Here is a 48,070-nt window from a genome sequence, read left to right on the forward strand (position 1 = left end):
GGCGTGCCCTTCTTCTTCCTGCGGATCGACAAGGGCGGCAACGTCACCAAACGCTTCAACGCGACCGATTTCCACCTGGCCGAGTTCGGCGGGGCCTGTCCGCGGCTGGACGTGCATACCAGCTTTCGCACCCCTGGGAAGATCGTCCCGCAATTCGTTGAAATGCCAGACAATACCCAGTATTTCGTCTTCTCGCGCACCGTGGACCGCCCGACCTGGATCCGCCATGCCCAAGACAACCGCCTGGCCGTGGCCATGGGCTGCACCATCGCCCATGCGGCCGAGATCGGCTATGCCGAGGCCTTCTCGGTCGCGGGCGCGCGCATGGTGCCGATCGGGATCAACTGCCGGATCTGCCCGCGCGCGAACTGCGACCAGCGCGCCTATCAGGCGGTGATCCTAACCCGCCCCGTCGACGAAAAGCGACGCGGCGCGACCCGATTCGACGGCTAGGCCGTCGCGTCCGCCCGGCAGTGGATCAGCGCCAGCGCCAGCTGGTCCAGCGCGATCGGCTTTGCGACGCAGGCGGCGAAGCCCTGGGCGAGGTAGGCCTCGATCTGGTGGGTCATCACATTGGCCGTCACCGCCACCGCGGGCGGCAGGCCCAGGCCCCTGGCCTGCGCCTTTTCCTGCAACAGCCGCAGCGTTTCCAGCCCGCTCCGGCCGGGCATGGCGATGTCGAGGAGGAGGACGTCATGCCCGCCCTCCGGCCATCGCTCCAGCATCTCCTCGCCCGAGACCACGATCTCGGCCGTGACGCCCAGCGTCCGCAGCATGCTTTGCAGGATGATCCGGTTCGTCGCATTGTCCTCCGCCGCGAGGACGCGCAGCGCGGGGACCGGCGGCACCTCGATCGGCAGGGTCGAGGTCCGCCCGCCAGGCACGACCGGCACCGCGAGTTCGACGCGCGCCGTCAGGCCCTGGCCGGGACGCGAATGCAAGGTGATCTCACCCTGCATCAGCCGCGCCAGCCGGCGCACGATGGAAAGGCCCAGCCCCGTGCCGCCATGCCGGGGCGAGCGGCCGCCCCGCCCTTGGGTGAATTCCTCCAGGACGGCGGCAAGCTCTTCCTCGGCCATGCCGATCCCGGTGTCGCGCACCTCGATCACCAGCCGCTCGGCCGAGGAGGCATCGACCGCCAGCACGATCTCGCCCGCGTCGGTGAACTTCACCGCATTGCCCAGCAGGTTGTGCAGGATCTGGATGATGCGCTGCTCGTCGCCGAAGCGCAGTTCGCCCTCGGCCTCGCCGATGCAGGAGGTGGAGATCTTCACCCCCTTGTCGCCGGCCTTCAGCGCATGCAGCGTCACGATCCGCGCCACCACCTGGCAGAACTGCATCGGCCGTGGCACCAGCACCAGATGGCCGGCCTCGATCTTGGCCAGGTCCAGGATGTCGTTGATCACGCCCAGAAGATGCTCGCCCGATTCGCGGATCACCTGCAGCATGGCGCGGTCCTCGGGGTCGGAAATCCGCCGGTCCAGCACATGCGCCATGCCGAGGACGCCGTTCAGGGGGGTGCGGATCTCATGGCTCATCGCGGCCAGGAAATCCGACTTGGCGCGGTTGGCGGCCTCGGCCGCGGTCATCGCCGCCCGCAGGCGCTCCTCGGCCTCGACGGCGGCGGTGATGTCGGTGACCGAGCAGACCACCGCCAGCTCGGTCCCCGGCGCCGAAAGCCGCGCCGCATTGATCGAGACGATGCGCCTCGTGCCGCAGGGCCAGAGGATCGCGTGACGCACGTCATGCAGGCCGACCGTCCCCGTCAGCGCCTTGACGAAGGGCAGGTCGCGGGGCGGGATGCGGATTCCCTCCTGCGTGGCGATCTGCGCCTGGCACATCAGCGCCGTCAGATCGTCGCCCGGTGCGATCGGCCGGCCCAGCACCAAGGCCGCCGCGCCATTGACGAAAACCACCTTCCCGGTCGGATCCACCGCGATGATGCCCGAGACCGAGGTCTCCATCAGGCGCGCCAGCGTATCGCGTTCGCGCGCCAGCTCGGCCTCCAGCCGCTTGGCGTCCGAGATGTCGATATGCACCCCGGTGATCTCCAGCGGCCGCCCCGCCCAGTCCCAGTCGATCACCTGGCCGCGCGACAGGATCCAGACCCAGTGGCCATTGCGGTGACGCAGGCGCATCTCGTGCTGGATGCGCCAGACCCCGGCCGAGAACGACTGCGCCTCGCGCAGCAGCATGTCGGCCGCATCGTCCGGGTGGATCATCCCCAGCCAGCGGTCGCGCGGGATCGGGTTCAGCTCGGCCGCGCGATAGCCCAGAAGCTCGGCCCAGCGTTCGTCGACCATGCTGCGGCCGTTCCGCACGTCATGCTCCCAGGTGCCGACGCGCGCGCCGTCGATCAGCCGCGACAGCTTGCGCTCCGCCTCGGTCCTGGCGCTGATGTCCAGCGTGACCCCCGAGATCCGGCGCGGATTGCCATCGGCGCGCCTCGCCAGCACCTTGCCCCGCGCCAGGAACCACAGCCAGCGCCCGCTGGAGTGGCGCAGCCGGCACACCAGGTCGAACTGGTCGCTGCCGTCCTGAAGGATCGCGCGCCGTGCCTCCTCCACCGCGGCCCGGTCGCTGCGGTGGACCAGCCGCATGAGATCGGCGACGTCGACGGCCTCGTCTCCCAGGCCAAGCATGCCGCGCCAGCGGTCGTTCATCGCACTTAGCCCGCGCACGTCGTCCCAGTCCCAGACCGCGACCTCGCCGCCCTCCATCACCTGCTGCAGCCGCCGGTCGGCCAGCCTGCGGGCGGTGACATCCTCGTAAAGCCCCACCGTCTCGGCCTCGGGGGTCGAGCGTTCGCGCACCCAGATGATCCGCCCGTCGCCCAGCTGGTCCTCGCCGTCCCAGACCTCGGTCAGCGGCCGGTCCAGCCTGCGCTGCAGCGCCGCCTCGTCGCGCTCGCCCCGGGCGCCGAAGACACCCCGCTCGATCGCCGCGCGCAGAAGGTCGTCATACAGCGCGCCCACCCGGATCAGATCGGCGATGCCCTCGAACACCCGCTCGTAGGGAGAGTTCCACAGGACCAGCCGGTCATCGGCGTCGAAGATCGCAAATCCGTCGTCCAGCGCCTCGATCGCCGAGAGGAAGCGGCGGCGCGTGGCCTGCAGCGTCTCGCGTTCGGCCAGGAGGGCCGCCCCTTGCGCGCGCAGGGCCGTCACGTCCTCGATCAGCGCCCAGACCATGCGCCGCCCGTTCGGATCGACGCTGAGGAATCCGCGCAGGACGGCCGGAAAGCGGCTGCCATCGGCCCGGCGTAACGAAGCCTCGCGCGGGCCGTAGCTGCCCTTCGCCTTCAGCTCGGCGATCGCCTGCCCGATGAAAGGCTCGATATCCGCGGGCAGCAGGTCGCGCACCCGCAACCCGGGCGAGGCCTGCGGGTCCAGGCCGAAGGTGGTCTTGAAGGCCCCGTTCGCATCCAGGATCTCGCCGGTGTCATAATCGTTCAGCAGGATCGGCTGCGGACACATCTCGAAGAAGGCGGCGAACTGCCCCTCGCGGTAGGTGGCCATCTCGCTCTGGACTTGGTCCGCCGAAAGGTCCCGGATCACCGCCACCACGCCGGGCTTCGCCCCGCCGGTCGCCACCGGCAGCGGCGCGACCGAGAGGTCATACCAATGCGGCGCGACGGGCGAGGCGACCCCCACCCGCCGCCGCGCCGGGGTCGCCAGCAGTTCGCACAGGGCCTTGGCCAACGGATCCGGCAGCACCTCGCCGACCGGCCGGCCGATCCCGGCGCGCAGGAGGCCCGACAGCCAGGGCAGCCTGTCGTTGCGGCAGGCCAGGATCCTGCCTTCCGGGCAGATTTCGACCACCAGGTCGGGCAAGGCGCGCAGCGTCGCCTCCAGATGGGCGTGGATCCCGGCCCCGGCTGTCGCCTCGGCGCGCAGCAGCACGCTGGCCACCCCGCGGGCGACCGAGGCCAGCAGGAACACCTCGTCCTCCTCCCAGGGCCGGCCCGCATCCTGGCTGTCATGCCCGAGGATCCCCAGAAGCCGCGGGCCATCCATCAACGGCACCATCAGCACCGACCGGGCCCCGATCCGCTCCAGGAAGGCGCGTTCACCGCTGCCTTCGGGCACCTCCTCCTTGCGGGGCACGGCCACCGGGCGGCCGGCATGGAACGCGGCATGCCAGAGCGGATGCCGCTGCGCCGCGATCGCCTGCATCTGCGGCCGCAGGGCCGGCACGCCTGCGGCCACCCATTCGTGGCTGCCGGTCCAGGACCCGTCCAGCCGCACCTGCAACAGGAAGCTCCGGCGCAGCCCGCAGGCCGCTCCCAGCCGCGCCAGGACCGCGTCGATCCGGGCATCGGCGGTGCGGCTGTCGGCGTCGAACAGCCGGTTGATCAGTTCGACCACCAGAAGCTCCAGCCGCGCCGGGCGGGCATGGTCGGGCGCAGGCTGGCCGGACTCCGCCACGGGCTCAGCCGGCAGGCATCCGCGCCTCGGCCATGCCGGCATACCAGCTTGCGCCGAAGGGGATGGCATTGTCGTCGAAATTATAGGCCGGATGATGCACCATCGCGGTATCGCCATTGCCAAGGAAGATATAGGCGCCGGGCCTTTCGTTCAGCATGTAGCTGAAATCCTCGGCCCCCATCAGCGGCGGCGTCTCGGTATCGACCTGGCCCGAGACCGCGCGCGCCACCTCGGCGGCGAAGCCGGTGTTCTCGGCCGCGTTGACCGTCACCGGATAGCCGCGCTGGTAGGCCACCTCGGCACTTGCGCCAAGCGCCAGCGCCGTGCCCTCGACCACCTGCGACAGCCGCGCCTGCACGAAGTCCTGCACCTTCGCATCCAGGGTGCGGACGGTGCCCTTCATCTTCACCACCTGCGGGATCACGTTATGCGCCGGGCTGTCGGTCTCGACGGTGCAGACCGAGACCACCACCTGCTTCAGCGGGTCCACGTTGCGGCTGGCGATGGTCTGGATCGCCACCACGATATGGGCCGCGACGACGGTGCTGTCGATGCAGTCATGCGGCTTGGCGGCATGGCCGCCCTTGCCGGTCACCGTGATCTCGAACTGGTCCGCCGCCGCCATCATCGCGCCGGGACGGATCGCGAAATGCCCGACCGGGATGCCTGGCATGTTGTGCATCCCGTAGACCTCGTCGATCTTCCAGCGGCTGATGAGACCGTCCTGCACCATCTCGCGCCCGCCGCCGCCGCCCTCCTCGGCCGGCTGGAAGATGCAGACCACGGTGCCGTCGAAGTTCCGCGTCTCGGCCAGGTATTTCGCCGCCCCCAGAAGCATCGCGGTATGGCCGTCATGGCCGCAGGCATGCATCTTGCCCGGGGTCTTCGAGGCATAGGGCACCCCGGTCTGCTCCCGGATCGGCAGCGCGTCCATGTCGGCGCGCAGGCCGATGACCCGGCCTTTCGTATCGGTCTTGCCCTTGATCACGGCGACCACGCCGGTACGGCCGATGCCCTCGACCACCTCGTCGCAGCCGAAGTCGCGGCAAAGTCCGGCCACCTTGCCGGCGGTGCGGTGGACCTCGAACAGCAGTTCGGGATTCTCGTGGAAATCACGGCGCCAGGCGGTGATCTCGGGCAGAAGTTCGGCGAAGCGGTTCCTGGGCGGCATGGTTGTCTCCTTTTGCTGAAGCCTGGGCCTTTGCCGCCGCTTCGGCAAGGGGGAACGCGACAACTCGCGCGACAGCGATTTCCGAACGGAAATCGGCCCGGAAATCCTTCGATTTCCGGCGTCGCCCACAGGCAGGGGCCGGGCGCGGGCCGGGCGCGATCCCGAAGCCAGGCCCGCTCATGCCCGTGGCGATGGCCGGGCCGGCGCTCGGCGCCACATCCGCCGGCATGTCACGCCAGCGCCGCCAGCAGGCGCTCCATGAACCGCTCCCCGGCCCGGAACTGCGAGACCTCCAGATATTCGTCCGGCTGGTGCGCCTGGGCGATGTCGCCGGGGCCGCAGACCACGGCGGAATAGCCCGCCTCCTGGAACTGCCCGGCCTCGGTGCCATAGCTCACCACACCTGTCCGGTTGTCGCCGGTCAGGCGGCGGGCAAGCGCCTCGGCCTCGCCCCCCTCCTCGGGTTGCAGGCCGGGGACGCCGAAGAAGCGGTCGAGATGGATCGCCGCCTCGGGGCGCACCGCCTGCATCGCCGCCTCGATCTCGCGGGCGCGGGCGACGAAGCGGTCTTCCCAGTCCGGGATCGACTCGCCGGGAACCACCCGCATCTCCACCGCGAAACGGCAGTCGGCGGCGGTGATGTTATGCGCGGTCCCGCCCTCGATCATCCCGACATGCAGCGTGGTGAAGGGCGGATCGAAGCGCGCGGCCATCCCGGTCGGCGGCTTTGCCCGGATCCCGGCATTGGTGTCGTTCAGCCAGTCGATCAGCCGCGCCCCCTCCATGATCGCCGAGACGCCATGGGGCAGCAGCGAGGAATGCACCTCGAACCCCTTCACATGCACATGATAGCCGGTGCCGCCCTTGTGCCCGGTGATCACCCCCATCCGGCTGGGCTCGCCGATGATCGCGGCGCTGCCCTTCGGCACCACGTCCTGCATGGCGCGGATCATCGGCGGCGCGCCGGTGCAGCCGATCTCCTCGTCATAGGACAGCGCCAGTTGCAGCGGCCGCCGCACGCCCCGCGCCTGCGCCTCGACCAGCGCCCGGACCGCCAGCGCGACGAAGCCCTTCATGTCGCAGGTCCCGCGCCCGTAAAGCCGGCCGTCGCGTTCCGTCACCGTCCAGGGGTCCGAGGTCCAGGCCTGACCGTCCACCGGCACCACGTCCGAATGCCCCGACAAGACCACCGCCCCCTCCTCCCAGGGGCCGGCATGGGCGATCAGCGCCGCCTTCTGCCGGTCCTCGTTCCAGTGCCGGAAGCAGCGGACCCCCTGCCCCGTCAGATAGCCTTCCAGCCAGTCGACCAGCGCCAGGTTGGACCCGCGGCTCACGGTCGGAAAGCTGACCAGCCGGTCAAGGATCTGCCGTGCCGTCAGTTGCTGCATTTCTAACCCCCGAAGCAGGACCCAAGATCTTGTGGCCAGCCTCTCCGGCGGCGAAGAAGCTGTCAATATCTGGCAGATTGTAGCGCCGCCGGTGCATTTCACCGAGCCGAGGCGGTGGAATCGCGCGTCGAAACAGGATTGATAGACTCTGGAAAATCGGAAACAGTTGCACTTCAGGGAGCAACAACGATGGTTTCCTGCCAAAAGATACAAAGATAACAATAACTAAGAAAAGACGCAGGGGGGGTACTGAATGGCCGAACGGGCCGTGCCTGTGCTTGAGGTCAAGGGCCTTCGAACCATCTTCCGCACCCGCGGCGGCGAAGTCCATGCCGTGAACGACGTCAGCTTCCACCTCGACCGGGGCGAGGTGCTGGGCGTCGTGGGCGAAAGCGGCTCGGGCAAGTCGGTGACGATGATGTCGCTGATCGGCCTCCTGCCCTCGCCCCCGGCCGAGAACCGGGGGGGCGAGGTGCTTCTGGGCGGGCGCGACCTTCTGAAGCTGGACACGCGCGCCCTGCAGGAGGTGCGCGGCGCCAGGGTCGGCTTCGTCTTCCAGGATCCGATGACCAGCCTCAACCCGGTCTTCACCCTGGGCGACCAGCTGATGGAACCCCTGCGCAAGCACATGGGGATGGACAAGCAGGCGGCCGCGAACCGCGCGGTGGAGCTGCTGGAACTCGTGGGAATCCCGGACGCGCGGCGCAGGCTCAAGGCCTATCCGCACCAGTTCTCCGGCGGGATGCGGCAGCGGGTGATGATCGCCATCGCGCTGGCCTGCGACCCCGACGTGCTGATCGCGGACGAGCCGACCACGGCGCTGGACGTGACGATCCAGGCCCAGATCCTGGAGCTGGTGAAGGAATTGCGCCACAAGCTCGGCATGGCGATCATCTGGATCACCCATGACCTCGGCGTGATCGCGGGCATCGCCGACCGGGTGCTGGTGATGTATGGCGGCCAGGTCGTCGAACAGGCCCCGGTGCGCGAGCTTTTCGCCAATCCGCAACACCCCTATACCCGCGCGCTGCTGCAGACGATCCCGGCCATCAGCGGCCCGCGCGAGGACCGGCTGAAGGTGATCCAGGGCCAGCCGCCGATCCTCATGGCCCCGCCGGCCGCCTGCCCGTTCCGCGCCCGCTGCGATTATCGCCACGACCGTTGCGACCGCGAGAACCCCCTGCGCCGCGCCGTCGATGGCCGCCGCATCGGCCTGGGCCACGACGTCGCCTGCCACTGGACCGCCCCTGCCCCCGTTGCGGAGGTGACCCATGCTTGACGCCCCTCCCCGCCCGCTGGTCGAGGTCACCGACCTCAAGATGCACTTCCCGATCCATACCGGGGTCTTCCGCCGCCATACCGGCGACGTGAAGGCGGTGGACGGGGTCAGTTTCTCGATCCTGCCGGGCCAGACCCTGGGCCTCGTCGGCGAATCCGGCTGCGGCAAGTCCACCGTCGGCCGCGCCATGCTGCGGCTGTACGAGCCGACCGCCGGCCGGGTGGTGATCGACGGCGACGACGTGGCCAGCCTCGCGCCCGAGGCGCTGCGCAAGAAGCGGCCGACGATGCAGATGGTCTTCCAGGACCCGCAGGCCAGCCTGAATCCCCGCATGACCCTGGCCCGCATCATCGGCGAGCCGCTGGACGAGCACACCGCCTGGCCCAAGGCGAAGAAGCTGGAGCGGGTCTACGAGCTTATGGACGCCGTCGGCCTGAACCGCCGCTTCGCCAACCGCTATCCGCATGAGTTTTCCGGCGGGCAGCGCCAGCGGATCGGCATCGCCCGCGCCCTTGCGCTGAACCCCCGCTTCATCGTCTGCGACGAGCCGATCGCGGCGCTGGACGTCTCGATCCAGGCGCAGGTGGTGAACCTGCTGGAGGATCTGCAGGAAAAGCTGGGCCTGACCTATCTGTTCATCAGCCACGACCTGTCGATGGTCCGCCATATCGCCGACCGGGTCGCGGTCATGTATCTTGGCCGCATCGCCGAGCTTTCGCCCCGCGACGCGCTCTACGCCCGCCCGCTGCATCCTTATGCCGAGGCGCTGCTCTCGGCCGTGAACGAGCCCGACCCGGTCCGCGCCGCGACGCGCAAGCGGATCATCCTCAGGGGTGACGTGCCCTCTCCCGCCAATCCGCCGGTCGGCTGCAACTTCTGCACCCGCTGCCCGCGTGTCTTCGACCGCTGCCGGGTCGAGAAGCCGGCGCTCCGCGAGGTCGAGTCCGGCCGCTTCGTCGCCTGCCATCTGTTCGACAACACCGCCGCCGGAGCAACCGGCGCATCCGAGGTTCCCGAGCACAACCAACAAGGAGTGACGCAATGAAACTGAGAACCGCCCTCCTGGGCGCTGTCGCGGTCGCGGGCCTCGCCCCCGCCGCCTTTGCCGAACGCGGCGCCGACGGGCATGTCAACGTGCTCTACTGGCAAGCGCCTTCCATCCTGAACCCCTACCTCTCCTCGGGCACCAAGGACGTGGAAACCGGCTCGCTGGTCCTCGAAGGGCTTGCCGGCTTCGACGAGAAGGGCGTGGTCATCCCCCGCTTGGCCGAGGCCATCCCCACCGTCGAGAACGGCGGCATCAGCGAGGACCTGACCCAGATCACCTGGAAGCTGAAGCCCGGCCTGCTGTGGTCGGACGGCACCCCCGTCACCTCGGCCGACGCCAAGTTCACCTGGGAATACTGCACCCACCCCGAGGGCGGCTGCGCCCAGGCCGCGCGCTACGAGGGCATCACCGCGGTCGAGACCCCGGACGAGCTGACCATCGTGGTCAAGTTCTCGGGCCCGAAGCCGAACCCCTACCAGGCCTTCGTCGGCGGCACCTCGCCGATCCTGCAGGCGGCGCAATTCGCCAACTGCCTCGGCGCCGCGGCCTCGACCTGCTCGGAGCAGAACTTCAAGCCGATCGGCACCGGCCCCTTCGTCGTCAAGGACTTCAAGGTCAATGACGTGGTCGAGCTGGAAGCCAACCCGAACTACCGCGACCCGGCCAAGCCCGCCTTCGCCACGATGACGGTCAAGGGCGGCGGCGACGCGCAGGCCGCGGCCCGCGCCGTGCTGGAAACCGGCGAGTTCGACTATGCCTGGAACACCCAGATCAACCCGGAAATGCAGGCGCAGATGGCGGCCGCCGGCAAGGGTGTCCTCCTGAACGGCTTCGGCACCCTGGTCGAACGGATCGAGATGAACATGACCAACCCCGACCCGGCCCTGCCGGAGGGCGAGCGGTCGACCACCAAGCACGCGCATCCGATCCTCTCCGACATCAACGTCCGCAAGGCGCTGTCGATGGCGATCGACCGTCAGGTGCTGGTCGACGTGGGCTATGGCGCCGCCGGCCGCGCCACCTGCAACCTGGTGCCCGCGCCCGAGATGTTCGCCAGCCCGAACACCGACTGCATCAAGCAGGACGTCGAAGGCGCCAAGGCCCTGCTGGAACAGTCCGGCTGGGTCGACAGCGACGGCGACGGCGTGCGCGACAAGGATGGCGTGAAGCTGAAACTGCTCTACCAGACCTCGGTCAACCCGGTCCGCCAGGACTTCCAGGCGATCATCAAGTCGTTCTGGAACGAGATCGGCGTCGAGGTCGAGCTGAAGCAGGTCGATGCCTCGGTGTTCTTCGGCGGTGACGCGGGCTCGCCCGACACCTTCCAGAAGTTCTATGCCGATGTCGAGATGTATGCGAACAACTTCGACGGCACCGATCCCGAGCCCTATCTGGCGCAGTACAAGTGCGACAAGATCCCCGGCCCGGAAAACCAGTGGCAGGGCGAGAACATCAACCGCTTCTGCGATCCGGCCTATGACGCGCTGGTGGAGGAACTGTCCAAGACCGCCGACATGGCCAAGCGCGCCGAGATCGCGATCCGCCTGAACGAGATGCTGACCAAGGACAGCTATGTCGTCGTCCCGCTGGTGGACCGCGGCCGGCTCTCGGCGGCCTCGAACACGCTGGGCGGCGTGGTGCTGAACACCTGGGACACCGAGCTGTGGAACGCCCAGGACTGGTTCCGCATCAAGTAAGCCTCTGATCCCGGGGTGTCCGCGACCAGGCGGACACCCCTTCCCCTCCTTTCCCGCAGGCCCGCCCATGCTGACCTACACGCTCCGGCGATTGCTGGTCGCGATCCCGACGCTTCTCCTCATCAGCCTCGTGATCTTCCTCCTGGTCGATCTCGCGCCGGGCAGTCCCGCGTCCGAGATCCCGCTGACCGTGCCGGCCGAGGTGAAGGCGAAGATGATCGAGGCCATGGGCATCAACGAGCCCGTGCACATCCGCTATCTGCTCTGGCTGAAACAGTTCTTCTGGACCGAGCCGCTCTACGCCATCGACGCCGCCTTCGGCACCGATTTCGCCGACAATGCGCCGCGCATCATCTCCTATTCCTCCAAGGTCCCGGTGATCGACTACATCGCCGAGCGCCTGCCGCAGACGCTGATCGTGATCGGTTCGGCCTATGTGATCGCCATCCTGATCGCCCTGCCGATCGGCATCTATTCCGCCTACCGGCAATATTCCTGGTTCGACCAGATCGGCACCTTCGTCTCGATGGTGGGCTATTCGGTCCCGACCTTCTTCACCGGGCTTCTGGCGATCATCATCTTCACCTCCTGGCTGGGCTGGTTCCCCTCGATCTACAACACGTCGCTGCGGGTGGTGGACTGGGCAAGCTTCAAGCAGCAGGTGACGCAGATGTTCCTGCCCGTCGCGGTGCTCGCGCTCTTCAACGCCGCCGAACTCAGCCGCTACACCCGGTCCTCGATGCTGGAGAACCTCAGCCAGGACTATGCCCGCACCGCCCGCGCCAAGGGGATGAGCGAGCGGACCGTGGTCCTGAAACACGTGCTGCGCAATTCGCTGATCCCGGTGATCACCGTCATCACCCTCGGGATGCCCGCGATCTTCGCCGGGGCGATCGTGACCGAGCAAGTGTTCAAGATCAACGGCATCGGCGCCGCCCTGATCGGGGCGATCCATGTCAACGACCTGCCGGTGGTGCAGACCATCGCCTTCATCACCGCGATCCTGATCGTGCTCTTCAACCTGGTTGCCGACATCCTCTACGGCATCCTCGACCCCCGGATCCGCTATGACTGACGCCACCGCCGCGACCGCCGCCCCCGACCGGGAAGACGCGCCCCGCAGCCTCTGGCGCGACGTCTGGGACCAGTTCCGCATGCACCGGGGCGCCATGATCGGGCTCTGGGTGCTGGGGATCCTCCTCGTCTTCGTGCTCCTCGGCCCGCTGGTCTGGACGGCCGAGCCGATCAAGGTGAACCCGAACACCGCCCAGATGTTCAAGTCCCGCAACCTGCCGCCCTCCTGGGACAGCCCCCTTGGCACCGATCAGGTCGGCCGCGACATCATGGCCCGGCTCATGCTGGGCGGAAAGGTCTCGATGGCGGTGGGCTTCGTCGCCATGTCGGTGGCGGTGTTCCTCGGCACGCTGATCGGCCTGCTCTCGGGCTACTTCCGCCGCCTCGACGGGGCGCTGATGCGGTTGACCGACCTGTTCCTGTCGCTGCCCCTCCTGCCGCTGATCCTCGTCCTCACCTTCCTCTACGGCCCCTACCTGCGCGAGATCTTCGGCCCGAACCTCGGCACCTTCTTCATCCTGATCATCGCCATCGGCCTGACCAGCTGGATGCATGTCGCCCGCATCGTGCGCGGCCAGGTCCTTGCGGTGAAGGAACGCGAGTTCGTCCTGGCCGCCCGTTCGATCGGCACGCCCGCGCGCCGGATCATCACCCGCCACATCCTGCCCAACGTGCTGGCCCCGGTCATGGTCGCCGGCGCGCTTGGCGTCGCGAATGCGATCATCACCGAGTCGGTGGTCTCCTTCCTCGGCCAGGGTTTCCAGTCCGACTTCTCGACCTGGGGCTCGATGCTGAATTCGGCCTATTACAACCAGACCTATCCGATGCAGATGGTCTGGCCGGGCCTCGCGATCTCGCTGACGGTGCTGTCGGTGAACTATGTCGGCGACGGCCTGCGCGACGCGCTCGACCCGCGCATCCGGGGGCGCTGAGCGCCGGAAATCGAACGATTTCCGGGCCGATTTCCGTTCGGAAATCGGTGCCTCGCGCCGGGTCAGTGCAGCCGGGTGCGGATGCGCCGGATCATCAGCCAGACCAGCCCCACCACCGGCAGGACCAGCGCGGCGGTCAGCACCTCCTTGGAAAGGCCCGCCGCCTTGGCCAGCGGCGCGGCCAGATAGGCGGCAAGGCTCACCGCGTAATAGCTGATCGCCACCACCGACAGGCCCTCGACCGTGTGCTGCAACCGCAGCGCCAGGTCGGCCCGCCGGTCCATGCTCTCCAGCAGGCGCTGGTTCTGCGCGCTGCGGTCCACGTCCACCCGGGTCCGCAGCAGCTCTGCCGCCCGTTCCGCCCGCTCGGCCATCGCGCGCAACCGGCTTTCCGCTGATTTCACCGTGCGCATCGCCGGATCATAGCGCCGCATCATGAACTCGCCGAAGGTCTGCCGCCCCTGGCTCCGCACCTCGCGCAGGACCTCGATCCGCTGGTTGACGATCGCCTCATAGGCCGCCGTCGCCCCGAAGCGGAAGGAAAACTGCACCGCCAGGCTCTCCAGCTCGGCCGAAATCTTCAACAGGTCATGCAGCGCCCGCTCCGGCGCGGGCCCGGCATCGTCCAGCCCCGAGACCAGCGCCGACAGCTTCGGGTCAAGTCCATTCAGGCGGCCGGAGAGGTCGCGGGAGCGCATCAGCCCCAGCATCGACATCGCCCGGTAGGTCTCGATCTCGCACAGCCGCTGCACGATCCGCCCCACCCGGCGCGGGCCGGTGCCGGGGGCGACAAAGACCGCAAAGCGGATGTGCCCGGCCGGATCGATGCGGAAATCCCCCGCCACCACCGCCGCCCCGTCCACCACGCGGGACACGGCAAGGCTCTCCGGCACGAACCACTCATCCAGCCGCGCCAGCATCGCCTCCTCGCTGTCCGGCATCGCCTCGACCCGGATCAGGACCGAGGTCAGCCGCTTGCCCGGGGCCGCCTCCAGCCAGTCCTCCGGCAGCACCTCCGCCTCGGCCGGATCGAAGGGCCGGGCCGAGACGCCCCTGGTAAAGGCGGAGTAGGTGACGAACTCGGTATGGCTCTCCCATTTCAGCGCGGCCCGCCCGACCGGCCCCTGGAAATGCGTCGCCCCCGGCTGCGGATGCGGGCTGCCGTGCCGGTCCAGAAGCGCCAGAAGATGCGCCAGATCGGCCGTCCGGTCGCGGTTCTGCGCCTGCACCGGCTCCTTGATCGCGACATAGACCGCCGTCGAGGGCACGTCGAGCGCGGGAAAGGGCCGCGCGTGCAGCTCGTTGACGGTGGCATAGCGCTGGGGATGGTCGGGGATCGGCATCTCGGATCTCGATGGGGGCCCGGGCCTGCCGTATCCGCCCGGGCGGGCTTGGCAGGGTGGGCAATATTGCCCACCCCATGATCGTCTCACTCGATCATCGGCAGAAGCGCGTCGATCGACTTCTTGGCGTCGCCATAGAACATCCGGGTGTTCTCCTTGTAGAACAGCGGGTTCTCGATCCCGGAATATCCCGTCCCCTGCCCGCGCTTCGACACGAAGACCTGCTTGGCCTTCCAGCACTCCAGCACCGGCATCCCCGCGATGGGAGAGTTCGGGTCCTCTTGCGCCGCCGGGTTCACGATGTCGTTCGAGCCGATCACGATGGCCACATCCGTTTCCGGGAAGTCCTCGTTGATCTCGTCCATCTCCAGCACGATGTCATAGGGCACCTTCGCCTCGGCCAGCAGCACGTTCATGTGGCCCGGCAACCGCCCCGCGACCGGGTGGATCGCGAAGCGCACGTTCTTGCCCTTGGCCCGCAGCTTCCGGGTCAGCTCCGACACCGACTGCTGCGCCTGCGCCACCGCCATGCCATAGCCCGGAATGATGATGATGCTGTCCGCCTCGTTCAGCGCCGCGGCCACGCCCTCCGCATCGATGGCGACCTGCTCGCCGGTGACTTCCATCGCCGGTCCCGTGGTGCCGCCGAAGCCGCCCAGGATCACGCTGATGAACGAACGGTTCATCGCCTTGCACATGATGTAGCTCAGGATCGCACCCGAGGAGCCGACCAGCGCGCCGACCACGATCAGAAGGTCGTTCGACAGCGAAAAGCCGATCGCCGCCGCCGCCCAGCCCGAGTAGCTGTTCAGCATCGAGACCACGACCGGCATGTCCGCCCCGCCGATCCCCATGATCAGGTGATAGCCGATGAAGAAGGCGGCGATCGTCATCCCGATCAGCGCCAGCGTCGAGCCCGATTGCAGATAGACCACCAGAAGCGCGATGCTGATCAGCGCCGCGCCCGCGTTCAGCAGATGCCCGCCCGGCAGCTTCTTGGCCTTGCCGTCGACGCGGCCCGCCAGCTTGCCGAAGGCGATGACCGAGCCGGTGAAGGTCACCGCCCCGATGAAGACGCCAAGGAAGGTCTCGACCCGCAGGATGGTGATCTCGGTCGGGCTCTTGTGCGCGATCAGCGCCGCAAAGCCGCCCAGTTCGGCGCCCTTGGTGCTGAGTTCGGCCAGCTTCTCCATGCTCAGCCCCGCCGCGGCGGCCGGATCATGCGCGATGGCCAGAAGATCCGACAGGCCGACCAGTTCGATATGGGTGTTGAAGCCGATGAACACCGCCGCAAGGCCGACAAGGCTGTGCATCGCCGCCACCAGTTGCGGCATCTCGGTCATCTGGACCCGCTGCGCGACGATCCAGCCAAGCACGCCGCCGCCCGCGATCAGCACGACCGACAGCCACCAGAGGCCCATGCCCGGCCCGTAAAGCGTGGCCAGAACCGCCAGCGCCATGCCGACAATCCCGTACCAGACCGCGCGCTTGGCGCTTTCCTGGCCCGACAGCCCACCCAGCGACAGGATGAACAGGACCGCTGCAACGACGTAAGCCGCCGTGGTAAATCCGAATTCCATGACGGCCCCCTTACGACTTCTGGAACATGGCGAGCATGCGCCGTGTGACCATGAAGCCACCGAAAATGTTGATCCCGGCCATGAAGACCGACAGCGCCGCGAGCAGGATCACCAGGAAGGACCCCGAGCCGTTCTGCATCAGCGCGCCCAGGATGATGATCGACGAGATCGCGTTCGTGACCGCCATGAGCGGCGTGTGCAGCGAATGCGAGACGTTCCAGATCACCTGGAAGCCGACGAAGACCGCCAGCACGAAGACGATGAAATGGCTCATGAAGCTGGCCGGGGCATAAAGTCCCGCCAGAAGCATCAGCCCGCCGCCGATCGCCAGAAGGCCCACCTGGTTGCGGGTCTGGGCGCGGAACTCCGCCACCTCCTTCGCCCGGCGTTCCACCGGAGTCAGCTCGCGCGGCTTCTCCTTCGGCTTCTGCACCGCGATCGCGGCGACCTTCGGCGGCGGCGGCGGCCAGGTCACCGCCCCGACATGCGCCACGGTCGCGCCACGGATCACGTCATCCTCCATGTTGTGCAGGATCACGCCATCCTTCTTCGGCGTCAGGTCCGTCAGCATGTGCCGGATGTTGGTCGAATACAGCGTCGAGGCCTGCGCCGCCATCCGGCTGGGAAAGTCGGTATAGCCGACGATGGTCACGCCATTGTCGGTGACGATCTTCTCGTCCGGCACCGTCAGGTCGCAGTTGCCGCCGCGTTCGGCCGCAAGGTCGACGATGACCGATCCCGGCTTCATCATCCGGACCATGTCCTCGGTCCAGAGCTTCGGCGCGGGCCGGCCGGGGATCAGCGCGGTGGTGATGACGATGTCCATCTCCGGCGCCAGTTCGCGGAACTTCTTCAGCTGCGCCTCGCGGAACTCCGGCGAGGACGGGGCCGCGTATCCGCCCGTCGCCGCGCCGTCGGTCTGCTGTTCGGCAAAGTCCAGGAAGACGAAATTCGCGCCCATCGACTCGATCTGTTCGGCCACCTCGGGGCGCACGTCGAAGGCATGGACGATGGCCCCCAGCGACGTCGCCGTGCCGACAGCCGCAAGCCCAGCGACCCCGGCCCCCACCACCAGCACCTTGGCCGGCGGCACCTTGCCCGCCGCCGTCACCTGGCCGGTGAAGAAGCGGCCGAAGTTGTTCCCGGCCTCCATCACCGCCCGATAGCCGGCGATGTTCGCCATCGAGCTGAGGGCGTCCATCTTCTGCGCGCGCGAGATGCGCGGCACCATGTCCATCGCCACCACGGTCAGGTTCTTCTTCGCCGCCGCCTCCAGCAGCTCGGCATTCTGCGCCGGCCAGAAGAACGAGATCAGCGTCTGCCCGTCACTGAAGGTCGCAAGCTCTGCCGCATCCGGCCCCCGCACCTTGACCACCACGTCCGAGGCCCCGATGACCGAAGCCGCGTCCGGCAGCACCTCGACCCCCGCCGCCGCATAGGCCGCGTCCGAGAACCCCGCCTTCGCCCCCGCCCCCGACTGGATGCAGGTCGAATGTCCAAGCTTCGCCAGTTGCATAGCCGAATCCGGCGTCATGGCAACCCGATTCTCGCCCGGAAATACCTCCGTCAAAGCCCCGATCTTCACCTGAATCCCCCCATTCCATGCCAGTCGGCATAAACTTTCTCTTTGCACTTAACATTGCGCAACAATCTTTCAAACCCTTCATTTACCGACATGAAGCGTCGCTATTTCCGCCCGAACCAGCGCCGGGTCCGCGCGGCCCAAAGGTCGAACTCGGGCCCGAAGGCCAGCGTCAGCCGCGCCTCCTCGTCGCGGATGAAACGGGTCTGGATCAGCCAGACGAAACTCGCGACCAGGGGCAGCGCCAGCACCGCATCCAGCCAGAGGATCGCCCCGGTCAGGATCATCGCATCGGCCAGGTAGATCGGATTGCGCGACCAGGCGAAAAGCCCCCCGGTCACCAGGGACGAGGGGTTGCGGCGCGGGATCACCGTGGTGCGCTGCAGGGTCATCTGCCCCACCGCCGCAACCATGGCCAGCGCGCCAAGGACCACCAGCACCTTGCCCGCCAACGCGCCTGCCGTCCCGAACAGGGGCGGCGAGACCGGCGCCAGAAGCCAGGCCGCCAGCACATGCAGCGCCAGCCAGACCGGCGGCAGGTCGATCCGCGACAGAAGTTTCGCCATGTCGCACCTCCGCCCCGATCCAAGCAGAGCCGCGCCCCCGGCGCAACCACTTGGCAACTTCGCCCGAAGCCCCGATAACACCGGGAAAGGAGACCGCCCATGCCCACCGATTTCGCCGCGACCAAGGCCCGCTTCCACCTGCCCGAAGGCGTCGTCTACCTTGACGGCAACTCGCTCGGTCCGATGGTCCGCACCGCGCCCGCGCGGGTGGAACGGGCCGTGACGCAGGAATGGGGCGAGATGCTGATCCGCGGCTGGAACCAGGCCGGCTGGATGGCGCAACCGCGCGCCCTCGGCGACCGGATTGCCCGGCTGATCGGCGCGGAAGCGGGCAGCGTCGTCCTGGGCGACACGCTCTCGATCAAGGTCTACCAGGCCCTGGCCTCGGCGCTGGAGATGAACCCGCAGCGCCGGGTGATCCTGTCCGATACCGGCAACTTCCCCTCCGACCTCTACATGGCCGAGGGTCTCTGCCGCACGCTCGGCGGGCAGTATCGCCTGAAGACCGTCGCGCCCGAGGATGTGCTCTCCGCGATCGACGAGACGGTCGCCGTGACCCTGATCACCGAGGTCGACTATCGCACCGGCCGCCGCCACGACATGGCCGGGATCACGAAACGCGCGCATGAGATGGGGGCGCTCACCGTCTGGGACCTCGCCCATTCCGCCGGCGCGGTGCCGGTGGACCTGGCCGCCGTGCGCGCCGATTTCGCGGTCGGCTGCACCTACAAATACCTGAACTCCGGCCCCGGCGGCCCGGCCTTCATCTATGTCGCCCCCCGCCACGCCGAGATCGCCCGCCCCGCCCTCTCCGGCTGGCTGGGCCACGAGGCGCCCTTCGCCTTCGACCTGGACTACCGCCCCGGCCGCGGGATCGAGCGGATGCGCGTCGGCACCCCGCCCGTCCTGCAACTCGCCGCCCTCGAAGCCGCGCTCGAGGTCTGGGAAGGCGTCGACATGCACGAAGTCCATGCCCGGTCCCTCCGCCTGCAGGACCTCTTCATCAAGGGGGTGGAAAGCCGCGCCCCGATGCTGCATCTCGCCACTCCGCGCTCGCATCTGATGCGCGGCAGCCAGGTCAGCTTCCGCCACCCCGAGGGCTATGCGATCATGCAGGCCCTGATCGCCGAGGGCGTGATCGGCGACTTCCGCGCCCCCGACATCCTGCGCTTCGGCTTCACGCCGCTCTACATCGACGAGGATGACGTCGCCCGCGCGGTCGGCGTGCTGGGCCGGATCATGGACCAGTCCGGCTGGGACCGGCCCGAGTTCAAGACCCGCGCCGCCGTCACCTGAACGCCCGGACGGCGGAAACCACCGCGAAACCGGCGCGTCTGGCGTCGGTTTCACGCGGCCGTGATCGCGCCGTGCCCGCGCGCCGGTTTGACGGCAAACCTGCCGTAAGCTACCGTCGCGGAAAGTTTTCCCGCGGCACCGCCCCATGCGTGTCCCTTTGAAGCGAGTTTCTTCATGCGCCTGATCTCTCCCTCCCAGACCCGGCAGGCCGTCGCGGCCCTTGCGCTCCTGTCGCTGGCGGCCTGCGTCGATCCGACGGTCAGCACCTCGACCAGCCAGCCGCTGCCCAAGGCGGACGAGAATGTCTATGTCGCCACGATGGACGCCGGGATCGCGATTCCCGCCCTGCCGGTCGAGCAGATCCCCGAAAGCCACCGCCGCCAGGTCGTCGCCTACGAGACCGACCAGCCCCCCGGCACCATCATCATCAATCCCTCGACGCGGCTGCTCTACTATGTCGTCGGCAAGAACAAGGCGATCCGCTACGGCATCGCCGTCGGCCGCGCCGGGTTCGAATGGTCGGGCGAGGCGATCGTGGCCGAGAAGAAACCCTGGCCGACCTGGACCCCGCCGAAAGAGATGATCGCCCGCGACCCCAAGCTCGCGAAATGGGAAAACGGCCAGCCCGGCGGCCCGACCAACCCGCTCGGCGCCCGCGCGATCTACCTGACCTCGGGCGGCAAGGATTATGGCTACCGCATCCATGGCACCCCGGAATGGAAGTCGATCGGCCGCAATGCCTCGTCCGGCTGCATCCGCATGATCAACCAGGACGTGATCGACCTCTACAGCCGCCTGCAGGGGGGCGAGAAGGTCGTCGTCCTCACCGCCTCGGGCGAGATGCCGAAGGGCCTCCATATCCCCAAGCCGCCCGCGCCGAAGAAGAAGGCCGCGCCCGCGCCGGCCGTGGTCGCCGTCCCGGCGCTCAAGGTCCTGCCGCCCCCCGCGGTGGTGAGCGGGAGCCCGGCCGCGACCCCCGCCGCTGCCCCGGCCACCACCCCGGCCGTTGCGCCCGCGACCGTCCCTGCGACACCCGCGGCTCCGGCCGCCGCCCCGGCCTGCGCCACCGCGCTGGTCGACGGGCTGTGCCCGCCGGCCTCCGGCACGGACTGAGGCTTCCCGACAAAGGACAGGGCGCCTGCGGTATCGCGGGCGCCCTTTTCGTTGCCACCGCCTCACCGGCTGCCGCCTCCCCTCGGCGGGGCGGCGGCAGGCGAGCCGCCTAAAGCCAGCGGTCGTAGTCGCTGACCAGAAGGTGCCAGGGCGCCTCGTCCTCCTCGATCTCGGCGAAACGGCCGATCGGCTCGCGGAAGATGTTGTCGGTCAGGTCGTCGTTCACCGTCGAGACCTCGCCGATCAGCACATCCCCGCCCTCGCCCCAGAAGGCATGCCAGTCGCCCGGCATCAGCGTCACGCTCTCGCCCGGCGCCAGCCGCAGTTTCTCGCCCGGGCCATAGCGCCGCTCGATCCCGTCGCAGCGCACCACGCCGCCCCGGTCCCCGGCGAAATCGCCCTTGTCGTCGCTGCCATGAAGCTCCACCACCAGCGTCGCGCCGCCGCGGTTGATGATGTCCTCGGCCTTGATGACATGGGTGTGCATCGGCGACAGCTGGTCCTGGCGGCTGATCAGCAGCTTCTCGGCATAGCACATGCCGCCGCCCCGCCGCAGGTCGGCCAGCCTGCCGTTGCGCAGGGTGAAGAGGAACAGCCCCATCTCGTCGAACCGGCCCTGGCCATAATCGGTGATGTCCCAGCCCAGCCGGGCCTCGACGATGGCCCCGGCATCCTTGCGCGCCCTGAAATCCTCCGGGCTCCACCGGGCGAAGGGCGGCAGGACGAAACCATGCTTGCGGATCAAGTCGTCCGCCGCCCGCATGATCTGGTTGATGCGTGACCGTTTCATGGCGTCCTCCCGGGAATCATCGGCCGAGATGACCCGATTTCGCTCCGCCTGTCACCGGCCCAGTTTCCGCCCCCGTCACCAGGCGCCACCGGAAACCGAACGGTTTCCGACACGATTTCCGAACGGAAATCGGCGTCACGCCAGACGGCGGAGCGGTTCGCGATTGCAGAAGATCACCAGTTGCCCGGCATTCTCCACCACCGAGAATCCCCGCCGCCGCATCTCCTCCAGGAAGGCCTCGCGTCCGACGAAACGGTCCACGTCGCGCGCATTGCGCCGGATCACCGCCCCGGTCGCGGCGGCGCGCGAGCTGAACAGCTCGGCCAGGAATTGCTGCGGCGAGACGGGCTGCATCATCGACATGCCGCCAGCCTGCCGCGTCGGGGTTAAGATCCGGTTACCGCTTGCCGAAGATCGACCCCAGGATCCCGCGCACCAGCGCCTGCCCCGACCGCGAGCCCAACTGCCGGGCAAAGCTCTTGGCAAAGGCCGTGCCGACCGAATCCGACCGGCTTGCCCCGCGTTTCGGCCTGGCCTCGCGATAGCCCTCGCCGTCATAGCGCCGGGCGCGCTCGAACTCGCGCGTTTCCTCCGCCGCGCGCTCCTCCTCGGCCTCCGCCTCGCGCGCCGCCGCCTCGGCCCTGGCGCGCAGCTTCTCCCAGGCGCTTTCGCGGTCCAGCACCCGGTCATACTTGCCGCGCACCGGCGAGCCCGCGATCACCGCCGCCCGCGCCGCCGCGTCGATCGGCCCCAGCTGGCTGGAGGGCGGGCGCACCAGCGTCCGCTCGGCGATCCCCGGCACGCCCTTGGCTTCCAGGAGCGAGGTCACCGCCTCGCCGGTCCCCACCTCGCGGATCGCCTCGTCGATCTGGAAGCGCGGGTTCGGCCGATAGGTCTCGGCCGCGCGGGCCAGGTCCTTCTGGTCCTTCGCCGTGAAGGCGCGCAGCGCGTGCTGCACCCGGTTGCCCAGCTGCCCCAGGATCGCGTCCGGCACGTCCGCCGGGTTCTGGGTGATGAAATAGACCCCCACCCCCTTCGACCGGATCAGCCGCGCCACCTGCTCGACCTTCGCCACCAGGGCCTTCGGCGCGTCGTCGAACAGCAGATGCGCCTCGTCGAAGAAGAACACCAGCTTCGGCTTTTCGGGGTCGCCCACCTCGGGCAGCATCTCGAACAGTTCGGACAGCAGCCACAACAGGAAGGTCGCATAGAGCCGGGGCGCGTTCATCAGCCGCTCGGCCGCCAGGATGCTGATCCGCCCCAGCCCCTCGCCGTCCACCGTCATCAGGTCGGCCAGTTCCAGCGCCGGCTCGCCGAAAAGCCCCGCGCCGCCCTCGTTCTCCAGCACCAGAAGCCGCCGCTGGATCGCGCCGACCGATTCTTTCGACACCAGCCCGTAGCGGGCCGAGATGTCCTCGGCATTCTGCGCGAGGAAGGTCAGCAGCGCCTGCAGGTCCTTCAGGTCCAGCAGCGCCAGCCCCTCCTCGTCCGACAGGCGGAAGGCCACGTTCAGCACCCCCTCCTGCGCCTCGGACAGTTCCAGAAGCCGCGAGAGCAGAAGCGGCCCCATCTCCTCGACCGTGGCCCGCACCGGATGGCCCTTCTCGCCGAAGAGATCCCAGAAGATCACCGGAAAGGCGCGGTACTGCAGGTCAAGCCCGATCGTCGCCGCCCGCTTGGCAAAGGCCTCGTGCAGCTTGCCCGAGGCCGAGCCCGAAGCCGCGATCCCCGCAAGATCGCCCTTCACATCCGACAGGAAGACCGGCACGCCCGCCGCCGAAAAGCCTTCGGCCAGGACCTGCAGCGTCACCGTCTTGCCGGTCCCGGTCGCCCCCGCGATCAGCCCGTGCCGGTTGCCGTATTTCAGCAAAAGGCGCTGCGGCACCCCATAGCCCTCGCCGCCGCCGCCCAGGAAAATGCTGTCCGCCTGATCCGTCACTTCCGCCTCGCATCCTTAGGGGGGGCGCCTCGGCGCGGCCACCCGAACCACGGTTCCCTCGAACATACATCGTTGACCCGCCTGTGCCAGACCGAACGCATCGGAGGCCGGCGGTCCGGTCGGATGGCGCATTCTCCCTGTCGGCTGGTCGCGCCCCTGAAAAGGCGCGGTTTTCCTATCCGGGCCCGCGCGACCCTTGGCCGCAGAAACCCGTTGACCGCGCGAAAAATCCGCCGTAGCGTCCGGTTCCATGAAGTCGGCCAGTCCGACAGGGAGCAAAAACAACATCAGAAAAGGGCCGGTCCACCGGCCCTTTTTCATTTCCCGGGACCGCCCGGCAGATCGATGCTGATGACGCTTTTCTGACCTGACTTGCCCCGGTCGCCATGCTAGACCCGCCCCCCAAGACCAAGCCAGACGACCAAAGGATCTGTCCCCAAATGGCAAAGACCACGAGCACCGCGCTTGCCCTCGCCCTTGCGCTGATGGCCACCCCGCTTCTCGCCCAGACCACCGAAGCCCCGGCCGAGGGTGCGGCTCCGGCGGCCGAAGGCGCGGCCCCGGCGGCGGGCACCGACAACCTGTCCATGGGGGCCGAGGTCGGCGGCGGCGATGGCGTCGGCAGCAACTACACTGCCGCCACCTTCGACTCCTGGGAGCAGCGTTGCGTCCGCACCGAGAACGGGGTCGATCCCTGCCAGCTCTACCAGCTCCTGAAGGACGGCGAGGGCAATTCGGTCGCCGAGTTCACCATCTTCGGTCTGCCCGAAGGTGCGGGCGGCCCGGCCGTGGCCGGCGCCACCTTCATCGCCCCGCTCGAAACCCTGCTGACCGCCGGGATGCAGGTGCAGATCGACACCTCCAAGCCCAAGGCCTATCCCTTCACCTTCTGCACCCAGATCGGCTGCGTCGCCCGGCTCGGGTTCACGGCCGAGGAACTGGCGCAGATGAAGAACGGCGCGAATGCGACGCTGACCATCGTTCCCTTCGTCGCTCCCGACCAGACCGTGAAACTCACCATGTCGCTCAAGGGCTTCACCGCCGGCCTCGAGGCGGTGAACACCGCCAACGCCGCCGCCGACGCCGCGGCGAAAGCCGCCGCCGATGCCGCGCCCGCCGAAGCCGCCCCGGCCGAGGCTGCCCCGGCCGAAGGCGCCGCGCCCGCCGAAGGCACCGCGAACGACTGAGCGCGGATCCGCGCGAACCGGGGCCGGTCCGCAGGGGCCGGCCCTTTTCGTCTCAGGCCCGGCGGAAGGCCAGCACCGCGTTCAGCCCGCCAAAGGCAAAGGCATTCGACAACGCCGCCTCCACCCGCGCCTTCCGCGCGCCATCGGCCACCACATCCAGCGCGCAATCCGGGTCCGGGGCCTGGAACCCCACCGTCGGCGGCAGGATGCCCTCGGTCAGCGCCAGGATGCAGGCCATCGCCTCCAGCGCGCCGGTGGCCCCGATCGCATGGCCGTGCATCGCCTTGGTCGAGGAGACCGGCGGCACCGCCTCGCCGAACACCGCCCGGATCGCCCGCGCCTCGGAACGGTCGTTCAGAAGCGTTCCCGTGCCATGCGCATTGACATAGCCGACATCCCCGGCCGCCAGCCCCGCATCCGCCAGCGCCGCCCGCATCGCCCCGGCCGCGCCCCCCGGATCGGGCGCGACGATGTCGCCCGCATCGGCCGTCATCCCGAACCCCGCCAGTTCCGCCAGCACCCGCGCCCCCCGCGCCCGGGCATGCGCCTCGTCCTCCAGCACCAGCACCCCGGCCCCGTCGCCGATCACCATGCCCCTGCGCCCCAGCGAGAACGGCCGGCACATGTCCGGCGACAGCACCCGCAACCCCTCCCAGGCCTTCACGCCGCCAAAGCACAGCATCGCCTCGGCCCCGCCCGCGAGCATCACATCGGCCGCGCCAAGGCGGATCTGCTGCAACGCCAGCCCCAGCGCATGGTTCGCACTCGCGCAGGCCGAGGCGACCGAAAGCACCGGCCCCGAAGCGCCATGCCGGATCGACAGATGCGAGGCCGCCGCATTGTGCATCAGCCGCGGCACCACCAGCGGCGGCACCCGGTTCCGGCCCTCGGCGAAGACCGTCCGATAGCTCTCCTCCCAGGTCTGGATGCCGCCCGCCGCCGTGCCCATGATCACGCCCGCGCGCGGCCCGAGCGGCCCGGCCAGCCCCGCCATCGCCAGCGCCTCGCCCGCCGCGACCAGCGCATATTGCGTCACCCGGTCGTAAAGCGCGCGCTCCGGGGGGGTGAACCGCGCCTCGTCCCAGTCGCGGACCTCGGCGCCGACCCGGATCGTCAGCCGCCCGGCGTCGCGAAAGGTCAGCGGCCCGATCCCGGACCGCCCCACGCGGAAGGCCGCGAAGGTGCCCGGCACATCCCCCGCCAGCGCATTCACCGTGCCGATGCCGGTGACGACGACCCGCCTCATCCGCGAAGCAGCCGCTCGACGCCCGCCACGATGCTGCCCACGCTCTGGAAATCGAAATCCGGCTGGTCCGGCTCGTTGGCGTTGAAGGGCACGCTGATCCCGAACCGCTCTTCCAGCGCGAAGATCGCCTCGACCTTGCCCAGGCTGTCCAGCCCCAGGTCGTCGACCCGCGCATCCGGCGCGACCTCGGACGGCGGCAGCAGAAGCTGCGCCGCCAGAATCTCGATCACGACCGCCTCGATTCCCGCCCGGTCCAATCACTCCCCCTCCGGCAAGGGCCTTTCCAGCGCCGCGACCCGCGCCGCCAGACGCGGCAGGCGGCGCAGCGCCTTCTGGATCTCGACATGGGTCTCCATCTTCACCGCCGGATAGCCCAGAAGCACCCGCCCCGCCGGAGCATTGGTAAAGATCTTCGTGCCCCCGCCCGCGATCACGTCATCGCCGACGAAGATGTTGTCATTGACCCCGCATTGCCCGGCCAGCACCACCCGGTCGCCGATCCGGGCCGATCCCGCGATGCCGACCTGGCCGCACAGCAGGCAATCGCGGCCCACCTGCACGTTGTGGCCGATATGGACCAGGTTATCCACCTTGGTGCCCGAGCCGATCACCGTATCGCGGATCGTGCCACGGTCGATGCAGACGTTCGCGCCGATTTCCACGTCGTCCCCGATGGTTACGGCCCCAAGCGAATGTATGCGCGTCCAGCTTTGCCCCTTGATCTCGGCGCGGCTGCCCAGCGTCTCGCGGATCTCCTCGACCCCGGATTTCTCGGGCGTGACGAAACTGAACCCGTCCGCCCCGATCACCGCGCCCGGCTGGCAGATGAAACGCTCGCCAATGCTGACCCGCGCCCCGATCCGCGCGCCCTGCAGGATCAGGGCCCCCGCGCCGATGCGCGCGCCCTCGGCGATCGAGACATGGCTCGCGATCCGCGCCCCCGGCCCGATCCGCACGTCCCGGCCGATCACCACGAAGGGGGCGATGGCCGCGCCCGCGCCGATCACCGCCGAAGGGTCCACCACCGCCATCGGATGCACACCCGGCGCGATCTCCGGCCCCGGATCCATCAGCCGCGTCAGCCCGGCCATCGCCAGCCGCCCGCGCGGCGCGAAGATCGCCGCCTTCAATCCCATCGCCCGCCAGTCCGCCCCCGGCCAGACCACCGCCGCCCGCGCGCGGCCCCTGGCGATCCCCTCGGCATAGCGCGGGTCCATCGCCAGGGCGAGATCGTCCGGCCCCGCCGCCTGCGGCTCGGCCGCGCCCCGGACCGCAAGGTCAAGCTCGCCCTCGGCCTCGGCCCCCAGCGCCTGGGCAATGTCGCGGATCGTATGGGCCATCCTGTCCTCCGGCGGGGATCTTCCCTCCAGAATTACCCCCGAACGCCCGGCAGTTCCACCCCGGCCGCCGACAGCGCCTGCCACAGCGCCGCATCCCGCCCATAGACATCGCGCCGCCAGGTCATCCGGCCCTTCGCATCCGGATAGGCGGTGAAATAGACCAGATGCACCGGCAGATGCCGGTTCAGCTTCACCGTCGTCTCGCGCCCGGTCTCCAGCGCGGTCTCGAACTCGCCCTCGGCATCGTCGGTCTGCCAGGACAGAAGCTCATGCGCCAGGTCGAAGGGATCGGCCACGCGGATGCAGCCATGGCTGTAGGCGCGCACCTCCTTGTCGAACAGCGACTTGGACGGCGTGTCGTGCAGATAGATGTTGTAGGGGTTCGGGAACATGAACTTCACCTTCCCCAGCGCATTGTCGTCCGAGGGCGGCTGGCGCAGCGCATAGGGAAAGCTCCGCGCCGTATAGGCGCCGAAGTTGACCGAGCCGCGCGGCACCACCCGGCCCCGCCGGTCCACCACCTGCAGATGCCCGACCGCATTGGGGTTCTTCTGCAGAAGCGGCAGGTATTCCTTGACGATGATCGAGCGCGGCACCCCCCAGGACGGGTTGATCACCATATGCTCCATCTCGTCCGAGAATTCGGGGCTGCGCTGGTCGGGCACGTTCTTGCCGATCACCACCCGGGTTTCAAAGATGGTCCGGCCCTGGTCCACGATCCGCGCCTTGAAATCCGGCAGGTTCACCCAGACATGGCGCACATCGCGGTCGATATGCATCCAGCGTTCCCGCTCCAGCGCGACGACCACCGATTGCAGCCGCTCCTCCGGCGTGCGGTTCAGCTCGGCGATCGTGCCCTCGCCCAGCCTGCCGTCGGCGACCAGCCCGTTGTCCAGCTGGACCCGCTGCACCGCCGCCTGCAGCCCGGCGTCATAGCTGGCCGAGGCCGTGGCCCGCAGATAGCCCAGCCGCACCAGCCGGTCGCGCAGCGCCACCACCGCCGGCCCGGTCGCCCCCGGCTCCAGCGGCACCGCGGCCAAAGGCTCGCCCCAGCCGCCCGCCGCGATCACCGCCTCGAGGTCGAGCTTCGCCTTCATCAGCTGCACATAGACCGGAGAGTCCGGCACCAGTCCCGCCAGCACCGCCTCCGGCTCGCCCGTCGCGATCCGGGACAGCAGGACCTGCGGGTCGGGCCGCAGGATCTCGCGCAGGATGCCGCCGTCCACCGTCTTCGGCTCCAGCGCGCCCGAGGTCAGGTCCCCCGCCCAGGCCAGATAGGCCCGCGTCATCTGCACCTCGATCCGGCCCCGGTCGCCCTCGGTCGCGGCCGCGGCCAGCGCCGCCCGGATCGCCTCGGCATCATAGCGCGCGCGCGGCAGCCCGTGCAGGTCGGCCGTGGCCAGCGCCGCCAGCAGCGCCGCCCGCCGCGCCGCATCCTCCGGCCCGGTCCACAGCGTCCGGTAGCCCGTCGTCCGGTACCAGTCCGCGACCGCCGGCTCGGCCGAGGCGGTGGCCGCCAGCGATTGCGTGAAAGCCGAGGATTGCGTGAAAGCCGAGGTCTGGGCCCCCGCCCCCGGCGGGACCAGCAACAGCGCAAGCGACAACAGGGCGGACCGGACATTCGTCCCGGACACGGCGCAGACAGACATTAAGCCCCCATTCCAGATACTTGGGTCTTTTCCTCATCTAATCGTGAAAGCCGCGTGACTGTCCATTCACAAACCCGTCTGCCCCCGGCCGTCCGGGGTCATTGTCGTCGTTTGCGTGACAGTCAGGGGAAAAGCGGTGCATCGAAGCCACAGTCGGCAAGGTTCCACCGCGTTCAGCAAATATTTGCCGATTCACCCGCAGGTTCGGAACCGGACGGCAAACGGCGCTTGGGCTTCGATTCGACTTGTGCAATAAGATGGCAGCACTTGGGGATAAGTGGCACGAGAGCTGCACTAAGGCAGTCCAGGACAGCTACGGGGACAGGCGTTAGAATGACGGAAAACAAGCTTATCGGCGTCTCGCGGCGCGGCCTTCTTGGTGCGTTCGCGGCGACAGCGGTCGTGGCGGCACCGACCTACTCCAGCGCATTCGGGCTTCTGAAGGGCGCGGGCGACATCCGGAAGATCCGCATGTATTCGGGCCGCACCGGGGAAAGCATCGACACGATCTACTGGATCGAGGGTGAGTACATCCCGGAAGTGATGAAGGAAATCAATCACTTCATGCGCGACTGGCGCACCGACGACGTGGTCGGGATGGACATGCGCACGCTGGACATCATGGCCGCCTCGCACCGGCTGATGGACGTGGGCGAGCCTTACATGCTCCTCTCCGGCTATCGCAGCCCCAAGACCAATGCCATGCTGCGCTCGAAATCCGGCGGCGTCGCCCGGAACTCGCTGCACATGAAGGGCCAGGCGGCCGACCTGCGGCTCAAGTCGCGCTCGGTCGGACAGATGGCCAAGGCGGCCGCGGCCTGCTCCGCCGGCGGCGTCGGGAAGTATTCGCGCTCGAACTTCGTCCACATGGATTGCGGCCCGGTCCGCAGCTGGGGCGGCTGAGACCTTTCGATCTACCTGAAACAGGGCGCCTCCGGGCGCCTTTTTCATGCGCCCTCCACCGATCCGCATCCTCGCCACCTTCCGACGAGGAGACGAAGTCGAACGAGGAGGAACTACTCCGCTTCGTCCGGAAGCCCTGCCCCGCCCTCGATCTCGCGCCCGCGATAGCCCATCGCCACCACGAATTTCTCCGAACTGTCCGACCGGCTCGCCGGCGGCTTCACATTCGCCACCTTGCGGAAATTCCGCTTCAGCATCGCCTGCATCTCGTTCTCGGCCCCGCCCGCCAGCACCTTGGCGACAAAGGTTCCGCCATCCTCCAGCACGTCGAAGGCAAAGGCCAGCGCCGCCTCGACCAGGGCCACGATCCGCAGATGGTCGGTCGACTTGTGCCCGGACGAGGCCGCGGCCATGTCCGACATCACCACATCCGCCCGCCCGCCGAGCCAGGACTTCACCTTCTCGTCCGCGTCATCGGACAGGAAGTCCAGCTGGTGGATCTCCGCCCCCGCGATCGGCTCCACCTCCTGCAGGTCCACGCCCAGGACCGTGCCCACCGGCTTTTTCGGGTTCTGCCCCAGGGCATTGACCCGCACCACCGCCACCTGGCACCAGCCGCCGGGCGCGCAGCCCAGGTCCACCACCCGCGCGCCGGGCTTGAGGAACCCGTACTTGTCATCCAGTTCCAGGATCTTGTAGGCCGCCCGGCCGCGATAGCCCTCGCGCCTGGCCTTCTGGACGTAAGGATCGTTCAGCTGCCGCTCCAGCCACAGCGTGGACGACAGCTTGCGCCCCTTGGCGGTCTTGACCCGCACCCGCAGCTCGCGCTGCCCGCGCCCCGAATTCGGCTTGTCATTCATCTGTAGGGCCCGTCCGCCAGCACGCCATCCGCGCTCATCTGCGCGTAGAGAAGCCCCTCCCTAAGCCCCCGGTCGGCGACCGACAAGCGGTCCGTGGGCCAGATCCGCATCAGGGCCTGCAGGATCGCCGCGCCGGACATGATCAGCGCATGGCGGTCGCGCCCGATCCGCGGATCGCTCAGCCGCCCCTCCGGCCCCAGCGCTAGGTATTCCCGGATCACCAGGTCGATCTGGTCGCTGGTCATCTGCAACCCGTCCACCTTGGTCCGGTCATAGCGTTTCAGGTTCAGGAAACTCGCCGCTACCGTCGTCACCGTGCCCGAGGTGCCGATGATCTGGAACCCCTCGCGCGGATTGTCCGAGTTGTAGGGGCTGAAACTGGCCAGGTTCTCCTCGAAGAACCAGCTCATCAGCGCAAAGCGCGCCGCGTCGTCGTCGACGTCGATGAACTGGTCCTTCAGCGTCGCCACCCCCAGCGGCACCGAGATCCAGTCCACCACCCGCGCGGCCGGCCCCTCGCCCTGCGCGTCGAACCCCATGTGCAGCCGCATGATCGCCTTCGCCCGGTCCGCGGCCAGGACCGCCGACAGGTCGATCCACACCAGCTCGGTCGAGCCGCCGCCGATGTCCACCACCAGAAGCTGCTCGGTCGAGGGGCTGACCAGCGGCGCGCAGGAAATCACCGCCAGCCGCGCCTCTTCCTCGGGGGTGATGATCTCCAGCGCAAGGCCGGTCTCGCGCCGGACCTGGCGGATGAAGTCGCGGGCGTTGCGCGCCCTCCGGCAGGCTTCGGTCGCGACCAGCCGCATCCGGCCGACCCCGTTCTTGATCAGCTTCTTCTCGCAGATCCGCAGCGCCTGGATCGTCCGCCCCATCGACGGCCGCGACAGCCGCCCCGTGGCCTCCAGCCCGACGCCCAGCTGCACGGTCTTGGAGAAGCTGTCGACGATCGAGAACTGACTGCCCATCGGCTGGGCAATCAGCATCCGGCACGAGTTTGTGCCAAGGTCCAGCGCCGCGTAAAGCGGTGCCGACCCTGGGTCGGGAAGGGCCGACGGGCCATCGGCGCGGGAAACGGGTGCCGGAATCTCCCGGACCGTCTCGACCTGCGCGTCAGTCGCGTCCGCCCTACGGGGACGCACGGGCGTCATGACCGCCCTCCATATGTGGTTGCGGGAAAGGTAGTCGCGAACCGGCAAGGGCGCAAGTGGCCTGTCCGCAGCCTTGCCGGGGCGGTCCTGCCCCCTTCATCATCTGCATGAAGATTTTTCCGGCCCCCAGCCCCTCGCGCCCCCTTCCCAAGTCCTCCTGATCGCGACAAGTTGACAGGGGTCGCTTACATCCTTCGCCATGTCGAAAACCGACACTGCCTGTCGCGACCGCGCGACTATCAACTGGGGCACAGCAGCCAAGGGGAATCAGCGGAAATGGCCGAAATCACCGTCGTATTCTGGCGCGACATTCCGGCCCAGGTCATCGTCGGCAAGGGCCGGCGCGGATCGAAGGTCCAGCTTCCCGAACGCTTCGAACAGGCCATCGACCGCTGCGCCATGAAAGTCGGCGCGCGCGACACCGATGCCTATCTCGCCGAATGGCGCAAGGCCGTGGTGGCCGAGGAGGAGGGCGATCCCGACGCCCTCGCCGCCGCCCATGCCGCCCGCCTCGAGGCCGAGTTCGACACCCCGCGCCTCAAGGCGCTGATCGACGCCGAAGGCTGGGCCAAGGCCTGAGCCCATCATGACCCTTAAGGAGACCGTCATGGCCCTGTTCAACTTCCGCCGCAAGGACGACGCCCCCGCCACCGGCCAGCCGCTCGAAGGCTTCCTCAAGGGCTATTCGATCGAGGTCATGCCGCGCACCGCCGAGAAGGTGGAAAGCTTCCGCGACATCCTGCCGACCGGGACCCGCGTCTACATCGCCCATATCGACGGCACCCCGGTCGAGGAGATGATCGCCACCGCCAGGCGCATCGGCGCCGAGGGCTTCGACGTGATGCCGCATTTCCCCGCGCGCATCATCAAGGACAAGGCCACGCTCCTCGACTGGGTCGCGCGTTACCGCGACGTCGGCGTCGAAGAGGGCCTGCTCCTCGCCGGCGGCGTCGCCACCCCGGTGGGCGAGTTCTCCACCTCGATGCAACTTCTCGAATCCGGGGCCTTCACCGGCTTCAAGCGCCTGCATGTCGCCGGCCACCCGGAAGGCAACAAGGACATCGACCCCGACGGATCGGACCGCATGGTGATGGAAGCCGCCCGCTGGAAATCCGCCTTCATGGAACGGACCGACGCGAAGATGGCCATGGCCACCCAGTTCTGCTTCGAGGCCCAGCCGGTGATCGACTGGGTCAACCGCCTGCAGGCCGAGGGGATCAAGCTTCCCGTCCACATCGGCATCGCCGGCCCCGCCAAGCTGCAGACCCTGATCAAGTTCGCCATCGCCTGCGGCGTCGGCCCCTCGCTCCGCGTGCTGCAGAAGCGCGCGATGGACGTGACCAAGCTCCTGCTGCCCTACGAGCCCACCGAAGTGCTGGAGGGCCTCGCCGCCCACAAGGCCGCGAACCCCGGCTTCGGCATCGAGCAGGTCCATTTCTTCCCCCTGGGCGGCATCAAGACCAATGCCCAGTGGGTCACCGAAAACGGCGGCGCCTCGGGCACCCCGGCCAGCGCAACCGCCTGAGAAAAAGGTTCAGGAATGACCCGTACTGTCGTTGAATCCAAAACGAAAACCGTCACCATCGGCTTTGACGAGCCCTTCTGCGTGATCGGCGAACGCATCAACCCCACCGGCCGCAAGAAGCTCGCCGCCGAGCTTGAGGCCGGCAATTTCGAGACCGTCATCAAGGACGCGCTGGAACAGGTCGCCTGCGGTGCCACCGTCCTCGACATCAACTCGGGCGCGGTCTTCACCAACATGATGGCCAAGGACCCGCGCTACGCCGACAACAACTTCGTCGAGCCGCCGCTGATGAAGCAGCTGATCGAGATCGTCCAGGGCGTGACCGACGTGCCGCTCTGCATCGACTCCTCGGTCCCCGGCGCGCTGGAAGCCGGGCTGATGGCCTGCGAAGGCCGCCCGCTCCTGAACTCCGTCACGGGCGAGGAGGAACGGCTGGAACTCGTCCTGCCGCTGGTCAAGAAATACAACGTGCCGGTCGTCGCGATCTCGAACGACGACACCGGCATCTCGCCCGATCCGGACGTCCGCTTCGCCGTGGCGAAGAAGATCGTCCAGCGCGCCGCCGATTTCGGCATCCCGGCGCATGACATCGTCGTCGACCCGCTGGTGATGCCCGTGGGCGCCATGGCTTCGGCCGGCCAGCAGGTCTTTGCCCTGGTCCGCCGCCTGCGGGAAGAACTTGGCGTCAACACCACCTGCGGCGCCTCGAACATCTCCTTCGGCCTGCCGCACCGCCACGGCATCAACGGCGCCTTCCTGCCGATGGCGATCGGTGCGGGCATGACCTCGGCGATCATGAACCCCGTCCGCCAGCAGGAGATGGAGGCGATCCGCGCCGCCAACTTCCTGATGAACCACGACGCGAACGGCGGCGAATGGATCCGCTTCGCCAAGGTGCTGGAGACGGTGGAAACCGGCATGAGCTTCGCCGAAGCCTCCGCCGCCGCCGCGCAAGCCGCCGGTGGCCGTCGCGGCGGCCGTCGCGGCCGGGCCTGACCCCTGCGGGGTGGGCGACACGCCCACCCTGCCCCACCCCCCGGCCGGACCCGGCGCGGCCATCGCCCATCCCGCCCCCGCGCTTGCTCTTTTGACAAATACTCCCGCCGGAGGCTCCGACGCCTCCCACCCGCCGCACCGCCGGTTCTGGGGCCCGGGCTGTCTCACCCACCCCGCCGCGCCGGCCTTCACCTTTGCGGCACCGCGCGCCGGGCCCGGTTGCACCCGCCGAACGGCCTTGGCACCCTGCCCTGGCCAGTTGCCGGAAGACCAGATGACCCCGTCCCGCATTGCCGCTCTCTGGCTCCTCGCAGCCGCAGCCGCCAGCGCGCAGGACCTCGGCTTGCCGCTCGCCGCCACCGGACGCACCGCCGTCGAGACCGGCCTCGACCTCGCCGCCTCCGCCCTCGCCGGCGCGCTTCGGCACTCCCGGGATCAGGCACGGGCCGAGGGCACCCTTCCGATGCCGCCCCGGATCCGCGAGGCTCTCCTCGACTGGTATCCCGCCGATCTGCTGGACGGCATCACCTACCGCATCGGCACGACCGAGACGGCCACCGTCCAATCCTTCTCGATCCGCTACGGCGAGGCGACCGCGGTCGCGGCAATCGACACCATCACCTTCGCCGACCCCTGGGACGCCGAGAACAACATCGCCCTCTGGGGCCATGAGGTGAAGCATGTCGAGCAATTCCGCGCCTGGGGCGTCTACGGCTTCGCCCGTCGCTACCTCCGCGACCACGACGCGGTGGAGCGCGACGCCTACGCCATCGGCGCGGCCCTCAAGGCGCTGCACGGCGGCGGCTGAGCGCCTGCCGCGATTCCCGACACCGCGCCCCGGCGCGCGTCCGAAACCCGGCTTGGCAAGGTTCGCCGCATTGACACGGGCCGGCGCGCCCGGCTTCCATCGCCTCATGCTTCATTCTGCATATTGGAGATCTTGCCGATGACCCTCCGCCCCCTCACCGCCGCCCTGATCCTGCTCTGCACCGGCGCCGCCATGGCGCAGGACGCCCCGCCCAACGCCACCTGCCGCGCGAATGTCGACGCGAAGGACATGATGGAGGGGCCCTGCTTCGTCGATCGGTCCGATTCCACCGTGCTCATCATCCATGATGTCACGCAGAATGCCGATGGATCGCTGCACTACGGGCAGTTCTTCTACCTGATCAAGGACGGCGGCACGGCCGATGTGTCCTATGGCGAGGATGGCTCCGGCCACGCCCATACCCCCTTCGGCCAGTTCGAGGCGACCGGGGTGCATGACGGCTTCGACTGCTACGCCGCCCAACGCGGGGAAATCTGCTATCGGATGGCCGACTAAAGCTGCGGGCGTGGGGCGCAAGGCAGGCACCGCCAATCCTTGGCAACACCCCAACGCCCACAACCAGACTTCGGCGTTTGTCCACCGTGGACGCTATCCCGCCACCGCCCGCAGGCTCGCCGCCCGCGCGGGCGGCACCCGGTCCACCTCGACGCAGGTCAGGACATGCAGCGTGTCCAGTTCCCGGTCCACCACCGCGTGATCCGAGACCCAGCCCCCCATTCCCAGATAGGTCCTGAGCAGCGGCGGCAACCCGGCGAGCGAGGCCCTGCGATCCGCCACCGGCCCGGCCAGCGCCGGATAGTCCACCACCTCCGCCGCCTTCCGCCCCGGCAGATGGTCCTCCGGCCCGATGAACTCCGCCGCCAGCAGCGCCAGCCCGGCCCGATGCACCTGCCAGCCCGCGCCCCGGAACGAGGTGCAGCCCAGGATCAGCCCGGCCTGCCCCTCGTCCACGATCCGCGTCATCGCCCCCCAGGCCAGCCGCAGCACGTCCGGATGCACGCCCCCCGGCGCCACGCAGAATCGCCCCATCTCGGCGATGGGCCGGGCATAGCCCGAAAGCGGGCCGAGATCGTAGAACCGCGCCGCATAGCCCTGCCCGAGACCCGCGCCCCAGCCGAACAGCATCACCCGGAAATAGGCGAAGAGCTGCCCGCCGTCCTCAACCATCAGATGCGCCGAGAGCGCGTCCTGCGCGTCCTCCTCCTGGCCCGAGGCGCGGGGAAAGGCCGCCCGGCGCAGGGCCATCACCCGCGCCATGTCGACCGGCCCCTCGGCCAGCCGCGCCACCATCCCGCCTGTCCGGATCGGCTCCACCCTTTTCCCCCGCGCCTGCCGCGCCTAGATTACCCTGAAAGGAGACCCGCATGGAAAAGATCGTCAAGACCGATGCCGAATGGCAGGCCGAACTGTCCGACCTCGCCTACAGGGTGACCCGCCAGCACGGCACCGAACGCGCCTTCACCCAGGACAATTTCCCCAAGGGCCCCGGCACCTTCCGCTGCGTCTGCTGCGATGCGCCGCTGTTCGACGCCGCCACCAAATACGACAGCGGCTCGGGCTGGCCCAGTTTCTACGCCCCCCTCGATCCCGAACGGCTGGGCGAGCAGTCCGATACCAGCCATTTCATGCGCCGCACCGAGGTGCATTGCGCCCGCTGCGAGGCGCATCTGGGCCATGTCTTCCCCGACGGCCCCGCCCCCACCGGCCTGCGCTACTGCGTCAACGGCGTTGCGCTGCGCTTCGAGCCCGAGGCCTGATCACTCCTGCAGCATGCCCGGATTGAACTGGCCGATATTGCCCAGAAGCTGCTGGATCAGGTTCAGGCCCTTGACGTTGGTCTCGGTCACCCGGCGCGAGATCTCGACGACCTTGCCGTCCTCCAGCCCGAAGCGGCCGATGTTCTCGACCACGCCGGCCTCGTTGAAGGTGATCGCCAGCACCTGGCGCTCGATCTCCTTCGGCTGGCGCGGGCCGATATGGCGGTAGCGGCTCTGGACGTAGTACCAGCCCTCGTCGTTCAAGAGGCCCGAGGTCGAGGGCCGGCCGATCTTCTGGCCCACCGTCTCGCGCGTGTCGGTGCCGACCACGACCTGGGCCAGCTCGTCCTCGGCCGGGACATAGCCGTGGTTGCGGATCACCGGAGAGCAGGCGGCGATCGCGACGCCAAGAACCAGCGCCAGGCCGCTCCTGCGCAGGCTTGGGCCTGCCGCCAGGACCGCGTGCGCCAACCGGATTACTGCCATGCCTGCCCTCATGCCCAATGCTGGATCGGCGGGCCGGGGCCCCTCCGAACGCGGGTTCTTCAAAACCCCTGGGCTTCGGGATAACAGATGCACAGGCCCATGTTCAAGAATGGAACGCCGGACCTGCCCCGCGCGTTGCCCCTTGCCCCAGACCGGATCCGCCATGACCGACAAAGACCGCCCCACCCGGCTGCGCACCGCGACCCTCAGCCCGCGCAAGCCCACCCGCTTCCGCCATGAGGCCGACGGTGCCGAGCGGACCGCGCTCGCCGGCGACCTCGGGCTCCTGGCGCTCGACCGGCTGGCGCTGGAGGGCGAGATCCGCCCCGCGGGCCGCGACGAGCTGGTGCTCGAGGCCCGGCTCCTGGCCAGCGCCACCCAGGCCTGCGTCGTGACGCTTGCCCCCGTCCCCGCCCGGCTGGACGAACCCGTGCGGCGGCGCTATGTCGCCGGCCTCGCCACGCCCGAGGGCGACGAGGTCGAGATGACCGGGGACGACAGCCTCGACCCCCTGCCCGAGGTGATCGACCTGGCCGAGCTTGCGGCCGAGGCCCTGGCGCTGGCCCTGCCGGAATATCCCCGCGCGCCGGGGGCCGAACTGGGCGAGGCGGTCCATGCCGCGCCGGGGGTCGAGCCGCTGACCGATGCCGCGCTCAAGCCTTTCGCCGGCCTTGCCGGGCTTGCGGGCAAGCTTGCCGCCAAGCCCGGCGGCGGCCCGGAGGACGAGGCTTAGGCGCCGGCGAAAAGGGGCTTGCACCGCCCCGGAATCCGAGTATGTTCCGCGCCTTATTCAAGCTGTGAAGCAGCATGCGTCGGCTATTGTCCACAGGGCAGGCCAGGCTGTTGCGGAACAAAGGAAAACCGGGGCCTCCCGTCCCCACTGCCCGAAGGTTGAGACATGGCTGTCCCGCAGAACCGCACCACGAAATCCCGCCGCAACATGCGCCGCGCGCATGACGCCCTTGTTGCCGCCAATCCGAACGACTGCCCGAACTGCGGCGAGCTGAAGCGCCCGCACCACGTCTGCAGCGCCTGCGGCCACTACGATTCGCGCGAAGTCGTCTCGATGGCGCGCGAAGTGGACCTGGACGAGGACGCGGCGTAATCCACGCCCCGCGCGACGTTCCCATGGCCACCGGACCCTCGTCTGTGTCTGCCACGGCTTCCGAGCGTGTCGTCATTTCGGTGGACGCCATGGGTGGCGACCGGGGGCCGGCGGCGGTGGTTGCCGGCCTTGTCGACTCGCTGGCCCAGCATGACCGGCTGGACGTGATCCTGCATGGCGACGAGGCGGCGCTCCGGCCGCTGCTGGACCGCCATCCCGACCTTGCCCCCCGCATCACGCTGCGCCACGCCGACCGCGCGGTGACGATGGAGGACAAGCCCAGCCAGGTCATGCGCCACGGCCAGGGCACCTCGATGTGGTCGGCGATCGATTCCCTGCGCGAGGGCGAGGCGGCGGCCGCCGTCTCCTGCGGCAATACCGGCGCGCTGATGGCGGTGTCGATGCTGCGCCTGCGCAAGATGCCGGGGCTGAACCGCCCGGCCATCGCCAGCCTCTTTCCCACCCCGAAGCCCGGCAAGATGAACGTCATGCTCGACATGGGCGCCGACGTGAAGGCCGATCCGGGGGACCTCCTGCAATTCGCCTTCATGGGCGCCTCCTACGCCCGCAACGGCCTTGGCCTGCCGCGCCCGCGCGTCGGCCTCCTGAACGTCGGCACCGAAGAGCACAAGGGCCGGGCCGAGCTGCAGGAGGCGCATGCGCTTCTGGGCAAGCGCGCCGGGGCCGGGGATTTCGACTATGTCGGCTTCGTCGAGGGCACCGACATCCTCTCGGACCGGGTCGATGTGATCGTGACCGACGGCTTCACCGGCAATGTCGCGCTGAAGGCGATCGAGGGCACCGCCCGTCTGGTGAGCGACCTCATGCGGCAGACCCTGACCAGCACGCTGATGGCCAAGCTCGGCGCGCTGATGGCGCGTGGCGCGCTGGGGCGGCTGCAGCGCCGGATCGACCCGCGCCGGGTGAATGGCGGGGTGTTCCTCGGCCTCAACGGCACGGTGATCAAGTCGCATGGCTCGGCCGATTCGACCGGGATCGCGGCGGCGATCGGGCTGGCCTACCAGCTGGCCCAGGTCCACTTTCTCGAGCGTCTGGCCGCGCGGGTTGCATCCGCCGAGGCCGCAGGGCAGGATGGCGGCCGTGTGGGTCCCGCCAACGGGACGGGGAGCAGTCCGACCGAATGACGATACGCGCCGTAGTGAAAGGCGTCGGGCACTATCTTCCCGACCGCATTGTGCCGAACAGCGAATTCGAGGCGATCGTCGAGACTTCGGACGAATGGATCCGCTCGCGCTCGGGGATCGAGCGGCGGCATTTCGCGGCCGAGGGGCAGCTGACCTCCGACCTCGCCGCCCGCGCCGCCCGCGCCGCGCTGGCCGATGCCGGGATCGCGGCCGGCGACATCGACACGATCATCGTCGCGACCTCGACCCCCGACCTCACCTTCCCCTCGGTCGCCACCATGGTCCAGGCCGAACTCGGGATGACCCGCGGCTTCGCCTTCGACGTCCAGGCCGTCTGCGCCGGATTCGTCTATGCGCTGGCCAATGCCAATGCGCTGATCGTCTCGGGCCAGGCCCGCCGCATCCTCGTCATCGGGGCCGAGACCTTCAGCCGGCTGATGAACTGGCAGGATCGCACCACCTGCGTCCTCTTCGGCGACGGCGCGGGCGCGCTGGTGCTCGAGGCCGCCGAGGCTGCGGGCACGCCCGCCGACCGGGGGATCCTGTCCACCGACCTGAATTCGGACGGGCGCTTCAAGGACATCCTCTACGTCGATGGCGGCACCTCGACCGGAACCACCGGGCATCTGGTGATGGAAGGCAAGGAAGTCTTCCGCCATGCCATTGAAAAGCTTGCGCAAACCGCGCATCACGCGCTGGACAAGGCCGGGCTGACGCCCGACGATGTCGACTGGATCGTGCCGCACCAGGCCAACCTGCGCATCATCGAGGGCACGGCTAAGCGGATGCAGGTCCCGATGGAGCGTGTCGTCGTCACCGTGCAGGACCATGGCAACACCTCGGCCGCCTCGATTCCCCTCGCCCTCTCGGTCGGCAAGGCGCGCGGCCAGATCAAGCCCGGCGACCTTCTGGTGACCGAGGCGATCGGCGGCGGGCTGGCCTGGGGCTCGGTCGTCCTGCGCTGGTAGCCGCCTCTCAACCGCGTGCCGCAAGTGGTTGATATTGACTCGATAATCCATCCGGCCCAATCTCGCCAAAACAGCCACGTGGGGGACGTGATGAGCGAGAAGACCTTGACCCGGATGGATCTCAGCGAAGCCGTCTTTCGCGAGGTCGGGCTCAGCCGCAACGAATCCGCCAATCTGGTGGAAAGCGTGCTGCAACACATGTCCGACGCCCTGGCCCAGGGCGAGACGGTGAAGATCTCCTCCTTCGGCACCTTTTCGGTGCGCGCGAAATCCGCCCGCGTCGGCCGCAATCCCAAGACGGGCGAGGAAGTGCCGATCTCGCCGCGCCGGGTGCTGACCTTCCGGCCCTCGCATCTGATGAAGGACCGCGTGGCAGCGGGCACCAAACGCTGAGGAATACCCCCGGAATGGACAAGTCGCCGGACGCCTTCCGCACCATAAGCGAGGTCGCGGACCAGCTGGAGACGCCCGCCCATGTGCTGCGCTTCTGGGAAAGCCGTTTTCCGCAGATCCGCCCGGTCAAGCGGGCCGGAGGGCGGCGCTACTACCGGCCCTCGGACGTGGCGCTCCTGACCGGGATCAAGCGTCTGCTGCATGACGAGGGGCTGACGATTCGCGGCGTGCAGAAGATCCTGCGCGACCATGGCGTGCGGCATGTGGCGGGCCTGTCGGACGAGACGGTCGCGCTGGACAGCCTGATCGCCATGCCCGAGGCCGCGGAGGCCACAGCCGAAGGCCCGCCCCCCGAGGCGACCGCCGCGGAGACCGCCGGGGAAATCCCCGAGGCCGCCTTCATCGCCATCGAGGACGAGGACGAGGACGAGGTCGTGCTCCCCGAGCCTCCGCCCCCGCCCCGGCCCCGCCCGCCGCCGGTCCAGCCCGTCCTGCCCCTGTTCGAGGCCGCCGCGGCCCGCGCGCCGGAACCGCGCCCCCCGGCCTCGCCCCGCGACGACGCGACCTTTGCCAGCCGGATCAGGCGCTTGCCCGCCGGCAGCCTCGCGGCGGCCCGGCCGGAACTGGCGCGGATCGCCGGACGGCTCGCGGCGCTGCGCGCCCGGCTGGCCGATCGCGCCGAAGGCGGATCCGCGTGAAGAATGATGCGCTTTCCCGCTTGCGCCGGCCCGGAATACGGGTATGTATCGCCCCGTGTCGGGCCGTAGCGCAGCCTGGTTAGCGCGTCCGTCTGGGGGGCGGGAGGTCGAGAGTTCGAATCTCTCCGGCCCGACCATCGAAAACCCGCCCGCCTGCCCCCTGGCAGTGCGGGCGGTTTCACTTCTGGCCGTCGGGGGGACGCCGTGACGACATCCGGGGTGTTGCCCGCGCAGGACCTGCGCCAGTTGATCGGAACCGGCGCGCTTGCCGCCGATCCCGCGATCCGCGACGACCAGATCCAGCCCGCCAGCCTCGACCTGCGCCTCGGCCCCGTCGCCTATCGCGTCCGCGCCTCGTTCCTGGCCGGCCATGGCCGCAGCGTGCGGGACCGGCTGCAGGAATTCACCATGCACCGGGTGAACCTGGCCGAAGGCGCCGTCCTGGAGAAGAACTGCGTCTACGTGATTCCCCTGGCCGAGCGCCTCGCCCTGCCCCCCGGCCTGACCGCCGTCGCCAATGCCAAAAGCTCCTCCGGCCGGCTCGACCTCCTGACCCGCACCATCACCGACGGCGGGATCGAGTTCGACCGCATCGCCGAAGGCTACCACGGCCCGCTCTACGCCGAGGTCTGCCCGCGCAGCTTCTCGGTCCTGGTGCGCGAGGGCCAGCGCCTGAACCAGATCCGCTTCCGCCAGGGCCAGGCCACCCTCTCCGACGCCGAGCTTGCCGCCCTCCACGCGCGCGAGCCGCTGGTCACCGGCGAGGCGGTGATCTCCGAGGGCCTGGGTTTCTCGGTCGACCTGAAGCCCGCCAGCGGCACGCTGGTCGGCTACCGCGCCAAGCCGCATGCCGGGGTGATCGACCTTGACCGGATCGGCCATTACCCGGTCGCCGATTTCTGGGAGGAGCTGCACAGCCGCGACGGCCGCATCATCCTGGACCCCGGCGCCTTCTACATCCTGGTCAGCCGCGAGGCGGTGACGATCCCGCCGGACTATGCCGCCGAAATGGCGCCCTACCTTGCCATGGTCGGCGAATTTCGCGTCCATTACGCCGGCTTCTTCGACCCCGGATTCGGCCATGCCGCCGCCGGAGGCGCAGGCTCGCGCGGGGTGCTGGAGGTGCGCTGCCACGAGGCCCCCTTCGTGCTGGAGCACGGCCAGGTCGTGGGCCGCCTGGTCTACGAACACATGAAGGAACGCCCCGAAACCCTTTACGGGGCCGGGATTTCCTCGAACTACCAGGGCCAGGGCCTGAAGCTCGCCAAGCAGTTCCGCATGGCATAGGCGCGACGCCAGGTCGGAAAGACCCGCGCTTTTGGCGAATTCTGTTGCCGCAAGTTCACATTCCTGCCATTTCCTCGCAAATCCGCCATCCAGCGCCTTGCAAACGCCGCAATGCGACGCAACATCGGTGGAAGGCGACAGAGCCAGCGAACGGAGCAGTCAGATGGCCACCCAGCAACCGAACCCCCAGCAAGGCGGCAGTTCGGGTCAGTCACAGCAACAGCAGCAACAGGCCGGCAGCGCGCCGCAGCAGCCGGGCCAGCAGGCCGGGCAGCCGATCTTCCGCGACTGGGCGGCGATCTGAGGCACAAGCCCCGTTGACAGTCTTCGGGCCAGCCGCAAGGCTGGCCTTCGTCGTTCCAGCCCCCCGTCCTGTCCCCGCGTCCTGCGCCCATGCCCAGCCCGGTCTCCTCGATCCCGAACCTCGGCCCCGCCTCGGAGCAGGCCTTCGCCCGCGCCGGCATCGCCAGCGCCGAGGAGATCCGCGCCCTCGGCCCCGACGAGGCCTACCGGCGCCTCCTGGCCGCCGGCTCCAGGCCGCATTTCATCGGCTATTACGTCCTGGTCATGGGCCTGCAGGGCCGGCCCTGGAACGACTGCAAGGGCGAGGAGAAGAAGGCGCTGCGCAAACGCTTCGACACCCTCTGCGCCGGGTTCAACCGCTCGGAGGCGAAGCTGCGGGCGGACATGGAGGCGATGCTGGGCTTCCTCGGCGTCGTCGAACGCGGCTGAGGACCGCAAGCCGGGCGAATCGCCAGCCTATGGCAGATCGGCGGAAATGGTGCCCCCAGAGGGACTTGAACCCCCGACCCTCTGATTACAAATCAGATGCTCTACCAGCTGAGCTATAGGGGCCACCGGCCTTCCAGATAGCCTCGCGCGCCCCCCCGCGCAAGGGTTCAGTCCTTCTGCTCGCGCGCCAGGACCGCCACTGCCGCCATGCCGACCGCCATCACCACCAGCGCGGCCGGGGCGGCCTCGCTCAGCCGCTCCAGGCTGGCCAGTTCGAAGACGCGGGTGGCCAACGTGTTATAGTCGAAGGGCCGCAAGAGCAGCGTCGCCGGCAGTTCCTTCACGCAATCGACGAAGACCACCAACAGCGCCGTCAGGACCGAGCCGCGCATCAGGGGCAGGTAGACCGCCGCCAGCGTCCCCCCCGGCGTCCGCCCCAGCGAGCGCGCGGCCATCGGCAGGCTGGGCGCCACCCGGCCATAGGCCGCATCCAGCGCGCCCTGGGCGATGCCGAAGAATCGCACCAGATAGGCCAGCCCCAGCGCGAAGGCGGTGCCGGTGATCAGAAGGCCGGGGTCCCGGCCCGTCGCGGCCAGCACCGCATCGGCAAGCCGGTGGTCCAGCGCGGCCAGCGGGACCAGCAGCCCCAGCGCCAGCACCGCCCCCGGCGCGGCATAGCCGATCAGCGTCACCGGCAGCACCATGGCGGCGATCCGGCTGCCGGCCATCCGCAGCGCATAGACGAGGTAGAGCGCCGCCCCCACCGTCGCCAGCGCCGCGACTCCGGCCACGACCAGCGTGTTGCGCAGGGCCTCGACCAGGCCGGGGGCCAGCCAGCCCTGCGGTGCGGCCAGGCTTTGCGCCGCCATCACCCCCACCGGCAGCAGGAACCCCCCCGCGACCGGGAACAGGCAGAGCGCGCTCGCCAGCCAGGCCCGCGCCCCGGTCAGCGGCTGCGGCTCGACCGCGCGGGCGCCGCGGCCCAGCCGGTGAAACCGCGCCTTGCCCCGCCCTGCCCGCTCAAGCCCGACCAGAAGCAGGATCAGCGCCAGGATCACCAGCGCGATCTGCGCCGCCCCCCCGGCATTGCCGCCGTTCAGCCAGGTCGAGAAGATGCCGGTGGTCAGCGTCTGCACCCCGAAATGCTGCACCGTGCCGTAGTCGGCCACCGTCTCCATCAGCGCCAGCGCCACCCCCGCCGCCACCGCCGGACGCGCAAGCGGCAGGCCCACCCGCAGGAAGACCGCGACCGGCCCGCAGCCAAGCGCGCGCGCGACCTCGTAGCTCCGGCCCGACTGCTCGCGCCAGGCGGCCCGGGCCAGGAGATAGACGTAAGGATACAGCGCGAAGGACAGCACCAGCACCGCCGCCCAGAGCGAGCGCGTCTCGGGGAACCAGTAGTCGCGCGCCGTGCTCCAGCCGAAGGCGGCGCGCAGGGCGGATTGCAGCGGGCCGGCATAGTCCAGGAAATCCACCAGCGCATAGGCCCCGACATAGGCCGGGATCGCCAGCGGGAACAGCAGCGCATGTTTCAGCCAGAAACGTCCCGGAAACTGGTACTGGCTGACCAGCCAGGCCGCCCCCGTCCCCATCATCGCGGTCAGCGCCGCCACCCCCAGCATCAGCCCCAGCGTCGTCGCCATGTAGCGCGGCAGCACCGTGGCCATCAGATGCGGCCAGATGTTCTCGGTCGGCGTCAGCGCCAGCCACAGGATCGACACCACCGGCGCCAGCACGACGACGGCAATCGCCAGCGCCCCCGGAGTCCAGAGGTCGGGGCGCATGCGGCGCGGGGACTGGTCAAGTTGACTGAAACGCTCGGTCATCGCCCGATGCCTCTAGCGGAAAGCGGTTGGACTGTCCAGAAAAGCCCGTATAGTCGCGCCCGGATGCGGCCCGGATGCGGCCGGAGTGAATCGGGGCCAATGCGTATCGTCTTTCATCTCGGGGCCCATTGCACCGACGAGGACCGGCTGGTCCGCTGCCTTCTGAAGAACCGCGCGCTGCTGGCCGAACAGGGAATCGTCGTCCCCTCGCCCACCCGCTACCGCAAGCTGCTGCGCGACACCGCCCTGCAGCTGAAGGGGGCCGCCGCCTCGGACCAGACCCAGGCGATGATCCTGGACCAGATCATGGACGCCGAGGGGGCCGGGCGGCTGGTGCTCAGCTGGGACAGTTTCATGTCCTTTCCGGCCTGGGCGGTGCGCGGAAGGCTCTACGATTCCGCGGGCGAGCGGATCCGCGCCTTCACCCGGATCTTTCCCGACTTCCAGCCCGAGTTCCACCTGGCGATCCGCAACCCCGCGACCTATCTTCCGGCGCTGAAGGCCAGGGTCGCCGAGCGCGGCCAGGATCCCGCCCTGGTCGAGGCCGATCCGCTCGCGCTTGCCTGGTCCGATGCGATCCGGCAGATCCTGTCCTGCAATCCCGGCGTGCCGCTGACGGTCTGGTGCGACGAGGATACGCCGCTGATCTGGCCCGAGGTGCTGCAGGCGGTCTCCGGCCATCGCCCGGGCACCGTCCTGCAGGACAACGAGGATGTGCTGGCGCTGACGCTGACCGAGCCGGGCCTGGCCGAGCTGCGGGCCCATTGCGCCGAACACCCGCCGGAAAGCGTCGCCGAGCGCCGGCGGATCGTCAGCGATTTCCTCGACAGGTTCGCCCGGCCCGAGGCGATCGAGACCGTCGTCGACATGCCGGGCTGGACCCAGGGCACCGTCGACGCGCTGACCGCCCGCTACCACGCGGACGTGAACCACATCCGCCGGATGGGCCGGGTGACCTTCCTCGAGCCTTAGCTCATTCCCAGCGCGGCCTTGTAGATCTCCAGCACCGCTTCTTCCTCGGCGATCTCGTCCGGCTTGCGCTTGCGCAGCGCGATCACCTTGCGCATCACCTTGGTGTCATAGCCCCGGCCCTTGGCCTCGGCCATCAGCTCCTTCTGCTGCTCGGTGACGTCCTTCTTCTCGGATTCAAGCTGTTCGTAGCGTTCGATGAACTGGCGCAGTTCGTCGGCGGTCACGGCATAGGGGTCGTTCGCATCGGCCATGGCGGTCTCCAAAGGGATGAAGGGCTTCCTACCCCGCCCGGCCCCCGGGGTTCAAGCGGGAAGGGTTGCGCCGCGCGGGCCAAAGCGGTAGCGACGCCGGGCGATAATCGGGGGACGGGTGATGCAGGCACTGATCTGGGGCGGCGCGGTCCTGACGCTTCTGGGCGTGGCGGGCCTGGTCTGGTGCGTCCGGCGCGCGCTCAAGGCCCGGCGGGCGGGGCTGCCGGACGATGCGATGCGCGCCGAACTGCAACGCATCGTGGCGATCAACCTCGCGGCGCTCGGGCTTTCGATCCTCGGGCTGATGTTCGTCGTGGTGGGGATCTTCTTCGGCTAGACCGGCATGTTGTCGAAATCGGCTTCCGTCTCGGCATCCGTCTTCGGCTCGGCCAGGGGCACGCTGCCCGACATCACCCCCTTCAGGGCCTGCATCTCGGCCAGAAGCAACGCCAGCCCCTGTTCCTGCAACGCGATCCCGGCCGAGAGCAGCTCGGCTTCCGCCTGAATCAGGTCTTCCGAAGTCTTTCCGGTCATTTCGCACAACTCCTGCACAGGGGGGTCCAGGGAAGGGCGTCCAGCCGCTCCTCCGGGATCTCGGCGCCGCAGCGGACACATTCGCCATATTCGCCCGCCTCGATCCGCTGCAACGCGGCGTGGATCTTGCGGATCTCGGCCTGCCCGGCCTCGCCCGTCGCCTCCAGCACCTCGTCGCCCTCCCGCTCGGCGGCCAGATCGTCCCAATCCGGGTTCTGGTGCGATTCGAGTTCATCCTCGATCGCCTCGAGCCGGGCGCCAAGCTCGGCGAGGCGGCGTTCAAGCTGCGCCTTGCGCTGGGGGATCGGGGTCTTTCCGCTGGCCGTCATTCGGTCCTCCTTCAACTTTGCAACCATCGCACGAAACCCGGCCCGCCGCCTTGACCCACGTCAAGCTTCCGCTTCCGCTTTCGCCCCGCGGCCGCTAAACAGGCGCCAGCCGCAGCCCGAGGACAGAATGATGGACATCCGCCCGCTCACGCCCGATTACGCGGTCTCGCCGCAGATCGCCCCCTCCGACCTGCCGGCGATCAAGGCGGCGGGCTATACCACCATCCTCGACAACCGCCCCGACGGCGAGATCCCGGCCGAGTTGCACACCCCCGCCATGCGCGCCGCGGCCGAGGCGCTGGGTCTGGCCTTCATCGCCAATCCGGTGATCGGCGGCGCGCTGACCATGGAGAATGTCGCGGCCCAGGGCGCGGCCATCGCCGCGGCGACCGGGCCGGTGCTGGCCTATTGCGCCTCGGGCAACCGCTCCTCGATCTGCTGGGCGCTGGCCCATGCCGGCAAGCGCCCGGTGGAGGAATTGATCGGCCTGCCCGCGCGCCACGGCTACCAGCTGGAGCATCTGCGCCCGCAGCTCGAGGCGCTGGCGCGCGAGGTCTAGGCTGTGAACTCATAAACGGGATTTCCGCGGGTTCTGAAGCGTGATTCACTCGCCTCGATGGAGGTGGTGATGGCGCGTTTTGATCTTTCGGACTTCGAATGGGATCTGATCCGAGCG

Annotated in this window: 50 protein-coding genes and 2 tRNA genes (1 of these 52 cut by a window edge); 29 read left to right on the forward strand and 23 right to left on the reverse strand. The window is 68.9% G+C overall.

All coding sequences use genetic code 11. The features are described from left to right. Positions 1-453, forward strand: the final stretch of a protein-coding gene (locus ACE3UA_RS08355; RefSeq protein ID WP_374643993.1) for a short-chain fatty acyl-CoA regulator family protein. It extends 939 nt beyond the left edge of the window; 453 of the gene's 1,392 nt are visible here — the last part of the coding sequence; its start codon lies beyond the left edge, outside the window; it ends in the stop codon at positions 451-453. Here the strand turns inward: ACE3UA_RS08355 and ACE3UA_RS08360 are convergent. The 3 genes from ACE3UA_RS08360 to argE form a co-directional block, all read right to left on the reverse strand. After that, positions 450-4,427 carry a PAS domain-containing protein gene (locus ACE3UA_RS08360; protein WP_374643995.1) on the reverse strand — a complete coding sequence of 1,326 codons (3,978 nt, stop codon included), beginning with the start codon at positions 4,425-4,427 and terminating at the stop codon, positions 450-452. The two genes, ACE3UA_RS08355 and ACE3UA_RS08360, sit on opposite strands and share 4 nt — an antisense overlap. A 4-nt stretch (positions 4,428-4,431) precedes the next feature. Continuing rightward, positions 4,432-5,598 (reverse strand): M20 aminoacylase family protein, encoded by a 1,167-nt coding sequence (locus ACE3UA_RS08365; protein ID WP_374643997.1) that lies wholly within the window; start codon positions 5,596-5,598, stop codon positions 4,432-4,434. 230 nt (positions 5,599-5,828) lie between these two features. Next, positions 5,829-6,986 (reverse strand): acetylornithine deacetylase, encoded by a 1,158-nt coding sequence (gene argE / locus ACE3UA_RS08370; RefSeq protein ID WP_374643999.1) that lies wholly within the window; start codon positions 6,984-6,986, stop codon positions 5,829-5,831. Between the two features lie 253 nt (positions 6,987-7,239). Here argE and ACE3UA_RS08375 point away from each other — a divergent pair, with 253 nt between their 5' ends. The 5 genes from ACE3UA_RS08375 to ACE3UA_RS08395 all read left to right on the forward strand — a co-directional run bounded on the left by ACE3UA_RS08375 (position 7,240) and on the right by ACE3UA_RS08395 (position 13,016). Further along, entirely contained in the window at positions 7,240-8,265 is a 1,026-nt protein-coding gene (locus ACE3UA_RS08375) for an ABC transporter ATP-binding protein (RefSeq protein WP_374644001.1), read from the forward strand. Next, positions 8,258-9,310 carry an ABC transporter ATP-binding protein gene (locus ACE3UA_RS08380; RefSeq protein WP_374644003.1) on the forward strand — a complete coding sequence of 351 codons (1,053 nt, stop codon included), beginning with the start codon at positions 8,258-8,260 and terminating at the stop codon, positions 9,308-9,310. The genes ACE3UA_RS08375 and ACE3UA_RS08380 overlap by 8 nt, the downstream gene beginning before the upstream one ends. Continuing rightward, positions 9,307-11,010, forward strand: coding sequence for a peptide ABC transporter substrate-binding protein (locus ACE3UA_RS08385; RefSeq protein ID WP_374644005.1), 1,704 nt, complete (start codon positions 9,307-9,309; stop codon positions 11,008-11,010). The genes ACE3UA_RS08380 and ACE3UA_RS08385 overlap by 4 nt, the downstream gene beginning before the upstream one ends. A gap of 67 nt (positions 11,011-11,077) precedes the next feature. After that, on the forward strand, positions 11,078-12,085 hold the full coding sequence (locus ACE3UA_RS08390) for an ABC transporter permease (RefSeq protein WP_374644007.1): 1,008 nt from the start codon (positions 11,078-11,080) through the stop codon (positions 12,083-12,085). After that, positions 12,078-13,016 (forward strand): ABC transporter permease, encoded by a 939-nt coding sequence (locus ACE3UA_RS08395; protein ID WP_374644009.1) that lies wholly within the window; start codon positions 12,078-12,080, stop codon positions 13,014-13,016. Before ACE3UA_RS08390 ends, ACE3UA_RS08395 begins: the two co-directional genes overlap by 8 nt. 62 nt (positions 13,017-13,078) lie before the next feature. Here ACE3UA_RS08395 and ACE3UA_RS08400 read toward each other — a convergent pair whose 3' ends face one another. The 4 genes from ACE3UA_RS08400 to ACE3UA_RS08415 form a co-directional block, all read right to left on the reverse strand. Then, complete coding sequence (locus ACE3UA_RS08400) at positions 13,079-14,359, reverse strand: DUF3422 family protein (protein WP_374644011.1); 1,281 nt, start codon at positions 14,357-14,359, stop codon at positions 13,079-13,081. 86 nt (positions 14,360-14,445) lie between these two features. Beyond that, entirely contained in the window at positions 14,446-15,939 is a 1,494-nt protein-coding gene (locus ACE3UA_RS08405; RefSeq protein ID WP_374644013.1) for an NAD(P)(+) transhydrogenase (Re/Si-specific) subunit beta, read from the reverse strand. Positions 15,940-15,949: 10 nt separating this feature from the next. Further along, the gene (locus tag ACE3UA_RS08410; RefSeq protein ID WP_374644015.1) at positions 15,950-17,524 is read right to left on the reverse strand and encodes a Re/Si-specific NAD(P)(+) transhydrogenase subunit alpha; all 1,575 of its coding nucleotides are present in this window, start codon (positions 17,522-17,524) and stop codon (positions 15,950-15,952) included. A gap of 101 nt (positions 17,525-17,625) precedes the next feature. Further along, positions 17,626-18,087, reverse strand: coding sequence for an isoprenylcysteine carboxylmethyltransferase family protein (locus ACE3UA_RS08415; protein ID WP_374644017.1), 462 nt, complete (start codon positions 18,085-18,087; stop codon positions 17,626-17,628). Positions 18,088-18,186: 99 nt separating this feature from the next. Here ACE3UA_RS08415 and kynU point away from each other — a divergent pair, with 99 nt between their 5' ends. Both kynU and ACE3UA_RS08425 read left to right on the forward strand, forming a co-directional pair. Continuing rightward, positions 18,187-19,383 (forward strand): kynureninase, encoded by a 1,197-nt coding sequence (gene kynU, locus ACE3UA_RS08420; protein WP_374644019.1) that lies wholly within the window; start codon positions 18,187-18,189, stop codon positions 19,381-19,383. 174 nt (positions 19,384-19,557) lie between these two features. Further along, positions 19,558-20,496 (forward strand): L,D-transpeptidase, encoded by a 939-nt coding sequence (locus ACE3UA_RS08425; RefSeq protein WP_374644021.1) that lies wholly within the window; start codon positions 19,558-19,560, stop codon positions 20,494-20,496. Positions 20,497-20,605: 109 nt separating this feature from the next. Here the strand turns inward: ACE3UA_RS08425 and ACE3UA_RS08430 are convergent, their stop codons facing one another. The 3 genes from ACE3UA_RS08430 to ACE3UA_RS08440 form a co-directional block, all read right to left on the reverse strand. After that, on the reverse strand, positions 20,606-21,286 hold the full coding sequence (locus ACE3UA_RS08430; protein WP_374644023.1) for a D-lyxose/D-mannose family sugar isomerase: 681 nt from the start codon (positions 21,284-21,286) through the stop codon (positions 20,606-20,608). Positions 21,287-21,421: 135 nt separating this feature from the next. Further along, positions 21,422-21,649, reverse strand: a complete 228-nt coding sequence (locus ACE3UA_RS08435) for an N-(5'-phosphoribosyl)anthranilate isomerase (RefSeq protein WP_197641510.1) — start codon at positions 21,647-21,649, stop codon at positions 21,422-21,424. Positions 21,650-21,683: 34 nt separating this feature from the next. Next, positions 21,684-23,225, reverse strand: coding sequence for a helicase HerA-like domain-containing protein (locus ACE3UA_RS08440; RefSeq protein WP_374644026.1), 1,542 nt, complete (start codon positions 23,223-23,225; stop codon positions 21,684-21,686). Between the two features lie 440 nt (positions 23,226-23,665). On the opposite strand from ACE3UA_RS08440, the gene ACE3UA_RS08445 reads away from it, so the two are divergent. After that, entirely contained in the window at positions 23,666-24,412 is a 747-nt protein-coding gene (locus tag ACE3UA_RS08445; RefSeq protein WP_374644028.1) for an invasion associated locus B family protein, read from the forward strand. A gap of 52 nt (positions 24,413-24,464) precedes the next feature. On the opposite strand, the gene ACE3UA_RS08450 is transcribed toward ACE3UA_RS08445, so the two are convergent. The 4 genes from ACE3UA_RS08450 to ACE3UA_RS08465 are packed head-to-tail and all read right to left on the reverse strand — an operon-like array spanning position 24,465 to position 28,647. Further along, positions 24,465-25,658 (reverse strand): beta-ketoacyl synthase, encoded by a 1,194-nt coding sequence (locus ACE3UA_RS08450; RefSeq protein ID WP_374644030.1) that lies wholly within the window; start codon positions 25,656-25,658, stop codon positions 24,465-24,467. Then, positions 25,655-25,915, reverse strand: coding sequence for an acyl carrier protein (locus tag ACE3UA_RS08455; protein WP_206760969.1), 261 nt, complete (start codon positions 25,913-25,915; stop codon positions 25,655-25,657). The genes ACE3UA_RS08450 and ACE3UA_RS08455 overlap by 4 nt, the downstream gene beginning before the upstream one ends. After that, positions 25,916-26,998 carry a UDP-3-O-(3-hydroxymyristoyl)glucosamine N-acyltransferase gene (gene lpxD, locus ACE3UA_RS08460; RefSeq protein ID WP_374644033.1) on the reverse strand — a complete coding sequence of 361 codons (1,083 nt, stop codon included), beginning with the start codon at positions 26,996-26,998 and terminating at the stop codon, positions 25,916-25,918. A gap of 32 nt (positions 26,999-27,030) precedes the next feature. Beyond that, positions 27,031-28,647, reverse strand: a complete 1,617-nt coding sequence (locus ACE3UA_RS08465; protein ID WP_374644035.1) for a murein L,D-transpeptidase — start codon at positions 28,645-28,647, stop codon at positions 27,031-27,033. A gap of 333 nt (positions 28,648-28,980) precedes the next feature. Between ACE3UA_RS08465 and ACE3UA_RS08470 the strand changes: the two genes are divergently transcribed. Next, complete coding sequence (locus ACE3UA_RS08470) at positions 28,981-29,550, forward strand: YcbK family protein (RefSeq protein WP_374644037.1); 570 nt, start codon at positions 28,981-28,983, stop codon at positions 29,548-29,550. Between the two features lie 113 nt (positions 29,551-29,663). Here the strand turns inward: ACE3UA_RS08470 and ACE3UA_RS08475 are convergent, their stop codons facing one another. Next, the gene (locus tag ACE3UA_RS08475) at positions 29,664-30,410 is read right to left on the reverse strand and encodes an RlmE family RNA methyltransferase (RefSeq protein WP_374644039.1); all 747 of its coding nucleotides are present in this window, start codon (positions 30,408-30,410) and stop codon (positions 29,664-29,666) included. Continuing rightward, positions 30,407-31,561, reverse strand: coding sequence for a Ppx/GppA phosphatase family protein (locus tag ACE3UA_RS08480; protein ID WP_374644041.1), 1,155 nt, complete (start codon positions 31,559-31,561; stop codon positions 30,407-30,409). Before ACE3UA_RS08480 ends, ACE3UA_RS08475 begins: the two co-directional genes overlap by 4 nt. Before the next feature lie 276 nt (positions 31,562-31,837). On the opposite strand from ACE3UA_RS08480, the gene ACE3UA_RS08485 reads away from it, so the two are divergent. The 5 genes from ACE3UA_RS08485 to ACE3UA_RS08505 all read left to right on the forward strand — a co-directional run bounded on the left by ACE3UA_RS08485 (position 31,838) and on the right by ACE3UA_RS08505 (position 35,406). Continuing rightward, on the forward strand, positions 31,838-32,140 hold the full coding sequence (locus tag ACE3UA_RS08485) for a virulence factor (protein ID WP_374644043.1): 303 nt from the start codon (positions 31,838-31,840) through the stop codon (positions 32,138-32,140). Between the two features lie 28 nt (positions 32,141-32,168). Continuing rightward, on the forward strand, positions 32,169-33,086 hold the full coding sequence (locus ACE3UA_RS08490; protein ID WP_374644097.1) for a methylenetetrahydrofolate reductase: 918 nt from the start codon (positions 32,169-32,171) through the stop codon (positions 33,084-33,086). A 15-nt stretch (positions 33,087-33,101) separates the two neighbouring features. Next, complete coding sequence (locus tag ACE3UA_RS08495; RefSeq protein ID WP_374644045.1) at positions 33,102-34,082, forward strand: methyltetrahydrofolate cobalamin methyltransferase; 981 nt, start codon at positions 33,102-33,104, stop codon at positions 34,080-34,082. Positions 34,083-34,356: 274 nt separating this feature from the next. Then, complete coding sequence (locus ACE3UA_RS08500) at positions 34,357-34,890, forward strand: DUF4157 domain-containing protein (RefSeq protein ID WP_374644047.1); 534 nt, start codon at positions 34,357-34,359, stop codon at positions 34,888-34,890. Positions 34,891-35,028: 138 nt separating this feature from the next. After that, positions 35,029-35,406: a hypothetical protein gene (locus tag ACE3UA_RS08505; protein WP_374644049.1), complete on the forward strand. Its 378-nt coding sequence runs from the start codon at positions 35,029-35,031 to the stop codon at positions 35,404-35,406. Between the two features lie 93 nt (positions 35,407-35,499). Here ACE3UA_RS08505 and ACE3UA_RS08510 read toward each other — a convergent pair whose 3' ends face one another. After that, on the reverse strand, positions 35,500-36,225 hold the full coding sequence (locus ACE3UA_RS08510) for a GNAT family N-acetyltransferase (protein WP_374644051.1): 726 nt from the start codon (positions 36,223-36,225) through the stop codon (positions 35,500-35,502). A 50-nt stretch (positions 36,226-36,275) separates the two neighbouring features. On the opposite strand from ACE3UA_RS08510, the gene msrB reads away from it, so the two are divergent. Next, complete coding sequence (gene msrB, locus ACE3UA_RS08515; protein ID WP_374644053.1) at positions 36,276-36,668, forward strand: peptide-methionine (R)-S-oxide reductase MsrB; 393 nt, start codon at positions 36,276-36,278, stop codon at positions 36,666-36,668. Here msrB and ACE3UA_RS08520 read toward each other — a convergent pair whose 3' ends face one another. Beyond that, positions 36,669-37,154, reverse strand: coding sequence for an outer membrane protein assembly factor BamE (locus ACE3UA_RS08520; RefSeq protein ID WP_374644055.1), 486 nt, complete (start codon positions 37,152-37,154; stop codon positions 36,669-36,671). It abuts the gene before it with no gap. A gap of 163 nt (positions 37,155-37,317) precedes the next feature. Here ACE3UA_RS08520 and ACE3UA_RS08525 point away from each other — a divergent pair, with 163 nt between their 5' ends. From ACE3UA_RS08525 to ACE3UA_RS08570, 10 genes are all read left to right on the forward strand, one after another. After that, positions 37,318-37,887 carry a YceD family protein gene (locus tag ACE3UA_RS08525; protein ID WP_374644057.1) on the forward strand — a complete coding sequence of 190 codons (570 nt, stop codon included), beginning with the start codon at positions 37,318-37,320 and terminating at the stop codon, positions 37,885-37,887. A gap of 165 nt (positions 37,888-38,052) precedes the next feature. Then, positions 38,053-38,259, forward strand: a complete 207-nt coding sequence (gene rpmF / locus ACE3UA_RS08530; RefSeq protein ID WP_103256027.1) for a 50S ribosomal protein L32 — start codon at positions 38,053-38,055, stop codon at positions 38,257-38,259. A 23-nt stretch (positions 38,260-38,282) separates the two neighbouring features. Then, complete coding sequence (gene plsX, locus ACE3UA_RS08535; protein WP_374644059.1) at positions 38,283-39,404, forward strand: phosphate acyltransferase PlsX; 1,122 nt, start codon at positions 38,283-38,285, stop codon at positions 39,402-39,404. Next, the gene (locus ACE3UA_RS08540) at positions 39,401-40,372 is read left to right on the forward strand and encodes a beta-ketoacyl-ACP synthase III (protein WP_374644061.1); all 972 of its coding nucleotides are present in this window, start codon (positions 39,401-39,403) and stop codon (positions 40,370-40,372) included. The genes plsX and ACE3UA_RS08540 overlap by 4 nt, the downstream gene beginning before the upstream one ends. 78 nt (positions 40,373-40,450) lie before the next feature. Then, positions 40,451-40,765, forward strand: coding sequence for an integration host factor subunit alpha (ihfA, locus tag ACE3UA_RS08545; protein WP_374644063.1), 315 nt, complete (start codon positions 40,451-40,453; stop codon positions 40,763-40,765). Positions 40,766-40,779: 14 nt separating this feature from the next. Next, the gene (locus tag ACE3UA_RS08550) at positions 40,780-41,463 is read left to right on the forward strand and encodes a MerR family transcriptional regulator (RefSeq protein WP_374644065.1); all 684 of its coding nucleotides are present in this window, start codon (positions 40,780-40,782) and stop codon (positions 41,461-41,463) included. A gap of 59 nt (positions 41,464-41,522) precedes the next feature. Then, positions 41,523-41,600 (forward strand) — tRNA-Pro (locus ACE3UA_RS08555). Between the two features lie 67 nt (positions 41,601-41,667). After that, positions 41,668-42,750 carry a 2'-deoxycytidine 5'-triphosphate deaminase gene (locus tag ACE3UA_RS08560; RefSeq protein WP_374644067.1) on the forward strand — a complete coding sequence of 361 codons (1,083 nt, stop codon included), beginning with the start codon at positions 41,668-41,670 and terminating at the stop codon, positions 42,748-42,750. A gap of 163 nt (positions 42,751-42,913) precedes the next feature. Next, positions 42,914-43,054, forward strand: coding sequence for a hypothetical protein (locus tag ACE3UA_RS08565; RefSeq protein ID WP_374644069.1), 141 nt, complete (start codon positions 42,914-42,916; stop codon positions 43,052-43,054). A gap of 89 nt (positions 43,055-43,143) precedes the next feature. Then, positions 43,144-43,482 (forward strand): TfoX/Sxy family protein, encoded by a 339-nt coding sequence (locus ACE3UA_RS08570; RefSeq protein WP_374644071.1) that lies wholly within the window; start codon positions 43,144-43,146, stop codon positions 43,480-43,482. Positions 43,483-43,529: 47 nt separating this feature from the next. On the opposite strand, the gene ACE3UA_RS08575 is transcribed toward ACE3UA_RS08570, so the two are convergent. Beyond that, a tRNA-Thr gene (locus tag ACE3UA_RS08575) sits at positions 43,530-43,605 on the reverse strand. Positions 43,606-43,649: 44 nt separating this feature from the next. Beyond that, a complete protein-coding gene (locus tag ACE3UA_RS08580; protein ID WP_374644073.1) occupies positions 43,650-45,308 on the reverse strand; it encodes an ABC transporter permease in 1,659 nt (552 codons plus the stop codon). 99 nt (positions 45,309-45,407) lie between these two features. On the opposite strand from ACE3UA_RS08580, the gene ACE3UA_RS08585 reads away from it, so the two are divergent. Beyond that, positions 45,408-46,280 carry a hypothetical protein gene (locus ACE3UA_RS08585; protein WP_374644075.1) on the forward strand — a complete coding sequence of 291 codons (873 nt, stop codon included), beginning with the start codon at positions 45,408-45,410 and terminating at the stop codon, positions 46,278-46,280. Here ACE3UA_RS08585 and ACE3UA_RS08590 read toward each other — a convergent pair. After that, the gene (locus ACE3UA_RS08590) at positions 46,277-46,531 is read right to left on the reverse strand and encodes a DUF2312 domain-containing protein (protein ID WP_374644077.1); all 255 of its coding nucleotides are present in this window, start codon (positions 46,529-46,531) and stop codon (positions 46,277-46,279) included. The two genes, ACE3UA_RS08585 and ACE3UA_RS08590, sit on opposite strands and share 4 nt — an antisense overlap. A 121-nt stretch (positions 46,532-46,652) precedes the next feature. Here ACE3UA_RS08590 and ACE3UA_RS08595 point away from each other — a divergent pair, with 121 nt between their 5' ends. Further along, complete coding sequence (locus tag ACE3UA_RS08595; RefSeq protein ID WP_374644079.1) at positions 46,653-46,868, forward strand: hypothetical protein; 216 nt, start codon at positions 46,653-46,655, stop codon at positions 46,866-46,868. Here the strand turns inward: ACE3UA_RS08595 and ACE3UA_RS08600 are convergent. Then, a complete protein-coding gene (locus ACE3UA_RS08600; protein ID WP_374644081.1) occupies positions 46,865-47,065 on the reverse strand; it encodes a hypothetical protein in 201 nt (66 codons plus the stop codon). The genes ACE3UA_RS08595 and ACE3UA_RS08600 overlap by 4 nt on opposite strands. Next, positions 47,062-47,394: a TraR/DksA family transcriptional regulator gene (locus ACE3UA_RS08605; protein WP_374644083.1), complete on the reverse strand. Its 333-nt coding sequence runs from the start codon at positions 47,392-47,394 to the stop codon at positions 47,062-47,064. The genes ACE3UA_RS08600 and ACE3UA_RS08605 overlap by 4 nt, the downstream gene beginning before the upstream one ends. Positions 47,395-47,524: 130 nt before the next feature. On the opposite strand from ACE3UA_RS08605, the gene ACE3UA_RS08610 reads away from it, so the two are divergent. After that, the gene (locus tag ACE3UA_RS08610) at positions 47,525-47,953 is read left to right on the forward strand and encodes a TIGR01244 family sulfur transferase (protein WP_374644085.1); all 429 of its coding nucleotides are present in this window, start codon (positions 47,525-47,527) and stop codon (positions 47,951-47,953) included. Positions 47,954-48,070 lie beyond the last annotated feature (117 nt).

This window comes from Tabrizicola sp. (assembly GCF_041919135.1).
In the GTDB taxonomy this organism is placed as follows: Bacteria; Pseudomonadota; Alphaproteobacteria; order Rhodobacterales; family Rhodobacteraceae; genus Tabrizicola.

Coding starts and splice junctions, on each gene's coding strand:
- ACE3UA_RS08585 (WP_374644075.1), top strand. CDS start 45,408: ATGCGTATCGTCTTTCATCTCGGGGCCCATTGCACCGACGAGGACCGG.
- ACE3UA_RS08505 (WP_374644049.1), top strand. CDS start 35,029: ATGACCCTCCGCCCCCTCACCGCCGCCCTGATCCTGCTCTGCACCGGC.
- ACE3UA_RS08580 (WP_374644073.1), bottom strand. CDS start 45,308: ATGACCGAGCGTTTCAGTCAACTTGACCAGTCCCCGCGCCGCATGCGC.
- ACE3UA_RS08435 (WP_197641510.1), bottom strand. CDS start 21,649: ATGTCGATGATGCAGCCCGTCTCGCCGCAGCAATTCCTGGCCGAGCTG.
- ACE3UA_RS08595 (WP_374644079.1), top strand. CDS start 46,653: ATGCAGGCACTGATCTGGGGCGGCGCGGTCCTGACGCTTCTGGGCGTG.
- ACE3UA_RS08480 (WP_374644041.1), bottom strand. CDS start 31,561: ATGACGCCCGTGCGTCCCCGTAGGGCGGACGCGACTGACGCGCAGGTC.
- ACE3UA_RS08590 (WP_374644077.1), bottom strand. CDS start 46,531: ATGGCCGATGCGAACGACCCCTATGCCGTGACCGCCGACGAACTGCGC.
- ACE3UA_RS08485 (WP_374644043.1), top strand. CDS start 31,838: ATGGCCGAAATCACCGTCGTATTCTGGCGCGACATTCCGGCCCAGGTC.
- ACE3UA_RS08500 (WP_374644047.1), top strand. CDS start 34,357: ATGACCCCGTCCCGCATTGCCGCTCTCTGGCTCCTCGCAGCCGCAGCC.
- ACE3UA_RS08465 (WP_374644035.1), bottom strand. CDS start 28,647: ATGTCTGTCTGCGCCGTGTCCGGGACGAATGTCCGGTCCGCCCTGTTG.
- ACE3UA_RS08565 (WP_374644069.1), top strand. CDS start 42,914: ATGGCCACCCAGCAACCGAACCCCCAGCAAGGCGGCAGTTCGGGTCAG.
- ACE3UA_RS08450 (WP_374644030.1), bottom strand. CDS start 25,658: ATGAGGCGGGTCGTCGTCACCGGCATCGGCACGGTGAATGCGCTGGCG.
- argE (WP_374643999.1), bottom strand. CDS start 6,986: ATGCAGCAACTGACGGCACGGCAGATCCTTGACCGGCTGGTCAGCTTT.
- ACE3UA_RS08540 (WP_374644061.1), top strand. CDS start 39,401: ATGACGATACGCGCCGTAGTGAAAGGCGTCGGGCACTATCTTCCCGAC.
- ACE3UA_RS08365 (WP_374643997.1), bottom strand. CDS start 5,598: ATGCCGCCCAGGAACCGCTTCGCCGAACTTCTGCCCGAGATCACCGCC.
- ACE3UA_RS08405 (WP_374644013.1), bottom strand. CDS start 15,939: ATGGAATTCGGATTTACCACGGCGGCTTACGTCGTTGCAGCGGTCCTG.
- ACE3UA_RS08445 (WP_374644028.1), top strand. CDS start 23,666: ATGGCAAAGACCACGAGCACCGCGCTTGCCCTCGCCCTTGCGCTGATG.
- ACE3UA_RS08490 (WP_374644097.1), top strand. CDS start 32,169: ATGGCCCTGTTCAACTTCCGCCGCAAGGACGACGCCCCCGCCACCGGC.
- ACE3UA_RS08570 (WP_374644071.1), top strand. CDS start 43,144: ATGCCCAGCCCGGTCTCCTCGATCCCGAACCTCGGCCCCGCCTCGGAG.
- ACE3UA_RS08550 (WP_374644065.1), top strand. CDS start 40,780: ATGGACAAGTCGCCGGACGCCTTCCGCACCATAAGCGAGGTCGCGGAC.
- ACE3UA_RS08430 (WP_374644023.1), bottom strand. CDS start 21,286: ATGAAACGGTCACGCATCAACCAGATCATGCGGGCGGCGGACGACTTG.
- ACE3UA_RS08600 (WP_374644081.1), bottom strand. CDS start 47,065: ATGACCGGAAAGACTTCGGAAGACCTGATTCAGGCGGAAGCCGAGCTG.
- ACE3UA_RS08495 (WP_374644045.1), top strand. CDS start 33,102: ATGACCCGTACTGTCGTTGAATCCAAAACGAAAACCGTCACCATCGGC.
- kynU (WP_374644019.1), top strand. CDS start 18,187: ATGCCCACCGATTTCGCCGCGACCAAGGCCCGCTTCCACCTGCCCGAA.
- ACE3UA_RS08610 (WP_374644085.1), top strand. CDS start 47,525: ATGGACATCCGCCCGCTCACGCCCGATTACGCGGTCTCGCCGCAGATC.
- ACE3UA_RS08475 (WP_374644039.1), bottom strand. CDS start 30,410: ATGAATGACAAGCCGAATTCGGGGCGCGGGCAGCGCGAGCTGCGGGTG.
- ACE3UA_RS08520 (WP_374644055.1), bottom strand. CDS start 37,154: ATGGCAGTAATCCGGTTGGCGCACGCGGTCCTGGCGGCAGGCCCAAGC.
- ACE3UA_RS08400 (WP_374644011.1), bottom strand. CDS start 14,359: ATGCCGATCCCCGACCATCCCCAGCGCTATGCCACCGTCAACGAGCTG.
- msrB (WP_374644053.1), top strand. CDS start 36,276: ATGGAAAAGATCGTCAAGACCGATGCCGAATGGCAGGCCGAACTGTCC.
- plsX (WP_374644059.1), top strand. CDS start 38,283: ATGGCCACCGGACCCTCGTCTGTGTCTGCCACGGCTTCCGAGCGTGTC.
- ACE3UA_RS08385 (WP_374644005.1), top strand. CDS start 9,307: ATGAAACTGAGAACCGCCCTCCTGGGCGCTGTCGCGGTCGCGGGCCTC.
- rpmF (WP_103256027.1), top strand. CDS start 38,053: ATGGCTGTCCCGCAGAACCGCACCACGAAATCCCGCCGCAACATGCGC.
- ACE3UA_RS08470 (WP_374644037.1), top strand. CDS start 28,981: ATGACGGAAAACAAGCTTATCGGCGTCTCGCGGCGCGGCCTTCTTGGT.
- lpxD (WP_374644033.1), bottom strand. CDS start 26,998: ATGGCCCATACGATCCGCGACATTGCCCAGGCGCTGGGGGCCGAGGCC.
- ACE3UA_RS08415 (WP_374644017.1), bottom strand. CDS start 18,087: ATGGCGAAACTTCTGTCGCGGATCGACCTGCCGCCGGTCTGGCTGGCG.
- ACE3UA_RS08425 (WP_374644021.1), top strand. CDS start 19,558: ATGCGCCTGATCTCTCCCTCCCAGACCCGGCAGGCCGTCGCGGCCCTT.
- ACE3UA_RS08380 (WP_374644003.1), top strand. CDS start 8,258: ATGCTTGACGCCCCTCCCCGCCCGCTGGTCGAGGTCACCGACCTCAAG.
- ACE3UA_RS08395 (WP_374644009.1), top strand. CDS start 12,078: ATGACTGACGCCACCGCCGCGACCGCCGCCCCCGACCGGGAAGACGCG.
- ACE3UA_RS08605 (WP_374644083.1), bottom strand. CDS start 47,394: ATGACGGCCAGCGGAAAGACCCCGATCCCCCAGCGCAAGGCGCAGCTT.
- ACE3UA_RS08375 (WP_374644001.1), top strand. CDS start 7,240: ATGGCCGAACGGGCCGTGCCTGTGCTTGAGGTCAAGGGCCTTCGAACC.
- ACE3UA_RS08525 (WP_374644057.1), top strand. CDS start 37,318: ATGACCGACAAAGACCGCCCCACCCGGCTGCGCACCGCGACCCTCAGC.
- ACE3UA_RS08390 (WP_374644007.1), top strand. CDS start 11,078: ATGCTGACCTACACGCTCCGGCGATTGCTGGTCGCGATCCCGACGCTT.